The sequence below is a fragment of the Janibacter terrae genome, assembly GCF_039636765.1.
Lineage (GTDB): Bacteria > Actinomycetota > Actinomycetes > Actinomycetales > Dermatophilaceae > Janibacter > Janibacter terrae.
In genome coordinates, this window is sequence record NZ_CP144167.1 from 2,028,221 (window position 1) to 2,085,891 (window position 57,671).

At 72.1% G+C, this 57,671-nt stretch carries 44 protein-coding genes, 5 tRNA genes and 1 pseudogene (2 of these 50 running past the window's edge); 30 read left to right on the forward strand and 20 right to left on the reverse strand.

Annotated features, from left to right (window positions below; genetic code table 11):
- From V3C34_RS09880 to V3C34_RS09920, 9 genes are all read left to right on the forward strand, one after another.
- Nucleotides 1-2,528, forward strand: partial view of an aconitate hydratase gene (locus tag V3C34_RS09880; protein ID WP_068324646.1) — the 3' portion only. 280 nt of this gene lie to the left of the window's left edge; the window shows 2,528 of its 2,808 coding nt (coding positions 281-2,808); its start codon lies off the left edge, out of view; the stop codon is at nt 2,526-2,528.
- 79 nt (nt 2,529-2,607) lie between these two features.
- Nucleotides 2,608-3,051, forward strand: a complete 444-nt coding sequence (locus tag V3C34_RS09885) for a hypothetical protein (RefSeq protein ID WP_346006934.1) — start codon at nt 2,608-2,610, stop codon at nt 3,049-3,051.
- Nucleotides 3,052-3,155: 104 nt separating this feature from the next.
- Nucleotides 3,156-5,018: a 1-deoxy-D-xylulose-5-phosphate synthase gene (gene dxs / locus V3C34_RS09890; protein ID WP_346006936.1), complete on the forward strand. Its 1,863-nt coding sequence runs from the start codon at nt 3,156-3,158 to the stop codon at nt 5,016-5,018.
- A gap of 163 nt (nt 5,019-5,181) precedes the next feature.
- Complete coding sequence (locus V3C34_RS09895; protein WP_346006938.1) at nt 5,182-6,390, forward strand: substrate-binding domain-containing protein; 1,209 nt, start codon at nt 5,182-5,184, stop codon at nt 6,388-6,390.
- A complete protein-coding gene (locus V3C34_RS09900) occupies nt 6,387-7,121 on the forward strand; it encodes an ABC transporter ATP-binding protein (protein WP_346006940.1) in 735 nt (244 codons plus the stop codon). Before V3C34_RS09895 ends, V3C34_RS09900 begins: the two co-directional genes overlap by 4 nt.
- On the forward strand, nt 7,118-7,855 hold the full coding sequence (locus tag V3C34_RS09905; protein ID WP_346006941.1) for an ABC transporter ATP-binding protein: 738 nt from the start codon (nt 7,118-7,120) through the stop codon (nt 7,853-7,855). The genes V3C34_RS09900 and V3C34_RS09905 overlap by 4 nt, the downstream gene beginning before the upstream one ends.
- Nucleotides 7,852-8,736 carry a branched-chain amino acid ABC transporter permease gene (locus V3C34_RS09910; RefSeq protein ID WP_068421844.1) on the forward strand — a complete coding sequence of 295 codons (885 nt, stop codon included), beginning with the start codon at nt 7,852-7,854 and terminating at the stop codon, nt 8,734-8,736. Before V3C34_RS09905 ends, V3C34_RS09910 begins: the two co-directional genes overlap by 4 nt.
- A complete protein-coding gene (locus V3C34_RS09915) occupies nt 8,733-9,767 on the forward strand; it encodes a branched-chain amino acid ABC transporter permease (protein ID WP_068421841.1) in 1,035 nt (344 codons plus the stop codon). The genes V3C34_RS09910 and V3C34_RS09915 overlap by 4 nt, the downstream gene beginning before the upstream one ends.
- The gene (locus V3C34_RS09920) at nt 9,764-10,693 is read left to right on the forward strand and encodes an alpha/beta fold hydrolase (RefSeq protein WP_068421839.1); all 930 of its coding nucleotides are present in this window, start codon (nt 9,764-9,766) and stop codon (nt 10,691-10,693) included. Before V3C34_RS09915 ends, V3C34_RS09920 begins: the two co-directional genes overlap by 4 nt.
- Nucleotides 10,694-10,806: 113 nt before the next feature.
- Here the strand turns inward: V3C34_RS09920 and V3C34_RS09925 are convergent, their stop codons facing one another.
- Together V3C34_RS09925 and V3C34_RS09930 are read right to left on the reverse strand one after the other, a co-directional pair.
- Nucleotides 10,807-12,663: a helix-turn-helix domain-containing protein gene (locus V3C34_RS09925; RefSeq protein ID WP_346006943.1), complete on the reverse strand. Its 1,857-nt coding sequence runs from the start codon at nt 12,661-12,663 to the stop codon at nt 10,807-10,809.
- Nucleotides 12,664-12,686: 23 nt separating this feature from the next.
- Nucleotides 12,687-13,466 (reverse strand): 3-hydroxybutyrate dehydrogenase, encoded by a 780-nt coding sequence (locus V3C34_RS09930; protein WP_346006945.1) that lies wholly within the window; start codon nt 13,464-13,466, stop codon nt 12,687-12,689.
- Nucleotides 13,467-13,643: 177 nt separating this feature from the next.
- On the opposite strand from V3C34_RS09930, the gene V3C34_RS09935 reads away from it, so the two are divergent.
- Nucleotides 13,644-15,158, forward strand: a complete 1,515-nt coding sequence (locus tag V3C34_RS09935) for a GntP family permease (protein WP_346006946.1) — start codon at nt 13,644-13,646, stop codon at nt 15,156-15,158.
- Between the two features lie 152 nt (nt 15,159-15,310).
- Here the strand turns inward: V3C34_RS09935 and V3C34_RS09940 are convergent, their stop codons facing one another.
- From V3C34_RS09940 to V3C34_RS09960, 5 genes are all read right to left on the reverse strand, one after another.
- Complete coding sequence (locus V3C34_RS09940) at nt 15,311-16,852, reverse strand: UDP-N-acetylglucosamine 1-carboxyvinyltransferase (protein ID WP_068324609.1); 1,542 nt, start codon at nt 16,850-16,852, stop codon at nt 15,311-15,313.
- A 206-nt stretch (nt 16,853-17,058) separates the two neighbouring features.
- Nucleotides 17,059-19,131: a 3-hydroxyacyl-CoA dehydrogenase NAD-binding domain-containing protein gene (locus V3C34_RS09945; RefSeq protein WP_346006947.1), complete on the reverse strand. Its 2,073-nt coding sequence runs from the start codon at nt 19,129-19,131 to the stop codon at nt 17,059-17,061.
- Nucleotides 19,128-20,345: a thiolase family protein gene (locus V3C34_RS09950; RefSeq protein WP_346006949.1), complete on the reverse strand. Its 1,218-nt coding sequence runs from the start codon at nt 20,343-20,345 to the stop codon at nt 19,128-19,130. Before V3C34_RS09950 ends, V3C34_RS09945 begins: the two co-directional genes overlap by 4 nt.
- A 251-nt stretch (nt 20,346-20,596) precedes the next feature.
- Entirely contained in the window at nt 20,597-21,829 is a 1,233-nt protein-coding gene (locus V3C34_RS09955) for an HRDC domain-containing protein (RefSeq protein WP_338538206.1), read from the reverse strand.
- Nucleotides 21,826-22,407, reverse strand: a complete 582-nt coding sequence (locus tag V3C34_RS09960; protein WP_068325413.1) for a DUF3000 domain-containing protein — start codon at nt 22,405-22,407, stop codon at nt 21,826-21,828. Before V3C34_RS09960 ends, V3C34_RS09955 begins: the two co-directional genes overlap by 4 nt.
- Nucleotides 22,408-22,517: 110 nt before the next feature.
- Between V3C34_RS09960 and hemE the strand changes: the two genes are divergently transcribed.
- Nucleotides 22,518-23,561, forward strand: a complete 1,044-nt coding sequence (gene hemE, locus V3C34_RS09965; protein ID WP_346006951.1) for a uroporphyrinogen decarboxylase — start codon at nt 22,518-22,520, stop codon at nt 23,559-23,561.
- On the opposite strand, the gene V3C34_RS09970 is transcribed toward hemE, so the two are convergent.
- On the reverse strand, nt 23,548-24,447 hold the full coding sequence (locus V3C34_RS09970) for a DUF4349 domain-containing protein (protein ID WP_170307473.1): 900 nt from the start codon (nt 24,445-24,447) through the stop codon (nt 23,548-23,550). The two genes, hemE and V3C34_RS09970, sit on opposite strands and share 14 nt — an antisense overlap.
- A gap of 108 nt (nt 24,448-24,555) precedes the next feature.
- Between V3C34_RS09970 and hemG the strand changes: the two genes are divergently transcribed.
- From hemG to V3C34_RS09985, 3 genes are all read left to right on the forward strand, one after another.
- Nucleotides 24,556-25,971 (forward strand): protoporphyrinogen oxidase, encoded by a 1,416-nt coding sequence (hemG, locus tag V3C34_RS09975; RefSeq protein WP_346006952.1) that lies wholly within the window; start codon nt 24,556-24,558, stop codon nt 25,969-25,971.
- Nucleotides 25,968-26,687, forward strand: coding sequence for a hydrogen peroxide-dependent heme synthase (gene hemQ, locus V3C34_RS09980; RefSeq protein ID WP_068324591.1), 720 nt, complete (start codon nt 25,968-25,970; stop codon nt 26,685-26,687). Before hemG ends, hemQ begins: the two co-directional genes overlap by 4 nt.
- A 205-nt stretch (nt 26,688-26,892) precedes the next feature.
- Nucleotides 26,893-27,804 (forward strand): hypothetical protein, encoded by a 912-nt coding sequence (locus tag V3C34_RS09985; RefSeq protein ID WP_068324588.1) that lies wholly within the window; start codon nt 26,893-26,895, stop codon nt 27,802-27,804.
- A 102-nt stretch (nt 27,805-27,906) separates the two neighbouring features.
- On the opposite strand, the gene msrB is transcribed toward V3C34_RS09985, so the two are convergent.
- Nucleotides 27,907-28,332, reverse strand: coding sequence for a peptide-methionine (R)-S-oxide reductase MsrB (msrB, locus tag V3C34_RS09990; protein ID WP_346008558.1), 426 nt, complete (start codon nt 28,330-28,332; stop codon nt 27,907-27,909).
- Between the two features lie 85 nt (nt 28,333-28,417).
- Nucleotides 28,418-30,850, reverse strand: coding sequence for a lamin tail domain-containing protein (locus V3C34_RS09995; RefSeq protein ID WP_346006954.1), 2,433 nt, complete (start codon nt 30,848-30,850; stop codon nt 28,418-28,420).
- Between the two features lie 168 nt (nt 30,851-31,018).
- On the opposite strand from V3C34_RS09995, the gene V3C34_RS10000 reads away from it, so the two are divergent.
- Entirely contained in the window at nt 31,019-32,944 is a 1,926-nt protein-coding gene (locus tag V3C34_RS10000) for a penicillin-binding transpeptidase domain-containing protein (protein WP_346006956.1), read from the forward strand.
- A gap of 56 nt (nt 32,945-33,000) precedes the next feature.
- A complete protein-coding gene (locus V3C34_RS10005) occupies nt 33,001-34,080 on the forward strand; it encodes a DNA polymerase domain-containing protein (protein ID WP_068421804.1) in 1,080 nt (359 codons plus the stop codon).
- A 1-nt stretch (nt 34,081) separates the two neighbouring features.
- Here V3C34_RS10005 and V3C34_RS10010 read toward each other — a convergent pair whose 3' ends face one another.
- Complete coding sequence (locus V3C34_RS10010; protein WP_068423065.1) at nt 34,082-35,104, reverse strand: ATP-dependent DNA ligase; 1,023 nt, start codon at nt 35,102-35,104, stop codon at nt 34,082-34,084.
- Between the two features lie 82 nt (nt 35,105-35,186).
- Here V3C34_RS10010 and V3C34_RS10015 point away from each other — a divergent pair, with 82 nt between their 5' ends.
- On the forward strand, nt 35,187-36,353 hold the full coding sequence (locus tag V3C34_RS10015) for an alpha/beta hydrolase family protein (RefSeq protein WP_245634691.1): 1,167 nt from the start codon (nt 35,187-35,189) through the stop codon (nt 36,351-36,353).
- Here V3C34_RS10015 and V3C34_RS10020 read toward each other — a convergent pair.
- On the reverse strand, nt 36,350-37,027 hold the full coding sequence (locus V3C34_RS10020; protein WP_068324576.1) for a dihydrofolate reductase family protein: 678 nt from the start codon (nt 37,025-37,027) through the stop codon (nt 36,350-36,352). The two genes, V3C34_RS10015 and V3C34_RS10020, sit on opposite strands and share 4 nt — an antisense overlap.
- A gap of 46 nt (nt 37,028-37,073) precedes the next feature.
- On the opposite strand from V3C34_RS10020, the gene V3C34_RS10025 reads away from it, so the two are divergent.
- Nucleotides 37,074-37,958, forward strand: coding sequence for a polyphosphate kinase 2 family protein (locus V3C34_RS10025; protein ID WP_068324573.1), 885 nt, complete (start codon nt 37,074-37,076; stop codon nt 37,956-37,958).
- Here V3C34_RS10025 and V3C34_RS10030 read toward each other — a convergent pair.
- Nucleotides 37,945-39,621 (reverse strand): acyl-CoA dehydrogenase family protein, encoded by a 1,677-nt coding sequence (locus tag V3C34_RS10030; RefSeq protein WP_346006959.1) that lies wholly within the window; start codon nt 39,619-39,621, stop codon nt 37,945-37,947. The two genes, V3C34_RS10025 and V3C34_RS10030, sit on opposite strands and share 14 nt — an antisense overlap.
- 123 nt (nt 39,622-39,744) lie before the next feature.
- Between V3C34_RS10030 and V3C34_RS10035 the strand changes: the two genes are divergently transcribed.
- The 6 genes from V3C34_RS10035 to V3C34_RS10060 all read left to right on the forward strand — a co-directional run bounded on the left by V3C34_RS10035 (nt 39,745) and on the right by V3C34_RS10060 (nt 41,397).
- Nucleotides 39,745-39,820, forward strand: a tRNA-Gly gene (locus tag V3C34_RS10035).
- Between the two features lies 1 nt (nt 39,821).
- Nucleotides 39,822-39,896, forward strand: a tRNA-Val gene (locus tag V3C34_RS10040).
- Between the two features lie 134 nt (nt 39,897-40,030).
- A complete protein-coding gene (locus V3C34_RS10045) occupies nt 40,031-40,837 on the forward strand; it encodes a UbiA family prenyltransferase (RefSeq protein ID WP_346006960.1) in 807 nt (268 codons plus the stop codon).
- A 295-nt stretch (nt 40,838-41,132) separates the two neighbouring features.
- A tRNA-Gly gene (locus tag V3C34_RS10050) sits at nt 41,133-41,205 on the forward strand.
- Between the two features lie 21 nt (nt 41,206-41,226).
- Nucleotides 41,227-41,297 (forward strand) — tRNA-Cys (locus V3C34_RS10055).
- Between the two features lie 28 nt (nt 41,298-41,325).
- Nucleotides 41,326-41,397 (forward strand) — tRNA-Val (locus tag V3C34_RS10060).
- Between the two features lie 13 nt (nt 41,398-41,410).
- Here V3C34_RS10060 and V3C34_RS10065 read toward each other — a convergent pair.
- The 4 genes and pseudogenes from V3C34_RS10065 to V3C34_RS10080 all read right to left on the reverse strand — a co-directional run bounded on the left by V3C34_RS10065 (nt 41,411) and on the right by V3C34_RS10080 (nt 47,450).
- A complete protein-coding gene (locus tag V3C34_RS10065; RefSeq protein WP_346006961.1) occupies nt 41,411-42,964 on the reverse strand; it encodes an ABC transporter permease in 1,554 nt (517 codons plus the stop codon).
- A 26-nt stretch (nt 42,965-42,990) separates the two neighbouring features.
- A pseudogene (locus tag V3C34_RS10070) lies at nt 42,991-43,683 on the reverse strand (ABC transporter ATP-binding protein); the annotation flags it as partial.
- 101 nt (nt 43,684-43,784) lie between these two features.
- Nucleotides 43,785-45,161 (reverse strand): NAD-dependent succinate-semialdehyde dehydrogenase, encoded by a 1,377-nt coding sequence (locus V3C34_RS10075; RefSeq protein ID WP_068324564.1) that lies wholly within the window; start codon nt 45,159-45,161, stop codon nt 43,785-43,787.
- A gap of 39 nt (nt 45,162-45,200) precedes the next feature.
- Complete coding sequence (locus tag V3C34_RS10080) at nt 45,201-47,450, reverse strand: MMPL family transporter (protein ID WP_068324561.1); 2,250 nt, start codon at nt 47,448-47,450, stop codon at nt 45,201-45,203.
- Between the two features lie 70 nt (nt 47,451-47,520).
- Between V3C34_RS10080 and V3C34_RS10085 the strand changes: the two genes are divergently transcribed.
- The 4 genes from V3C34_RS10085 (at nt 47,521) to V3C34_RS10100 (ending at nt 54,665) form a co-directional block, all read left to right on the forward strand.
- The gene (locus tag V3C34_RS10085; RefSeq protein ID WP_068324558.1) at nt 47,521-48,819 is read left to right on the forward strand and encodes an ATP-grasp domain-containing protein; all 1,299 of its coding nucleotides are present in this window, start codon (nt 47,521-47,523) and stop codon (nt 48,817-48,819) included.
- A gap of 2 nt (nt 48,820-48,821) precedes the next feature.
- A complete protein-coding gene (locus V3C34_RS10090) occupies nt 48,822-50,867 on the forward strand; it encodes a CocE/NonD family hydrolase (protein ID WP_346006964.1) in 2,046 nt (681 codons plus the stop codon).
- Between the two features lie 16 nt (nt 50,868-50,883).
- Nucleotides 50,884-52,350, forward strand: coding sequence for an FAD-dependent oxidoreductase (locus V3C34_RS10095; protein WP_345912847.1), 1,467 nt, complete (start codon nt 50,884-50,886; stop codon nt 52,348-52,350).
- A 92-nt stretch (nt 52,351-52,442) separates the two neighbouring features.
- Nucleotides 52,443-54,665, forward strand: coding sequence for a catalase (locus tag V3C34_RS10100; RefSeq protein ID WP_346006966.1), 2,223 nt, complete (start codon nt 52,443-52,445; stop codon nt 54,663-54,665).
- 7 nt (nt 54,666-54,672) lie between these two features.
- Here V3C34_RS10100 and V3C34_RS10105 read toward each other — a convergent pair whose 3' ends face one another.
- The gene (locus V3C34_RS10105; protein WP_346006968.1) at nt 54,673-55,770 is read right to left on the reverse strand and encodes an FUSC family protein; all 1,098 of its coding nucleotides are present in this window, start codon (nt 55,768-55,770) and stop codon (nt 54,673-54,675) included.
- 189 nt (nt 55,771-55,959) lie between these two features.
- Between V3C34_RS10105 and V3C34_RS10110 the strand changes: the two genes are divergently transcribed.
- Nucleotides 55,960-56,178 (forward strand): hypothetical protein, encoded by a 219-nt coding sequence (locus tag V3C34_RS10110; protein WP_346006970.1) that lies wholly within the window; start codon nt 55,960-55,962, stop codon nt 56,176-56,178.
- A gap of 7 nt (nt 56,179-56,185) precedes the next feature.
- Here the strand turns inward: V3C34_RS10110 and V3C34_RS10115 are convergent, their stop codons facing one another.
- Nucleotides 56,186-56,854 carry a GAF and ANTAR domain-containing protein gene (locus V3C34_RS10115; protein ID WP_338538191.1) on the reverse strand — a complete coding sequence of 223 codons (669 nt, stop codon included), beginning with the start codon at nt 56,852-56,854 and terminating at the stop codon, nt 56,186-56,188.
- Nucleotides 56,855-56,925: 71 nt separating this feature from the next.
- Complete coding sequence (locus V3C34_RS10120; protein ID WP_345912849.1) at nt 56,926-57,252, reverse strand: PRC-barrel domain-containing protein; 327 nt, start codon at nt 57,250-57,252, stop codon at nt 56,926-56,928.
- A 197-nt stretch (nt 57,253-57,449) separates the two neighbouring features.
- Here V3C34_RS10120 and V3C34_RS10125 point away from each other — a divergent pair, with 197 nt between their 5' ends.
- Nucleotides 57,450-57,671, forward strand: the start of a protein-coding gene (locus V3C34_RS10125) for a SigB/SigF/SigG family RNA polymerase sigma factor (RefSeq protein ID WP_346006972.1). It continues 570 nt past the right edge of the window; the window shows 222 of its 792 coding nt (coding positions 1-222); the start codon lies at nt 57,450-57,452; the stop codon falls past the right edge of the window.

Consider the following 57,671-nt stretch of genomic DNA (forward strand, 5'->3'; position numbering starts at 1 on the left):
TCGACCTTGCCACCATGCGCGAGGCCGTCGCCGAGCTCGGTGGCGACCCGACGAAGATCAACCCGCTCGCGCCCGCCGAGCTGGTCATCGACCACTCCGTGCAGATCGACGAGTTCGGGACCGCCGGGGCCTTCGCGCACAACGTCGACCTCGAGTACGAGCGCAACAACGAGCGCTACCAGTTCCTGCGCTGGGGCCAGACCGCCTTCGACGACTTCAAGGTCGTCCCGCCGGGCACCGGCATCGTGCACCAGGTCAACATCGAGCACCTGGCCCGCGTCACGATGACCCGTGACGGCGTCGCCTACCCCGACACCTGCGTCGGCACCGACTCGCACACGACGATGGAGAACGGCCTGGGCGTCCTCGGCTGGGGCGTCGGCGGCATCGAGGCCGAGGCCGCGATGCTCGGCCAGCCGGTCTCCATGCTCATCCCGCGCGTGGTCGGCTTCAAGCTCTCCGGGGCCATCCCGGCCGGCGCGACCGCGACCGACGTCGTCCTCACGATCACCGAGATGCTGCGTGACCACGGTGTCGTCGGCAAGTTCGTCGAGTTCTACGGCGAGGGCGTCGCGGAGGTGCCGCTCGCCAACCGCGCCACCATCGGCAACATGAGCCCCGAGTTCGGCTCGACCGCCGCGATGTTCCCCATCGACGACGTCACCCTCGAGTACCTGCGCCTCACCGGCCGCTCCGAGCAGCAGGTCGCGCTCGTCGAGGCCTACGCCAAGACGCAGGGCATGTGGCTCGACCCGTCCGTCGAGCCGCGCTTCTCCGAGTACCTCGAGCTCGACCTGTCGACGGTCGTGCCCTCGATCGCCGGCCCGAAGCGTCCGCAGGACCGCATCGAGGTCAGCCGCGCCAAGGAGCAGTTCCGTGGCGACCTGAAGAACTACGTCGTCGACGGCAACGGCATCGAGAAGTCCTCGGTCGACCAGGAGCTCGTCGGCACCTTCCCCGCCTCCGACTCCCCGAGCCACGACGCGCTCGAGTCCTCCGAGAGCGCCGGACGGCCGTCGCACTCGCAGCCCCGGTCCAACGGTGACCGCGCCACCAACCCGGCGAAGGCCGTCATCGACGGCACCGAGGTCGAGATCGACCACGGCCACGTCGTCATCGCCTCGATCACGAGCTGCACCAACACGTCCAACCCGTCGGTGATGATGGCGGCCGCGATGCTCGCCAAGAACGCCGTCGAGCGCGGCCTGCAGGTCAAGCCGTGGGTCAAGACGTCGATGGCGCCCGGCTCCAAGGTCGTCACCTCGTACTACGAGAAGGCCGGCATGTGGCCCTACCTCGAGAAACTGGGCTACCACCTCGTCGGCTACGGCTGCACGACCTGCATCGGCAACTCGGGCCCGATCATCGAGGAGGTCTCCGAGGCGGTCAACGCCAACGACCTCGCGGTGACCTCGGTCCTCTCGGGCAACCGCAACTTCGAGGGGCGCATCAACCCCGACGTGAAGATGAACTACCTCGCGTCGCCGCCGCTCGTCATCGCCTACGCCCTCGCCGGCACGATGGACTTCGACTTCGAGACCGAGGCCCTGGGCCAGGACCCCGACGGCAAGGACGTCTTCCTGCGTGACCTCTGGCCGGCCCCGGCCGACGTCCAGGGCGTCATCGACGAGGCCGTCAACCAGGAGATGTTCGTCGAGAAGTACGCCGACGTCTTCGCCGGTGACGAGCGCTGGACCTCGCTGGAGACCCCGGAGGGCAACACCTTCGAGTGGGCGCAGGAGTCGACGTACGTGCGCAAGCCCCCGTACTTCGACGGGATGACCAAGGAGGTCGACGCGGTCGAGGACATCTCGGGTGCGCGCGTGCTCGCCAAGCTCGGCGACTCGGTCACGACCGACCACATCAGCCCGGCCGGCGCGATCAAGGCCGACAGCCCGGCGGGCGTCTACCTCGCCGAGCACGGTGTCGAGCGCAAGGACTTCAACTCGTACGGCTCGCGCCGTGGCAACCACGAGGTGATGATCCGCGGCACCTTCGCCAACATCCGGCTGAAGAACCTGCTGCTCGACGGCGTCGAGGGTGGCTTCACCCGCGACTTCCTGAACGGTGGCGAGCAGACGACGATCTTCGAGGCCTCCGAGAAGTACATCGAGGCCGGCGTCCCGCTCGTCGTCCTGGCGGGCAAGGAGTACGGCTCCGGCTCCTCGCGTGACTGGGCCGCCAAGGGCACCCGTCTGCTCGGCGTCCGCGCCGTCATCGCCGAGTCCTACGAGCGCATCCACCGCTCCAACCTCATCGGCATGGGCGTCATCCCGCTCCAGTTCCCGGAGGGCCAGAACGCCGACTCGCTCGGCCTGGACGGCACCGAGACCTTCGACTTCACGGGCATCACCGAGCTGAACAACGGCTCGACCCCGAAGACCGTCAAGGTCACGGCGACCAAGGGCGATGCGGACGGGAGTGCTGTGACCTTCGATGCCGTCGTGCGCATCGACACCCCCGGCGAAGCGGACTACTACCGCAACGGCGGCATCCTGCAGTACGTGCTGCGCTCGCTCGTCGGCTGACGAGGCGCGCACGGCGAAGGGGGACGTCCATCGGGCGTCCCCCTTCGTCATGTCGCCACGACGGCGTACACTCGAACACATGTTCGATCAGCAGGAGCGTCCGCCCGTGCGGACCGCGCTGCCCGGGTCACCCGGCGCGCAGACCGCCGCGGCCGGGACGAAGGGGGGACCGCCCGGCTGGCCGGACCGGGTCCCGCCGCCCGGCGTCCGCGGGTGGCAGCCGGCGATCACCTCGTGGCTGCTCGACCTCTGCCCGTCCGAGTACCGCGGTCACGCCGTCCTGCGTCGGCACCCGGTCGCCCTGGCCTGGCTCGCCGAGCTGCACGTCCAGGCGCAGGTCGAGGCGATGCGGCAGGCGTACCGGACGGTCCGCGTCGACCTCGCCGAGGTGCTGCCCGACGGCACCGTCGATGCCCTGCTCGTCTGCCTCGAGCACGAGGGGCTGCGGCTGCGCGCCGCGCAGCGCTCGATCGTCCTCGTCCGGGAGGCGCTCGACGGCAACGTCTTCGTCGAGCGGTTGTGACCCCCTTCGACGCCGTCGTCGTCGTGGGCGGTCGGGGTCACAGCCACTTTCCAGCCCGTGAGACGTAGACTCGTCCGGTCCCCACACCGGAAGGAACGGCCAGCGTGGCAGTCCTCGAGACGATCACCTCACCCGCAGACCTCAAGCGGCTCCCCGCGGAGCTGCTCGACACCCTCGCGGAGGAGATCCGGGCCTTCCTCGTCGCCGAGGTCTCGCGCAGCGGTGGCCACCTCGGGCCCAACCTCGGGGTCGTCGAGCTGACGATGGCGATCCACCGGGTCTTCGACTCCCCGCACGACACGGTCGTCTTCGACACCGGTCACCAGACCTACGTGCACAAGCTGCTCACCGGACGCCAGGACTTCGCCGCGCTGCGCACGCGCGACGGGATCTCCGGGTACCCGAGTCGCGCCGAGTCCGAGCACGACGTCGTGGAGAACAGCCACGCCTCGACCGCGCTGTCGTGGGCCGAGGGCATCGCCACGGGTTACCGCCTGCGCGGCGAGGAGCGCCACGCGGTGGCCGTCATCGGCGACGGCGCACTCACCGGCGGCATGGCCTGGGAGGCGCTGAACAACATCGCCGCGGACAAGGACCTGCCGCTCGTCATCATCGTCAACGACAACGAGCGCTCCTACGCCCCGACGATCGGCGGGCTCGCCGACCACCTGGCGATGCTACGCACCAACCGCCAGTACGAGCAGGTGCTCGACTGGGGCAAGGACCGGCTCAACCGCACCCCCGTCGTCGGCCGCGCGGTCTACCAGGCCTTCCACTCGATGAAGAAGGGCGCCAAGGACTTCTGGGCTCCGCAGGGGATGTTCGAGGACCTCGGCATCAAGTACCTCGGGCCGGTCGACGGCCACGACGAGCCGGCCGTCGAGCAGGCGCTGCGCCGGGCGCGGGCCTTCGGCGGGCCGGTGCTCGTGCACGTCATCACGCAGAAGGGGCGCGGCTACGAGCACGCGGTGGGCGACGTCGCCGACCAGTTCCACGCCGTCGGCAAGATCAACCCCGAGACGGGCCTCCCGCTGGAGATCGCCGGCAGGTCGTGGACCGACGAGTTCAGCGACGAGATGGTCGCGCTCGGCGCGGAGCGGCCCGATGTCGTCGCGATCACGGCGGCGATGATGATGCCGGTCGGGCTGCAGCCCTTCGCCGACGCCTACCCGGAGCGGATCTTCGACGTCGGGATCGCCGAGCAGCACGCGGCGACGATGTCCGCAGGCCTGGCCTACGCCGGCATGCACCCGGTCGTCGCGATCTACGCGACCTTCCTCAACCGCGCCTTCGACCAGCTCCTCATGGACTGCGCGATGCACCGGGCCGGGGTCACCTTCGTCCTCGACCGCTCGGGCGTCACCGGCCCGGACGGTGCGAGCCACCACGGCATGTGGGACATGTCCCTCGTCGCCCTCGTGCCCGGCCTGCGCCTCGCGGCGCCGCGCGACGGGTCCCAGGTCCGCCGCGCCCTGCGCGAGGCGGTCGGCGTCGACGACGGGCCGACGGTGATCCGCTTCCCCAAGGGGAGCGTCGCCGCCCCGCTCGAGGCGATCGCCACGGTCGACGGCCTCGACGTCCTCGCCGGCGACCTCTCCGTCGACCCCGAGGTGCTCATCGTGTCGGTGGGCTCCATGGCCGGGACGGCGACCACCGTCGCCGAGAAGCTCGCCGCCGAGGACCACCCGACCCTCGTCGTCGACCCGCGCTGGGTGCTGCCGGTGCCCGACGCCGTCGTCGAGCTGGCTCGCCGCGCCGGTCGCGTCGCGGTCATCGAGGACAACAACGTCGCGGGCGGGGTGGGGGCCGAGGTGGCGCGGGCGCTCGACGAGGCGGGGGTGGCCGTGCCGGTCCACCGCTTCGGGCTGCCCAAGGAGTTCATCCACCACGCCTCCCGGGCCCAGGTGCTCGAGTCCGTCGGGCTCACCCCCGACCCGATCGTCGAGCGGTTGCGCAGCCACCTCTGAGGTGAGGGGGCATGGCCCCGCAGGACACCCCCTTCGCCCGAATGTGGTCTGACCTCACACACCTCGCTCGGGCTCCGACGGCTTGACTTCCCTCACCGGTCGGACGTCAACGGTTCTCGTTGCAGCAAAGGCGCGAGCGTCCGCCGGAGGTGGAGGTCTTCCCATGTCGACGAAGCGTTGGAGTCTTGCCCTCGCGGGCGCAGCCCTGAGCCTGTCCGTTGCCGCGTGCGGCACCCCCGGTCAGGCGGGAGGTGGCGGGGGAGAGGGTGACGGGGGCGCGGACGGACCCCACAAGGTGGGCCTCGTCTACAGCAAGTCCGGGCCGCTCGCCCCCTACGGCGCGCAGTACAAGGCCGCCTTCGAGGTGGGCCTGGACTTCGCCACCGACGGGACCGGCGAGGTCGGCGGGCAGAAGATCGAGATCACCGAGAAGGACGACGCGGGTGACCCGGCCAAGGCCGTCTCCGCCGTCACCGACCTCATCGGCCAGGACAACGAGATCATCGCCGGCTCGACCGCCTCGGGCGTCGCCCTGCAGGTCGCGCCGCTCGCCCAGGACAACAAGACCCTCTTCATCTCCGGGCCCGCCGCGGCCGACGCGGTCACCGGCGCCAACGACTACACCTTCCGCTCGGGCCGGCAGACCTACCAGGACGTCGCGACGGCCGGCACGATGCTCGGCGACGTCAAGGGCAAGCGGGTCACCGTCCTCGCCCAGGACAGCGCCTTCGGCACCGCCAACATCGACGCCGTCAAGAGCGTGCTCGGGACGAAGGGGGCGAAGGTCACCGCGATCGAGGCGCCGGCCGGCGCGAAGGACTTCACGCCCTACGCGACGAAGATCAAGAGCCAGAAGCCGGACCTGCTCTTCGTCGCCTGGGCCGGTGACAACGCGACCTCGATGTGGGGCACGCTCTCGCAGCAGGGTGTCTTCGACACGACGAAGGTCGTGACGGGCCTCGACATCAAGGCGACCCACGCGCTCTTCGGCGAGGCCGGGACCAAGATCGACTTCCTCTCGCACTTCTTCGCCGGCGCGGCGGACAACGAGGCGTACACCGCGCTCGAGGAGGGCCTGAAGGAGGACGGCGAGGAGGTCGACCTCTTCAGCACCGACGGCTTCGTCGCCGCGCAGATGGTCGTCCGGGCGCTCGAGGAGGGCGACGGTGACGTCGACAAGATGGTCTCCTCGCTCGAGGGCTGGAAGTTCGAGGGACCCAAGGGGCAGATGGAGATCCGTCCCGAGGACCACGCGATGCTGCAGCCGATGTTCACCGTCTCGCTGAAGAAGGAGGGCAAGCAGTTCGTGCCCGAGCTCGGCGAGACCATCGACGCAGCCGACGTGGCCCCGCCCGTCGCGACGAAGAAGTGATCGCCGCCACCGACGTCGGGTGGCGGGTCGGAGGGGCACGGATCCTCGAGGGCATCACCCTCGGCGTCGGGGCCGGTGAGCTGCTCGGCATCATCGGCCCCAACGGCGCCGGGAAGTCCTCGCTCGTCAACATCCTCTCCGGCGTCACCCGACCCACCGAAGGACGGGTCACGCTCGGGGAGCAGGACGTCACCCGGCTCAGCTCCACCCGCCGCGCGCGGCGCGGGCTGGCCCGGTCCTTCCAGACCTCGGCGCTCTTCGACGGGCTGAGCGCTCACGAGAACGTGCGCCTGTCGATCCAGGCGTCGGGCGCCGCGCCGTTCTCCCCCTTCCGGCCTGCGGGCTCGGTGGGAGGGGAGCGGATCGCGGAGCTGCTGACCCTGGTGCGGATGCCGGGGAAGGAGACGGTCCTGGCCCGCGACCTCTCGCACGGAGACCGGCGCAAGCTCGAGCTGGCGATGGCCCTCGCCTCCGAGCCGAGCGTCCTGCTGCTCGACGAGCCGATGGCCGGGGTCTCGGCCGAGGACGTCGACGGGCTCACCGAGATCATCGGTGAGGTCAGGGACAGCGGGGTCGCCGTCGCCATGGTCGAGCACCACATGCACGTCGTGCTCGGCCTGGCCGACCGGGTCGCCGTCCTGCACCACGGACAGCTCCTCGCCGTCGGCAGCCCCACGGAGGTCACCTCCGACGACCGCGTGCAAGAGGCCTACCTGGGAGAAGCGCTGTGACCGACACCGACACGACGGGACCGAGAGCGGTCCTCGCCGTCGACGACCTGCACGTCCGCTACGGCGGCTCGCACATCCTCCAGGGCGTCTCCTTCCAGGTGCCGTCCACCGGCGTCACCGCCCTGCTCGGGCGCAACGGCGTGGGCAAGACGACGACGCTCAAGGCGATCCTCGGGCTCGCCCCGCGCACGGGTCGGATCGCCCTGCAGGGGACCGAGATCCAGGGACGGGCCACCACCCGGATCGTGCGCGACGGCATCGGCTACGTGCCCGAGGACCGCGAGGTCTTCGGCGGGCTGACGGTCGAGGAGAACCTGCGTCTCGTCGAGCCCGCGCTCGGCACCGACGCGCCCATCGTCCAACGGCTCTTCCCCGACCTGGTGGCCCGTCGCGCGCAGCGTGCCGGCACGCTGTCGGGGGGACAGCAGCAGATGGTCTCGCTCGCGCGGGTCCTGCTGCGGGACAACCGGTTGCTGCTCATCGACGAGCCGACCAAGGGCCTGGCGCCCAAGCTCGTCACCGAGGTCGCCGACGTCCTGGCGGAGGTCGGGCGGGAGACGCCGATCCTCCTCGTCGAGCAGAACCTGCCGCTCGTGCGGCGCATCGCCGACACGGTCGTCGTCCTCGACGCCGGGGTGGTCGTCCACACGGGGGCGGCGGCCGAGCTCGTCGCCGACCAGGAGCTGACGCGCGAGTTGCTCGGCGTCTCGATGCGACGGGAGGGGGCGGCATGAGCGAGTTCACCCTGATCCTCGCGACCGGCCTCGGGCTGGGCGCGCTGTACTTCCTGGCGGCCAGCGGGCTGAGCCTGATCTACGGACTCATGGGCGTGCTCAACTTCGCCCACAGCGCCTTCATGATGGCCGGCTCGTACGCCGGCTGGGAGACGATGCAGCGGCTGCCCGAGAGCATGTCGACCTCGCTGCGCCTCGGCGTCGCGGTCCTCGTCGCGCTCGTCGTCGGCGCCCTCATCGGCGTCGTCGTCGAGGTCTGCCTCATCCGGCCGCTCTACAAGCACCACATCCAGCAGGTGCTCGTCACCGTCGGTCTCTCCCTCGCGGCGGTCGCCGCTGCGCAGGCGGTCTGGGGCGCGGACCCCAAGGCGATCGACAAGCCCGGCTGGATGGCCGCCACGACCGACCTCGGCGGGGCACGCCTGCCCAACGACCGGCTGCTCTTCGTCGTCATCGCCATCGCCGTCTTCGTCGGACTGCTCGCGCTGCTGAAGTACACGCGGCTCGGCCTGATCATCCGGGCCGGTGTCGAGAACCGCACGATGGTCGAGGCGCTCGGCATCAACGTGCGCACGACCTTCACCATCGTCTTCGCGATGGGTGGGGCGGCCGCCGCACTGGCGGGAATCCTGTACTCGCAGTACGCGGGATCGGTCTCGCCCGCCCAGGGCGGGTCGCTGCTCATCTACGCCTTCATCGTCGTCGTCATCGGCGGCATGGGCTCGCTCGTCGGGACCGCGGTCGCCGCGGTCGCCGTGGGCCTGGTGCAGCAGCTCGCGAACTACTACGCCGTGAGCGGCGTCGGCGACCTCTCGGTCGTGCTGCTCCTCGCCCTCGTCCTGCTCCTCCGTCCCGCATCGCTGAAGGGTGGTCACGCATGAGCTCCCGGTCCCTGGTCAAGGCCCTGCCGGGTCTGGTCCTCCTCCTGGTTCTCCTCGTCCTGCCCTACGTCAGCGCGACCATCCCCGGAGTCCTGCCGGGGCGGGTCAACGGACCGGGCTCGCTGCAGCTGCTCTCCGTCTGCTTCGTCATCGCGGGCATCGCCCTGAGCTACGACGTGATCTTCGGGCGCACGGGGCTGCTGAGCTTCGGTCACGCGCTCTTCGTCGCGGCGGGCAGCTACCTGCTGACCATCTCGCTGTCGTCGTGGTCGCTCCCGCTGCCGCTCGCGATCCTCGTCGCGCTCGGTGTCACGACGCTGCTGGCGCTCGTCGTCGGGGGCATCGCGCTGCGGGTCGGTGGCATCGCCTTCGCGATGGTCACGCTGGCCTTCGCCCAGGCGGCGTCGATCATCGTGCTGCGCAACCCGGGCGATGTCACGGGTGGCGAGGAGGGGCTGGCACTCAACCGCGAGGCGATCCCCGCGATGCTCGTCGGGGTGCAGAACGCGCCCTACCGCTACTGGCTCGCCCTCGGGTTCGTCGTCCTCGCCTGGGTCCTCGTGGCGCTGCTCGTGCGCTCACGGGCCGGGCACGCGATGGCCGCGGTCCGGGAGAACGAGGCCCGCGCGGCCGTCCTCGGTTACGAGGTCTACCGCGTCAAGCTGCTCGCGATCGTCGTCGGGGCCTTCATCGGCGGCCTCGGGGGAGTGGTCCACGCGATCGTCCTCGGCGGCTCGAGCCCGCACGTCACGACGACCGAGTTCACCCTCTCGCTGCTGCTCATGGTCGTGCTCGGCGGCGCGGGCAAGATGTGGGGTGCGGTCGTGGGAGGGTTCCTCTACCACTACGCCGACGCCCGACTCGTCGAGCTCAGCGGGTCCACGATCCTCGGGGGCCTGCCCGACCTCGTCCAGCGACTGCTGGGGGAGCCGCTCTTCATCCTCGGCATCCTCTTCGTCGCGATCGTGTACTTCGCGCCCCAGGGCATCACGGGCCTGGGAGCGCGGCTGCTCCGGCGGGAGCGGGCATGAGCACCGCGGCGAGCTTCGTCATCGAGCTGCCGGTCGGCAGCCTCGCGATCCACGACCTCACCGTCGGGACCGCCCGGCCCGGGGCGCCGGTCGTCCTGCTCGTCCACGGCATCACGGCCAACGGGCTGTCGTGGCGACGGGTGGCCGACGAGCTGCACCACCGTCACGGGGCGGGGGCCGTGCGGGTCCTCGCCCCGGACCTGAGGGGGCGGGCGGCGAGCCGCGAGGCGCCGGGGCCGTACGGGCTGGCGACCCACGCCGCCGACCTGCGCACGGTCATCGGTGTCTTCGGTGCCCATCCGGTGCTCGTGGGGCACTCCATGGGCGGCTTCGTCGCGGCGCTCGCCGCCGCCGCGGACCCCGACCTGTACCGCTCGCTCGTCCTCGTCGACGGCGGTCTGGCCTTCCCGCCGCCACCGGACCTGGACATCGACGCGGCGCTGACGGCCGTCATCGGTCCAGCGATGGCGAGGCTGTCGATGCGCTTCGCCGACGAGGCGGCGCACCTGGAGTTCTGGCGCCAGCACCCGGCCCTCGGCGCGCTGCTGGCCGGCGGCCCGGTCGCCGACGCCGTCCGGCGCTACCTCGACCACGACCTCGTCCCCGCTCCCGACGCACCGGGGCAGTGGATGAGCTCGTGCCTCCTCGAGGCCGTCCGCGCCGACGGTGCCGACGTCCTCACCGACGAGGCCGCGCACTCGGCCGCCGCCCGCGCGGTCGCGGCGGGCCTGCCCGTCGAGCTCGTCTGGGCGCACCGCGGCCTGCTCGACGAGCCACAGGGGCTCTACGACGAAGGGAGGATCGACGCCCTTCGGCTGCCACCGCAGATCGCGGTGCACGGTGTCGACGCCAACCACTACGACGTCATCCTCCGTGGTGACGGTCTGGCGGCCGTCGTCGACGCGATCGACCGGGGCCTGGCCTGAGCGCACCCCCCCCCGCTCTGCACGATAAACCTCGCCTTCGCAAGAGTTTCAAACTCTTGCGAAGGCGAGGTTTATCGGGTCACCCGAGAATCTTGGGGCGCGCGGGACGACGCTCAGGCAGCGAGCAGACGGCGCAGGCGTAGGGCGAGCTGGATCTCCAGGGCCCGGTCGGGGTGCTGCCAGTCGTCACCGAGCAGCGCCGCGATGCGCGAGAGGCGCTGGGCCACGGTGTTGACGTGGACGTGCAGTTCGGTGGCCGCGTGCCGCGGGCTGGAGCCGGCCGCGAAGTAGGCCGCCAGGGTCCCGACGAGGTCGCTGCCGCGCTCGCGGTCGTAGTTGAGCGCCGGTCCGAGGACCGAGTCCACGTAGTCCTGCACGTCCGGGTCCGACCCGACGATGAGCCCTGCGAAGCCGAGCTCGCGGGCCGCCGCACCCGTGCCGGCGCGCCCCAGCGCGATGAGCGCCGCGACGGTGCGGGCGCCGTCGTCGTGGGCAGCGGGCAGGTCGTCGACGTCCCGGACCGGACCGCAGCCACCGACCGTGATCCGCGGACCGCGCGTCACCCGCTCGGCGAGCGAGCCGGCCAGGCGGTCCGGGTCGTCACCCGGCACGAGGGCGACGATCGAGTCCTCGTGGGTCCCGACGAGGCTGCCCTCGCCGAGCAGGGTGCTCACGGTGAGGGCGAGCGCGCGCTGCTGGGTCGGGTCACCGCCCCGGACGACGAGCAGGCAGTAGGGCTGTCGGTGGTCCAGACCCGCGGAGCGGAGGCACCCGGTGCGGTCGTCGTGGCTGCCCCGTGCCGTGAGGAGGTCGGCGACGACGCGGTTGCGCGCGCTCTGCCGGGCGTCGTCGGCCTGGCGCTCGAAGAGGAGGACGAGCGCGGTGACGACGGCCGCACGCTCGACGGTGCGCTGGTCGCTGTCCTCCAGCGTGCCCTGGCCGCCCACGACGAGCGTGCCGAGCTGCTCGCGCGACGCCGTGACGCCGATGGCGTGGACCCCGGCGTGCTCCGCGAGCCGGGCCGGTTCGCTCCGCGCGCGGTCGACCGCCGCGTTGGCGAGCAGCTCGTCCTCGTCGTCGGCGGTGGGCGCCGGGCCGAAGACGCTGCGGCGCTCCCCGCTGTCGGAGTAGAGGACCGCCCAGCCGCCGAGCAGCTCGACGAGCGCGCGGGTGACGTCCTCGACGCCACCCCCTTCGAGCACCACGGAGGCGAAGCGGTCGTGCGCCGCGGCGGCCCGCTGGACGCCGTGGGACTGGTGACGCATCGTCTCGTGGGCCGCGGAGAGGGCAGCGAGCGCCTCCCGGGCGTCGGCGAGCGCACGGGTCTGCACGATGGCGACCGCTGCGAGCGCGGCGAGGTTGCCGAGGAGCCCGACCTCGTCGTGGGAGAAGGGTCGTGGCGTCCGGTTGGCGGCGAAGAGCACCCCGACGAAGTTGGACTCGACGATGAGCGGCGTGCCGCAGATGGCGATGATGCCCTCGTCGCCCACGCCGTGGTCGATGGTCGACGTGTGGCTGAACCGCAGGTCCGAGGGGTAGTCCGCGGTCCAGTACGGCTTGCGGGTGGAGGCGACGAGCCCGCCGAGCCCGTCGCCGAGGGAGAGCCGCAACGACTGGAAGTCCGCCGACACGGAGCCGTCGGTCACGCGCATGAAGGTGTCGCCGGCCTCCGGGTCGTACAGCGTGAGGTAGGCCAGGTCCGTGCCGAGCAGGGTCCTGGCCCGGCGGACGATCGCCTCGAGGACCAGAGCCGGGTCGATCTCCGAGGCCAGCTCCCGGGCGATGTCGAGCAGAGCGCTCTGCGCGGCCTCCCGCCGCCGGTGGGTCTCGCGCGCACTGCCGATGCGCAGCGCGAGGTCCCGGGCCTGCTCGGGGGCCGGACTGTCGGCGAGCAGGGACAGCGGGGCGTCGGCGGCCAGGAGCTCGAGCAGGCGGATCACCTGCTCCAGGGGCGCGTCCTCGCTCGACATGGGGTGCATCCTAGGCACCGGGCTCAGTGCGCGGTCCAGCCGCCGTCGACCGGGAGCGAGGACCCGGTGATGCTCGTCGCGGCGGGGGTGCACAGGAAGAGGGCCATCGCCGCGACCTCGTCGACCTCGACGAGCCGCTTGATCGCCACGGGCGCGAGCATGATCTGCTCGAGGACCTCGTCCTCGGGGATGCCGTGGGTGCTGGCCTGGTCCGCGATCTGCTTCTCCACGAGCGGGGTGCGCACGTAGGCCGGGTTGAGGCAGTTGCTCGTCACCCCGTGCGGCGCGCCCTCCAGCGCGACCACCTTGCTCAGCCCCTCGAGGCCGTGCTTGGCGGAGACGTAGGCGGACTTGAAGGCGCTGGCGCGCAGGCCGTGCACGCTCGAGACGTTGATGATGCGTCCCCAGCCCTGCGCGTACATGTGCGGCAGGTTGTCGCGGATCAGCCGGAAGGGTGACTGGAGCATCAACCGGTGGATGAGGTCGAAGCGCTCCACCGGGAACTCGTGCACGGGGCTGACGTACTGGATGCCGGCGTTGTTGACGAGGACGTCGACCTCGCCCGGCAGGTCCGCCAAGGCGTCGAGGTCGGCCAGGTCGGCGGCGCGCGTGTCCACGACCAGGCCCGGGAGGCCCTCGACGAGGTGCGTCAGACCCCCTTCGTCCAGGTCGACGGCGGTGACCCGCGCGCCGGCGGCGGCGAACCCGGCGACGCAGGCGGCGCCGATGCCGCTCGCGGCGCCGGTGACCAGGACGTGACGGCCGGACAGGTCGGGGACCAGGGAGGTGTGGGGGGAGCTCATGACGAGCAAGGTACGAGCCGTCAGGTCGGTGGCATGTGGGGCCGGACCACGTGATCTGGGTGAAAGGGTGTGCCGACACACCGAAGGTCCGCCCCGGACGTGGTGCCACGATCGGGGGCGCCACACTGGCGTCGGCAGGGCCGACGTCGTCCCTGAATGACGAAAGTAGGAAGACCGATGTCCCTAGGACTCGTCGGCATCGTCCTGTCGCTCGGCCTGCTCATGTACCTGGCCTACCGCGGCATCAACGTGCTGATCCTCGCCCCGATCCTCGCCCTGCTGGCGACGCTGCTGGCCGGCGGGCCGCTGCTCGCGACGTACACGCAGGTCTTCATGCCGGCCCTGGGCAAGTACGCCATCACGTACTTCCCGCTCTTCCTCCTCGGAGCGATCTTCGGCAAGGTCATGGATGTCAGCGGCTCCGCCAAGGCGATCGCCGACTTCATCGTCGACCGGATCGGCGCCTCGCGCGCGATCCTCGCCATCACCCTGGCCTGCGGCATCCTCACCTACGGCGGCGTCTCGCTCTTCGTCGTCGCCTTCGCGGTCTTCCCGATCGCCGCAGCGCTCTTCAAGGAGTCCGGCATCCCCAAGCGGCTCATCCCCGCGACGATCGCCCTGGGGTCCTTCACCTTCACGATGACCGCCCTGCCGGGCACGCCCGCGATCCAGAACGCGATCCCGTCGCCGTACTTCTCGACGAACGCCTTCGCGGCCCCCGGCCTGGGTCTCGTCGCCGGCCTGATCATGTTCGGCGGCGGTGTCGCGTGGCTGAACCACCGCTCCCGCAAGCTCGTCGCGGCGGGCGAGGTCTACGAGCCCCCGGTGATGCCGGGCGGCGGCGGCTTCCTCGGCCTCGGTGGCAGGAAGAGCGACGACGACGCCCCGCTCGACGGCGGCGACGGCAGCGCCGGCGCCACCGTCGCGGTCAAGGAGAAGGCCCCGGCACTCGAGGTCAGCGAGACCGACGAGGACCTCATGGACCGTCCCGAGGTCCCGTGGGCCATCGCCTTCCTCCCGATCTTCGTCGTCATCGCGCTCAACTACGCGCTCGTCAACTGGATCTTCCCCGCGATGGACTTCGAGTACCTCAAGCAGGAGGCCTACGGGTCGGTCGGCATCGACGACGTCGCCGGCATCTGGGGCATCATCGTCGCGCTCGTCGCCTCCATCGTCATCGCGCTGGGCGCCAACTGGACCCGGATCGCCGACGTCAAGGGTGCGGTCAACGAGGGCACGATGGGTTCGCTGCTCCCGATCTTCAACACCGCGTCCGAGGTCGGCTACGGAGCCGTCATCAGCTCGCTGGCCGCCTTCGCCACGATCAAGGACGCCGTCCTGGGCATCTCGGGCAACCCGCTCGTCTCGCTGGCCCTCTCGGTCAACGTCCTCGCCGGGATCACCGGGTCCGCGTCCGGCGGCATGAGCATCGCCCTCGAGGCCCTCGGCGACCAGTTCAAGACGATGGCCATCGAGCAGGGGATCAGCCTCGAGCTCGTCCACCGCGTCACCGCGATCTCCTCGGGTGGCTTCGACGCCCTGCCGCACAACGGCGCCGTCATCACGCTGCTCGCGATCTGCGGCCTGAGCCACCGGCAGTCCTACAAGGACATCGCGGTCGTCGCGATCGCCGTCCCTGTCCTCGCGCTGGTCGTCGTGATCCTGCTCGGCACGATCTTCGGCAGCTTCTGACCGACCAGAGGACGAAGGGCGCCGCCCTGAGGAGCTTGCTCAGCAAGCGTCTCGAAGGGCGCCGCCCTGAGGAGCTTGCGCAGCAAGCGTGTCGAAGGGGGAGGCCCCACCGGTGATCCGGTGGGGCCTCCCCTTCGTCGTGCGCGGGAACGTCAGCCGATGTCGCGGAAGGGCTGCACGCTGGCCCCGAGCGCGTTGAGGCGCTCGGCCAGGTCCTCGTAGCCGCGGTTGATGACGTAGACGTTGCGCAGGTAGGACGTGCCCGGCGCGGCGAGCATCGCGAGCAGCACGACGACGCCGGGACGCAGCGCCGGCGGGCAGGTGACCTCGTTCGCGCGCCACCGGTTGGGGCCCTCGACGAGCACGCGGTGCGGGTCCATGAGGGTGACCTTGCCGCCGATCTTGTTGAGCTCGGTGAGGTAGATCGCCCGGTTGTCGTACACCCAGTCGTGGATCGTCGTCGTGCCCTCGGCGCAGGCGGCGATGAGGGCGAAGAAGGGCAGGTTGTCGATGTTCAGACCGGGGAAGGGCATCGGGTGGATCTTGTCGATCGGCGCCTTGAGCGGCCCGGGGTGGGTGGTGATGTCGACGAGGCGGGTGCGGCCGTTGTCGGCGAGGTACTCCTGCGAGAGGGAGTACTTCATGCCCATGCCGGCGAGGGTCGCCAGCTCGATCTCGAGGAACTCGATGGGGGAGCGGCGGATCGTGATCTCGGACTTGGTGACGACCGCGGCGGCGATCAGGCTCATGGCCTCGATCGGGTCCTCGCTCGGTGCGTACTCGACGTCGACGTCGATCTCGGTGAGCCCGATGACCTCGAGGGTCGTGGTGCCGATGCCCTTGACCTGGACACCGAGCTTCTCGAGGAAGAAGCACAGGTCCTGGACCATGTAGTTGGGCGAGGCGTTGCGGATCGTCGTGCGCCCCGGGTGACGGGCGGCAGCCATGAGCGCGTTCTCCGTGACGGTGTCGCCGCGCTCGGTGAGGATGATCGTCGTGTCGGTGGCGTCCTGGTCGGTGACCTTCGCCTCGTACCAGCCCTGGGTGGCCGTCACGTCGAGGCCGAAGTGGGTCAGCGAGGTCATGTGCGGCTCGACGGTGCGGGTGCCGAGGTCGCAGCCGCCGGCGTAGGGCAGCCGGAAGCTGTCGAACTCGTGCAGCAGCGGGCCGAGGAACATGATCACCGTGCGGGTGCGCCGTGCGGCCTCCTCGTCCATGGCGTCGAGGTTGATCCGCGCCGGAGGGGTGATCTCGAGGTCGGAGCTGTCGGGGAGCCAGCGGGTCTTGACCCCGATGGAGTCGAGGACCTCGAGGATCCGGTTGACCTCCTCGATGCGGGCCAGGTTGCGCAGGGTCGTCGTGCCCTTGTTGAGCAGCGACGCGCAGAGCAGGGCGACGGCGGCGTTCTTGCTCGTCTTGACGTCGATCGCTCCGGAGAGGCGACGTCCCCCCTCGATCTTCAGGTGGACCGCGCCACTGGTCGGGGTGCGGGTCAGGGCGACGAGCTCGGTGTCGAGCGTCTCGCTGATCCGGGCGAGGTTGTCGAGCGTCAGGTTCTGACCGCCCGCCTCGATGCGGGCGACCGCGCTCTGGCTGGTCTCCAGCTTCACCGCGAGGTCCGCTTGGGAGAGGCCGGCGCGGTGACGCGCCTCCTTGATGGTGGTGCCGATACGGGCCAGGTAGTCATCAGACATGCGCTCAACCGTAACCCATATATGAGATAGAAGCAGATCTTGGGATCCCGTGCGTGTCGTGACGAAGGGGGAGGTCCCGCCGAGCGGCGGGACCTCCCCCTTCGAGACGCTTGCTGAGCAAGCTCCTCAGGGCGGCGCCCTTCGAGACGCTTGATGAGCAAGCTCCTCAGGGCGGCGCCCTTCGAGACGCTTGCTGAGCCCGCGCCTCAGGCCGGGACGCTGGCAGCGCCGCGGGGCAGGAAACGCTGGCCGGTGACCTGCTCCGAGATGCCCTCACGGTCGAGGAGCGGGGTGAGGCCGCCGTTCCAGAACTGGAACCCGGCGCCGGTGATCATCGCCAGGTCGATGTCCATCGGGGCCTGGGCGACACCGTCGTCGAGCATCGTGCGGACCTCTTCGGCGAGGACGCCGAGGACGCGCTCGCGCACCTGCTGGGAGGTCAGCTCGACCGGGGAGGCGGGGACCGTGAGCAGCTCGGCCACGCCGTCGTCGTCGTAGCCACGCTTGCCCGCCTCGACGATCGCCCTGAGGTTCGGCGAGACGTAGAACCGCTCGCCGAGCTCGCGGTGGAGGGTCTGGCTGTTGTGCAGCGCGATCGCCGGCCCGACGAGGCCGACGAGGACCTGCGGGGGCATCGGGGCCAGGCCGGCGACGCCCTCGTTCGCGACCTCGACGGGGGTGCCCTCGTCGACGATCCGGCTGAACTCGCCCATGAACCGGCCGAGCAGGCGGTTGGCGATGAAGGACGGCGAGTCCTTGACGAGGATGCACGTCTTCTTCAGGCCCTTGCCGGTGGCGAAGGCCGTCGCGAGCGCCGCGTCGTCCGTCCGCTCGCCCGGGATGATCTCGAGCAGCGGCATGACCGCGACCGGGTTGAAGAAGTGGAACCCGACGACCCGCTCCGGGTGCCGCAGCCGCGACGCCATCTCGGTGATGGACAGCGACGAGGTGTTGGACGCGAGCACGCACTCGGGCGTGACGATCTGCTCGACCTCGGCCCAGACCTGCTGCTTGACGCCCATCTCCTCGAAGACGGCCTCGATGACGAAGTCCGCGTCGGCGAACCCGTCCTTGCTCGTGGAGCCGGTGATGAGCGCCTTGAGCTGGTTGGCCTTGTCCTGCGTGATCCTGCCCTTGCCCAGGGACGCGTCGATCTCGGCGTGGACGTACGCGACGCCCTTGTCCACACGCGCCTGGTCGAGGTCGGTCATGACGACCGGCACCTTGAGCGAGCGGATGAAGAGCAGCGCCAGCTGGCTGGCCATCAGGCCGGCGCCCACGATGCCGACCTTGCCGACGGGACGGGCGAGGGCCTTGTCCGGGGCGCCGGCAGGACGCTTGGCGCGCTTCTGCACGAGGTCGAAGGAGTACAGGCCGGCGCGCAGCTCGTCGCCCATGAGGAGGTCGGCCAGGGCCTCGTTCTCGGCGGCGAAGGCGGCGTCGCGTCCGGCCGTGCGGGCGGCGGTGACGAGCTCGATGGCACGGTAGGGCGAAGGGGACTTCCCCGCGGTCTTCGCGTCGGCGAGCTGGGTGGCGGCCGCGGCAGCGGCCTCCCACACGGCGGCGTCGTCGCTGACCGGCTCGCGCTCGACCGTCGTCTCCCCGGAGAGGACCCCGGCCGTCCAGATGATCGACTGCTCGAGGAAGTCGGCGCCGTCGAGGAGGACGTCGGCCAGGCCGAGAGAGGCGGCCGCCGGGCCGCTCAGCATCCGGTTGGTGCTCAGCGGGTTCTCGATGATGACCCGCAGCGCCTTCTCCGGTCCGACGAGGCGGGGGAGGAGGTAGCAGCCGCCCCAGCCCGGCACGAGCCCGAGGAAGACCTCCGGCAGGGCGATCGCGGGCACGGCCCTGCTCATGGTGCGGTAGTCGCAGGCGAGCGACAGCTCGACGCCGCCACCCATCGCGGCCCCGTTGACGAAGGCGAAGGTCGGCACCGGCAGGTCCATGACGGCCGCATAGGCGGCGTGGCCGGCGCGGGCGATCTCGAGGGCCTGCTCGCGGGTGGCGACACCCGGGACGCCGGAGAGGTCGGCACCGACGGCGAAGACGAAGGGCTTGCCGGTGACGGCGACCGCGACGATCTCGCCCGCCTCCGCACGCTGCTGCAGGGTCTCGACGACGGCTGACAGGCCGGCCAGGCCCTCGGGACCGAAGGTGTTGGGCCTGGTGTGGTCGTGGCCGTTGTCCAGGGTGATCAGGGCCAGAGTGCCGCCGTCGGCGGGGAGCTGGACGTCCTGGACGAGGGCCCGGGTGACGACCTCGGGGGTGGTGGGGCTCATGCTCGGTCCTCCTTGCCGTAGTCGGCGTGGTGCGGGTTCTCCCAGATGACGGCGCCGCCCATGCCGATGCCGATGCACATGGCGGTCATGCCGTAGCGGACGCTCGGGTCCTCCGCGAACTGCCGGGCGAGCTGGGTCATCAGGCGCACGCCGGAGGAGGCGAGCGGGTGACCGGTCGCGATCGCGCCGCCGTAGCGGTTGACCTTGTCGGAGTCGTCGTCGATGCCGAAGTGCTCGAGGAAGGCGAGCACCTGCACGGCGAAGGCCTCGTTGAGCTCGAAGAGCCCGATGTCGTCGATGCCCAGGCCGGCCTTGGCCAGGGCCTTCTCCGCGGCGGGGACGGGGCCGTACCCCATGACCTCCGGCTCGACGCCGACGAAGGCGAACTCGACGAGGCGCATGCCGATCGGCAGACCCAGCTCGTGGGCCGCGTCCTCCGCGGCGAGGAGGCACGCGGTCGCGCCGTCGTTGAGCCCGGCGGCGTTGCCCGCGGTCACGTTGCCGTGGGGGCGGAAGGGGGTCTTGAGACCGGCGAGCGACTCGAGCGTCGTCTGGGGGCGCGGGGGCTCGTCCGTCGTGGCCAGGCCCCAGCCCTTGTCTGCGTGGCGGGTCGCGGTCGGCACGAGGTCGGGCTGGATCCTGCCGTCCTCGTAGGCCCGGGCGAGCTTGCGCTGGCTGTTGACGGCGAACTTGTCCGAGCGCTCCTTGGTGAGGCTCGGGTAGCGGTCGTGCAGGTTCTCGGCCGTCTTGCCCATGACGAGGGCGGACGGGTCGACGAGCTTCTCGGCGACGACACGCGGGTTGGGGTCGACGCCCTCGCCCATGGGGTGACGGCCCATGTGCTCGACGCCCCCGGCCACGGCGATGTCGATGGACCCGAAGGAGATCGCGCCAGCGACATTGGTCACCGCGGTCATCGCGCCCGCGCACATGCGGTCGATCGAGTAACCGGGGGTCGTGGTGGGCAGGCCCGACAGCAGCGCGGCCATGCGACCGAGGGTGAGGCCCTGGTCCCCGATCTGGGTGGTCGCGGCGATCGCGACCTCCTCCACGCGCTCGGGCGGCAGCTGCGGGTGGCGCCGCATGAGCTCTCGGATGCAGTTGATGACGAGGTCGTCGGCGCGGGTCTGGGCGTACATGCCCTTGTCCCCGGCCTTGCCGAACGGTGTGCGGACGCCGTCGACGAAGACGACCTCACGAGAAGTGCGGGGCACGGTTGGCCTCTCTGTCGTGGTGCAGGTGGCCTCAGGCTACTAAGCGCTTGCTTATCTGCCATCAGCTCGTGCAGTGACGCGTCCCACAGGCGGGCAGACAGCCACGTCCTGGAGGGAGCAACCGGGCAGACACGTTCCCTGAGGGAGCGGCCGGGCAGACACGTTCCCTGAGGGAGCGGCCGGGCAGACACGTTCCCTGAGGAGGTTGCGCAGCAACCGTCTCGAAGGGACGGCCGCACCAGGCGCGCAGGTCAGGCGTCGGGGTGGGCGGCGAAGGCGTCGGCGATCATCGGCGCGACGATCTCGCGCTGCCAGGGGCGCACGCCGAGGTCGGCGAGCGCGGAGGCGAAGGCCTCGGGACTGCGCTCGGCAGGTGGCGACCAGATGACCCGGCGGAGCGGGTCGGGCGAGCAGACGTTCTCGATCGGGATCGTGTGCTCCTCGGCGAAGGCGCCGAGGCTCTCGCGCGTCGTCGTCAGCCGCTCGGCCGCGATCGGGTCACGGTTGGCCCACGAGCGTTGCGGTGGGGGGCCGTCCGACTTCAGCGAGGGTGCGGGCAGCTCGTCGTCGCCGAGGTTGCGGGCGCGCTGGACCGCGTCGAGCCAGGCGCGCTGGCTGCGCTGGATCGCGCGGTGGCCCCGTGGCAGGTCGCCCGCGGACTGCGGGTTGGCCAGCGCGATGTCGACGAGGGAGGTGTCGGGGATGACGCGGCCGGGAGAGGTGTCGCGGTCCCGGGCGATGCGGTCACGCTCGTACCAGAGCTCGCGCACGGTCGCGAGGACCCGGGGCTGACGGATCTTGTGCAGACCCGAGGTGCGGCGCCACGGGTCCTCCTTGACGGCCGGCCGCCAGGTGAGCAGCGCCTCGAACTCCTGGCGAGCCCACTCACTCTTGCCCTGCGCGGCCAGGTCGATCCCCATGAGGTTGCGCAGCTCGGTGAGGACCTCGACGTCGAGGGCGGCGTAGCGCAGCCACGGCTCGGGCAGCGGACGCGTCGACCAGTCGACGGCCGAGTGCTCCTTGGCCAGGCTGATCCCGAGGTAGTGCTCGATGACGGCGGACAGGCCCACCCGGGGCAGCCCGAGGAGCCGGGCGCCGAGCTCGGTGTCGAAGATCTGGCGGGGCGACAGGCCGAGGTCCTGCAGGCAGGGCAGGTCCTGGGTGGCCGCGTGCAGGATCCACTCGCCGGTGCCGATGGCCCGGTCGAGGGGGTCGAGGTCGGGCAGCGTCACCGGGTCGATGAGCCAGGTGCCGGCGCCGTCACGGCGCACCTGGACGAGGTAGGCGCTCTGGCCGTAGCGGTAGCCGGAGGCGCGCTCGGCGTCGAGGGCCACCGGGCCGGTGCCCGAGGCGATCGCCGCTGCGCAGTCGTCGAGCTCGGACTCGGAGGTGATGACCGGCGGCACCCCGTCGGCGGGGGCGGTGAGGACGGGGAGCGGGGCCTCCTCGGCGGCGCTCCCGTCCGGTGCGGGCGGCTGGCTCAACGACGCCGCCCCGGGAGGGCCACCACTCCAGGCGGCAGGGGCGGCAGGCCCCCGACGGTGGCGAGCATGTCGATCCAGGCGAGCAGGTGGGTGCCGACGGAGGCGTCGGCGGGACTCCACGACGCACGGATCTCCATCTCGACGCCCACCTCCCGGTCCTCCAGGTCGCCGAAGGACTCCGACACGACGTGCGTGACGGTGCCCGCGAGGTTGGCGTCGCCGACCCCGTGCGCCTCGAGCGCGTCGGTGAGCCAGGACCAGCCGACGGCACCGAGCATCGGGTCACCGGCGACCTCGGCCTCGAGCTCGGCCCGGGCGAAGGTCACGACCCGCCACGGACCGCCCCAGGGCTCGGGCTCCGCCGGGTCGTGCAGCAGGACGAAGCGTCCGGTCGCGAGGTCCTCGCCGTCCTCGGAGTCGACGATGTCGGCGGTCATCGCGACGGCGTCGGGGGCGAGCCGGGTCGGCGCGGGCACCTCGGTGAGGCGGACCTCGGGGCGCAGGCGGGTCTCGTGCAGGCTCCGCAGTGCGCGGGCGAAGTCCGGCGACGGTGCGTCGGAGATCTCTCGGGTGGCCACCTCGTGAGACTAGGTCGCGCGGGGCCGTTCGCGCGGGAGGGCACGCCGAGGGGCGGCGACGAAGGGGGAGACCCCCTTTCGTCCTGCGGTCACCGTGGGAGGATGCGAGCGTGACCACCACTGCCTCGCCCTCCGACAGCCCCCTCGTCCGCGCGGCGCGTGGCGAGTCCGTGCCCCACACGCCGGTGTGGTTCATGCGCCAGGCCGGGCGGTCGCTGCCCGAGTACCGGGAGATCCGTCGCGGGACGGACATGCTTCAGGCCTGCCGCACCCCCGACCTCGTCACCGAGATCACCCTGCAGCCGGTCCGCCGGCACCGCGTCGACGCGGCGATCTACTTCTCCGACATCGTCGTGCCGCTCGAGGCCACGGGCATCGCCATCGACATCGAGCCGGGGGTCGGGCCGGTACTCGACCAGCCCTTCGAGTCCCGCGCCGACCTCGACCGCATCCCCGAGCTGACGCCGGAGATGATCCCGGACATCACCGAGTCCGTCCGGCGGATCGTCCTCGAGCTCGGTCCGACGCCGCTCATCGGTTTCGCCGGGGCGCCCTTCACCCTCGCCTCGTACCTGATCGAGGGCGGGCCGAGCAAGAACCACGAGCTGACCAAGTCGCTCATGCACGGGGACCCGCAGCTGTGGAACGACCTGTGCGAGCGCCTGACCCAGATCTCGACCGCCTTCCTCCAGGTGCAGGTCGAGGCCGGCGCCAGCGCGATCCAGCTCTTCGACAGCTGGGCCGGGTTCCTGTCCAAGGCCGACTACCGCAGGTACGTCCTACCGCACAGCCGCGCCACGCTCGCCGCCCTCGCCGACTCGGGTGTGCCGCGCATCCACTTCGGCGTGGGGACCGGTGAGCTGCTCCCCGACATGGCCGGCGCAGGGACCGAGGTCATCGGTGTCGACTACCGCGTCAACCTCGCCGAGGCCATCGAGCGGGTCGGCAGCACCCACCCGGTCCAGGGCAACCTCGACCCGGCGCTGCTCTTCGCCCCCTGGGAGGTCGTCGAGCGCGAGGTGCGGCGCATCCTGCAGGAGGGCCGCGCCGCACCCGGTCACATCTTCAACCTCGGCCACGGGGTCCTGCCCGACACCGACCCGGTGGTCCTCACCCGCGTCGTCGAGCTCGTGCACGACGTCAGCGCGCGGTAGTCCCCGTCAGTCCCGGCCGGCGGGTGCGGCGACGCAGCCACCACACGAGCGGGCCGCCGAGCACCAGGCCGGTCACGGCGAAGGGGGTCACCGCGCCCAGCACGGTCGCGCCCACCTCGAGCGCCGAGGTGAAGGCCCGCCAGCCGTCCTGCAGGCCGGCGCCGAAGCCGGTCTCGTCCTCGGCTGGTCCGTCCGCAGGAGGCGGCTCGGTCGACAGGCTCACCGTCACGGGGGCCGTCGTCGTCCGCCGCTCCAGGGCCGTGCGCTGGCTGACCATCGACTCGAGGTCCGCCTCGCGCGTGGACAGCTCGTCCTCGAGCGTGACGATCTGGCTCAGGTCCTCGGTGGAGGCGATGAGCTTGCGCAGGCGCTCGACCGACCGCGTGAGGGTCCGCACCCGCGAGGACGTGTCCGTGTACTGCGAGCTGAGGTCCTCGGCCGTGCTCGTGCGCTGCGTGACGTGGCCGACGTCGGCGAGCGTCGTCATCGTCGCGTCCAGCTCGGCGACGGGCACGGTGACGGTGATCTCGGCCCAGGCGCGGCCCCCTTCGTCGGTCGCGGCCCGCGAGTCCTCGGACGAGACGTAGCCCTCGACCTCGCTCGCCGCCGAACGCACCTTGGCGCTGGCCTGCTCGACGTCCTCGACGGTGATCGACATGCGGGCCGTCCGCGCGACGTGGGCGTTGCTCGGGGCCTTGTAGCTGCCGGCGCTCCTGACGTCCTTCGCGGCCTCGCCCGACCCGGCTGCGGAGTCCGACGCCGCGCTCGCCCCACTCTCCGGCCCGACGGCGTCGCCGCCCTCGGAGCCGCCGGCGCTGCAGCCGGCGAGGGCGATCCCGCCCGCCGCCACGAGTGCCGCCCAGGTCCTCGTCTGCGTGGTCCTCATCGTGCTGCCCCCTGCTGCTCGCGCGGTCGGGCGGTCCCGACCGTCTCGTGCCTCGGACGCGACGAGGGCACCGATCGGTTCCATCTGCGCGGGTGGGAGACTCGGGGCATGGGTTCGCGTGTCGTCGTCGTCGGTGGGGGCCTCGCCGGGCTGGCCACGGCCCACCACCTCCTGAGGGCGCGACCCGAGCTCGAGCTCACCCTCCTCGACGGGGGCGACCGCCCCGGCGGCAAGGTCCGTCGGGCGGAGGTCGGGGGAGTGCTCGTCGACGTCGGTGCCGAGTCGGTCGTGGCCTCGAGCGCCGCGGGGCGCGCCCTCTTCGCCGACCTCGGTCTCGCCGACCGGGTCGTGCACCCCGAGCCCGTCCCCGCCGCCATCTGGTCGCGTGGCGCGCGGCACCCCGTGCCCGGCCGCAGCTTCCTCGGCGTCCCCGGCCTGGAGACGGATCTCGCCGGCCTGCTCGACGAAGGGGAGGTCGCCCGCGCCGCGCGACCGGCTCCCTTCGTCCTCGACGCCGACGACGTGAGCGTCGCCGCGTCCGTGGGCGCCGTGTACGGCCGGGCGGTCGTCGACCGGGTCGTCGAGCCGCTCCTCGGGGGCGTCTACGCCGGCCGGGTCGACCGGCTCTCCCTGCGCGCGACCATGCCGGTGCTGTGGGCCGCGATGAGTGAGGGGCTGGCGATGCCCGAGGCCGTCGCGTCGCTGCTCCCACCCGCCGACGCACCCCCGCGCCCGCGCGTGATGGGACTCGTCGGGGGCATCGGCACGCTCGCGGACGCCCTGGCACGCAGCGTCACCGACGCCGGTGGGCGGATCGACAGCGGTGCCCTCGTGCGCCGCGTCCGCCGCACGAGCACCGGCTGGCAGGTCGTCGCCGGCGCGCCCAAGGCCCCCGTGGTCCATGACGCCGACGCCGTCGTCCTCGCCGTGCCGGCCGCCCCGACGGCCCGCCTGCTCACCGACCACGCCCCGGCAGCCGCCGCTGCGCTCGCAGGGATCGAGTACGCGTCGATGGCGGTCATGACCTTCGCGCTGCCGCGCGCCGGCGCCCCCGACCTGCCGGGGAGCGGGTTCCTCGTGCCGGCCGTCGACGGGCGCACCATCAAGGCCAGCACCTTCGCCGCGACCAAGTGGGCATGGGTCGGCGAGGCGAGCGAGGACGTCCTCCTCCTGCGCGCCTCGGCCGGCCGGGCCGGCGACGTCGCCGCGCTGCAGCGCGACGACGACGAGCTGACCGCGATCGCCCTGACCGAGATCGGCGCGGCCGTCGGCGCACCCCTGCCCGAGCCCGTCGACGTCCACGTGCAGCGCTGGGGCGGCGGGCTGCCGCAGTACGACCTCGGGCACACTGACCGGGTCGCCGCAGTGCGCGCCGCCGTCGCCGCCCTGCCCGGGCTCGAGGTCGCCGGTGCCGCCTACGACGGCGTCGGCATCGGCGCCGTCCTCGCCGGCGCGGCCGCGACCGCCACCACGGTCCTCGACGCACTGCCCCCTTCGTCCACCACCCGACAGGAGTCCGCATGACCACCCGGCCCGCACCCGAGAAGCCCACCCGCGAGCAGCTCGAGGCGATCAACAGCAGCATCCACTACGCGATGTTCTCCGCCTTCGCGCTCACCACCCCGCTCGGCGACACCGACCGGGATGCGCTCGTGCAGGAGGTCGAGGCCCTCTTCGCCGAGGTGACCGACGGCGGCGTGCGCATCCGCGGCGTCTACGACGTGGGTGGCCTGCGCGCCGACGCCGACCTGCTGGTCTGGTGGCACGCCGACGAGATCGAGCTGCTCCAGGACGCGTACAAGCGGCTGCTGCGCACCGAGCTCGGCGCCCACCTCGAGCCGGTGTGGTCCAACGCCGCGGTGCACCGCCAGGCCGAGTTCAACCGCAGCCACGTCCCGGCCTTCATGGCCGGCGAGGAGCCGCGCGACTACGTGTGCGTCTACCCCTTCGTGCGCTCCTACGACTGGTACGTCCTCGACGACAAGGACCGCCGCTTCATGCTCGCCGAGCACGGCGCGATGGCCAAGGACTTCCCGGACGTGCGTGCCAACACCATCCCCGCCTTCGCCCTCGGCGACTACGAGTGGATCCTCGCCTTCGAGGCCGACGAGCTGCACCGCATCGTCGACCTGATGCGCGAGCTGCGCGCCTCCAAGGCCCGCCTGCACGTGCGCGAGGAGATCCCCTTCTTCACCGGCCCGCGGGTGAGCGTCTCGGCGCTGGTGGGTGGCTTGCGCTGAGGGGGGCGCCCCACCTGCCCCAGGATTCTCGGGTCACCCGATAAACCTCGCCTTCGCAAGAGTTTGAAACTCTTGCGAAGGCGAGGTTTCTCTTGCTGAGGCACAGCTGCGTCGCTCGATCCACATCCGGGCACTGCGAGCGGCGACTGTCCCCAGCCCGAAGACCGGCCGGTCAGGTCCTGGTCGGCGACATCAGGGTGAGCCCATGATCGACGTCACCGAGACCCCCTTCGCGCAGCTGCTGACACTGCCCGACGGCATCTTCACGCGGCAGGAGGCGCTGGGCGTCGGCCTGCGCGACGAGGTGCTGATCGCGGGCGTGCGCCGCGGAGTCATCCGTCGCCTCTGTCGTGGCGCGTACACCTCACCCGGGGCACGGACGAAGGGGGAGGAACGTCGCCTGCTCGCCCGGGCGGCCCTGCGAATGTACCCAGACGCGGTCCTCGTCGGTGTCACCGCGGCGGCCGCCCACGGGATCCCGCTCTTCGAGGTGCCCGTCGTGCCTGCCGACCTGGCACGCCCGATCCAGCGGGAGGCGAGTACCCGACACATCCGGCTACGCCCCCTGCGTGACACACCCCTGGACACGCCCTGGGGACCGGCTACCGACACGGCGACGGCGCTCATCCAGATCTGTCTGGACCACGGGGTCCTGCCGGGGGTGGCCTCGATCGACGCAGCCCTGAACGCGCAGAGGGTCGACGTGCAGCAGCTGCAGACGGCGTTCGAGCGGGTGTCCGGGTGGCCGCACGCCGGACGGGCCCGGTGCGCGTTGGCGTGGTCCGACGGTGACGCGGAGTCGCTGGGGGAGAGCGTGACGCGGGCGATCCTCCTCGGGGCCGGCTTCCGGGTGGTCTCCCAGCTGCCCATCGCCGATCGCGACGGGGTGGTGTTCGCCCGCGTCGACCTGGGCATCGAGGACACTCCCGTGCTCCTCGAGTTCGACGGCAAGGTCAAGTACAGCGACGGCGGGCCGGACGCCCTCTTCAGGGAGAAGAAGCGTGAGGACCGCATCCGCGCCCGTGGCTACATCGTCATCCGCGTGGTCTGGGCCGATCTGTTCCACCCGGAACGGATCATCCGTGCCGTCATGGAAGCGCTCGCCCGGGTCGCGTGAGCGCTGGGCAAGAGAAACCTCGCCTTCGCAAGAGTTAGAAACCCTTGCGAAGGCGAGGTTTATCGGGTGACCCGAGAATCCTGAGGCGGGTGAGGCGTTCGCTCAGCCCTGAGCGGGCCGCAGCGTCATCGAGATCGAGTTGATGCAGTAGCGCTGGTCGGTGGGGGTGTCGTACCCCTCTCCCTCGAAGACGTGACCCATGTGGCTGCCGCAGTTGGCGCAGCGGACCTCGATGCGGGGGCGGCCGGGCAGGGAGTCGTCCTGGATGTACTCCACCCGGTCCCCGGCGAGGGGGGAGTAGAAGGAGGGCCAGCCGCAGTGGCTCTCGAACTTGGTGTCGGAGGCGAAGAGCTCGCTGCCGCAGGCACGGCAGGCGTAGACGCCCTCCGTCTGGGTGTCGGTGTACTCACCGGTGAAGGGCCGCTCGGTCCCCGCTGCGCGCAGCACGGAGAACTCGTCGGGGCTGAGCTCGGCCCGCCACTGCTCGTCGGTCTTGGTGACCGCGTAGTCGCGGTCGGTGGGCTCCATCATGCGAAGACTCCTTCTGGCTGGGTGCGTCCATCATGCAACGACGTGGCCCCCGCAGAACTTCCGGGGGCCACGTCGCGCCCGGTCACCTCTTGAGGTCCAGGTGCACGACCTGCGGGTCGTGGTCGCTGTCCTGGTCGGCGAAGGGGGAGTTGGTGTGCACGATGTCGTACGTGAACGCGGGGCGCGTGCCCCGGCCCGTGCCGCTGCCGCTGCCGCTGCCGCTGCCGCTGCCGTCGAGCGTCGCGAGCGCCGGCGAGAGCAGGATGTGGTCGAGCACCTGGCTGTTGCCCTCGTAGACATAGGTCCACTGCTCGTGCTCGGGCAGCGTCCGCGGCAGGTCGGTCATCGCCGTCGGGCCCGAGCCCTCGAGGATGTCCGTGGTCTCGCTGAACTCGAAGTCGTTGACGTCACCGGCGACGACGAGCTTCGCGTCCGGGTCGGCGGCGAGCAGGTCGTCGGTCAGCGCGCGGACCTCACGGGCCTGCGCGTGGCGGTCGTCCTCGCTCGAGCGCACCGGCTGCTGCCAGCGACCGAAGAGCGGGTCGTCGCCCCCCTTCGAGCTGAAGTGCACGGCGGCGACGAAGACGCGCTCGCCGCGGTACCGGTACTCGGCGATGAGCGGCTTGCGGCTGCCGTCGAAGGCGGGCGAGGACGGCGCGATGCGGCCGGGGGACTCGGTGAGGTAGGCGCCCTTCTTGTCCGTGCCGACGCTCGTGGCGTGGTCGACCGCACCCCTGCTGCGCTCGACGAAGTCGATGTCGCGGTCGGTGCGGTGCAGCAGGACGTTGCGGATGTTGCCGCCGGGCTGGCCGCCGTCGGCCTTGTCCTGGGGGTCGACCCAGTGCGCCTCGTAGGTCGGGCCCCCCTGCGCCTCGATGGCCGCGATGAGCTTGTCCGTGGTCGCCGTCGAGTCGACGGTGCCGTCGTCGGCCGGGCCGCTCGCGTCCTGGATTTCCTCCATCGCGATGACGTCGGGGCTGCGCAGGTTGTCGACGACCTGCCCGGCGAGCCGGTCGAACTTGTCCTGCGGGTTCTGCGGCGCGAGGTTCTCGACGTTGAACGCGGCGACGGACAGCTGGCGGTCGTGCTGCTGCGGCGCGACCTCGCGCTCCAGGCCGCCGTCGGCGACCGTCGGGACCTGCGTCGCCAGCAGCTTGAAGTTGGCGAAGGAGTAGTCGAGCGGTCCGGCGACGAGACCGGGGAGGGTGTCGCGCACGTCGGCGTCCGGGAGCGATCCCGAGGGCAGCAGGGCGTCGTCGACGAGGACGCGCATCGCGTTGGGGTGGTCGTAGCCGGAGTACAGGACGCCGCCCGCCTCGGTGCGGGTCGCGTCGACGCCGGAGCCGGGGACGACCGGGATCTCGTAGCCCGTCGGGCCGACGACCTGGGCGTCGCGGACGCCGACCTGCATGCCCTCCATCGACTCGTAGAAGTCGATGGCGTCGCGGTCGGGGCGGAAGTCCGCGTCGTCGTACTCGACGCTCTTGGGGTCCTCGGCGTCGACCGTCTGCTGCGGTGCGGTGCGGTCCTCGCCGAGCACGACGGGGGCAGGGACCTCACCTCGGCCGGTGACGGTGACCGCGGGGGAGACGATCTCGGTGGTCGTCAGGTTGTCCCAGCCACCCGAGCCCCCGGGACGGAACTCGTCGACGAAGCCGTCGACGCTCACCGTGTCCCCGACGGCCACCGACGGGGCGGAGCGGGTGTAGGTGAGGATGCCCTCAGAGGTCGCGGCGTCGTCGTCCGGCGTGGTGCTCTGCATCCAGAACCCGTTGCGCGAGACCGCCGTGACGACGCCCTCGACCTCGTTGACCGCGGTGCCGTCGAGCTCGCTGAGGTGGTGGCTGCCCTGGATCTGCGCGATGGTCTCCGGCTCGTCGACCGGCGGCTCGCCGCCGTCGTCGGGCTCGCAGACCACCGCAGCCGTGCTGGAGCTCTGCGGGGTCGGTGCCCCGACGACGAAGTCGGCCGCGTTGTTGTCCGTGTCCGTGCAGATGTCCCGGCGCGCGACCGAGGTCGCGTTGTTCGTCGCGTCCGCAGAGGCGCCCTCGGCCGGGCTGGCCCCGCCCCAGCCGAGGCGGTCCACGACCTGCCCGTCGGGCCCCACGACCTCGACGCGCGCACCGGAGGAGGACATCGCGACGGTGCCCGTGGCGTCCGCCGTCGGCAGCGGCAGCGCGGTGCCGCTCGTGTTGGCCCCGTCGGCCTGCTTGACGAGGTAGCGCCCGCCGGCGACGACCGTGCCCGACAGGGGCGTGGTCTGCGCGGTGGTGCCGCTCGCCGAGTAGTAGCGCAGCGTCCAGCCGGTGAGGTCGACGTCGCTCTGCGCGCGGTTGGCGAGCTCGACGAAGTCGCTTCTGTGGGTGGCGCCGGAGTTGCCGCCGCCCCCGTAGGCCTCGGAGACCACGAGGTCGGGCGAGGCGGCGGACGCGCTCGGCGCGACGACGGCCAGCCCGGTGAGGGCGAAGGGGGCGAGGGTCAGGGCCGCGAGGGCGCGGCGTCGACGAGAGGGCATCTGGGCGGGCTCCTGGGAGGGATGGGGTGTGGCCCCCGCGACCCTAGGCCGCGCAGGTGCTGTGCGCAGCGCGACGAGGTGAACGTCGGACGTCCATCTCACCGCGCGGCGGTGACCGCCGTGGCCCCCGCGCTGCGAGGAGGGATCCCGACGGGGAGACTCGTGCCCGTGACCGACCAGCCCCGACGTCGTCCCCGACGTGCCCGCTCCCTGCTCGCCGCCGTCGTGGCACTCGCCCTGCTCGTCGCCGTGGGCGGCTACTGGTGGACCCACCGCGACGACGGCACGGACGCCGCGCGCGAGCTGGGTGACCGGGTTGCTGCCGACCTCGCCGCCGGTCGCGTGCCCGCGGCCCTGCAGGTCGATGACCGGACGACCGCCCAGGAGGAGCTCGACGACGTCCTCGCCGGGATGGGGCGGCTGCGCCCCGAGGTGGACGTCACCGACGTCGCGGTCCCCGAAGAGGGCGACGCCGCGACCGTGCGCCTCGACGTCTCGTGGACCGTCCACGAGGGCAAGGAGCCGTGGCGGTACACCTCCGACCTGCCCCTCACCCGCTCCGGGGAGACGTGGACGGGCGAGTGGGCCCCGAGCGTGCTCGCTCCCGACCTGGCCGAAGGGGAGGTCCTGCGCGCCTCGCGCGTGGTCGCCGAGCGCGGCGAGGTGCTCGGCGACGGCGGCGACAGGATCGTCACCCCGCGGGCGGTCGTGCGGGTCGGCATCGACCGGGGCCGGGTGCCGGCCGGGTCGGCCGGCGAGTCCGCCGAGGCGCTCGCCGAGGCAGCCGACGTGACGGTGGCTCCCTTCGTCCGGGCCGTGGAGTCGGCCGGCGACGAGGCCTTCGTCGAGGCGATCGTCCTGCGCGCCGACGCCCGGGAGCTCGACGCGGTGCGCCGTGCCGTGCCCGACATCGAGGGTGCCCGGCTCATCGACGGGACGATGGACCTCGCCCCGTCCTCCGGGTTCGCGGCCCAGGTCCTCGGCCGCGTCGGCCCGGCGACCGCCGAGGTCATCGAGGCGGACCCGCAGGTGCGCGAGGGTGACGTCGTCGGTCTGAGCGGCCTGCAGGCCTCGCGCGACAAGCAGCTGCGCGGCAGGTCCGGCTTCACCGTCGAGGCCGTCGCCGAGGACGGGACCGCGCGCGAGCTGCACCGCGTCGACGCGGTCGACGGCACGGACCTGCGCACCACCCTGAGCATCACCCACCAGGCGGCGGCCGAGGACTCGCTGGCCGACCTGCGCAAGGCCGGGGCGATCGTCGCCGTCCGACCGTCCGACGGGCACGTCCTCGCGCTCGCCAGCGCGGAGGGCGGCGGAGGCCAGACGACGGCGACCCTCGGGCAGTACGCGCCCGGCTCGACCTTCAAGCCGGTCACGGCCCTGGCCCAGCTGCGTGCCGGCGCGACCCCGCGCACACAGCTCGACTGCCCGCGCACGATCGAGGTCGACGGGCGCGAGTTCAAGAACCACGACGACTTCCCCTCCGGCCGCAACGGCGCGATGAGCCTCCAGGACGCACTCGCCACCTCGTGCAACACCGCTCTCATCGGTGCCCGCGACCGGCTCCCGGCCGACGGGATCGGCTCTGCCGCATCGGCGCTCGGCATGACCCAGCAGCCCGCCCTCGGCGTCCCCGCGGCCATGGGTGAGGTGCCCTCGGCCCCCACGGGCACCGAGCTCGCCGCGACGAGCATCGGCCAGGGCGAGGTCGTCGCCACCCCCCTGTCGATGGCCACCGTCATGTCGAGCATCGTCGCCGGTCACCGGGTCGCCCCCGTCCTGCTCCCGGGCCGCGCCAAGGCGCCGGCGAAGGGTGGCTCCGTCACCTCCGCGGAGGCCGATCAGCTGCGTCGGATGCTGCGCGCCGTCGTCACGGACGGGTCGGCCACCTTCCTCGCGGACAACACGGGCGGTCCGGTCATCGCCAAGACCGGCACCGCCGAGTACGGCTCGGACCCGCCCCCGCGCACGCACGCCTGGATGATCGTCGCGCAGGACGACCTGGCGGTCGCGGTCTTCGTCGAGGACGGCGCCGGCGGGGCGTCGGTCGCGGGGCCCATCGCCGATCGCTACCTGGAGCTCGTGCGTCGGTAGGGCGAAGGGGGTCCCGCGCGCCTCCCTTCGTCCGCCCGTGGTCCTACGCTGACCGCATGGCCAAGACCCCCGCCGAGATGGTGCCCGCCGGCGACCGGGAGGTGCGCGTCTCGAGTCCCGACCGGGTCATCTACGAGGCGACCGGTCGCACCCCGGAGCTGACCAAGCTCGACGTGTGCCGCTACGTCGCCGACGTCGGCGAGGCGATGATGCGCACGATCGGTGACCGGCCCACGGCCATGGAGCGCTGGCCGGACGGGTGGCGCGAGGGCATGCGGCTGGCGGTCGGGCCGCGGGACAAGGACGCCGACGGCTTCTACCAGAAGCGGCTCCCGCGGGGCGCGCCCGACTGGGTCGAGACGGTCGAGATCGCCTTCCCCAGCGGGCGGACCGCCGACGAGCTGTGCCCCACGGAGCCCGCCGCACTGGTGTGGGCCGCGCAGATGGGGACGCTGACCTTCCACCCGTGGCCGGTGCGCCGGCCCGACGTCGACCATCCCGACGAGCTGCGGATCGACCTCGACCCGCAGCCGGGGACGAGCTTCGTCGACGCGCAGCGCGTGGCCGACGTCGCTCGCGAGCTGCTCGAGGAGCTCGGGATGCGCGGCTACCCGAAGACGAGCGGCAACCGTGGCGTGCACGTCTACGTCCGGGTCGAGCCACGGTGGTCCTTCGAGGAGCTGCGGCACGCGGCGATCGGCTTCGGCCGTGAGCTCGAGCGGCGCGACGACGGCGTGACGACGGCCTGGTGGAAGGAGGAGCGGGGGAGCCGGATCTTCGTCGACTTCAACCAGAACAACCGGGACCGCACGATCGCCGGCGCGTGGAGCCTGCGCGCCCGCCCCGGCGCCCCCGTGAGCACCCCGATGACCTGGGCGCAGCTCGCGGCCGTCACCGACCCGGCCGAGTACAACCTCACGACCGTGCGCGACCACCTCGCCGAGGGCGACCCGTGGGCGGACATGGACGAGCAGGCGTACTCGCTCGATCCGCTCCTGCAGCTCTGGGAGGACCTGCCCGGCGGCGAGCTGAACTTCCCGCCCGACTACCCGAAGATGCCCGGCGAGCCACCGCGCGTGCAGCCGAGCAAGAAGGTCGCGGAGCACTGGGACAGCGAGGGGAACCGGATCGAGTGACTCAGTCCAGGACCTCGCCCAGGTCGTAGGCCAGCGCCCGGTCGATCTGCTCGAGCGTGCACGACTCGGGCTCGCGGTCGGGCCGCCACCGCAGGAACTGCACGGTGTGCCGGAAACGCGACCCCTCGAGCTGGTCGAAGGCGACCTCGACGACCCGTTCGGGCCGCAGCGGCACGAAGCTCACGTCCTTGGCCGAGGAGAAGCGCGAGCGGTCGGTCTCCGCGTGCTCGACCTCCCCGCTCGCGTCCCGCTTGACGAGCGGCTCGAGCTCCTCGACGAGATCGAGGCGGCGCTGCGCGGTGAAGGCCGCGATGCCGCCGACGTTGAACAGCTGACCCTCGTGGAAGAGCCCGAGCAGCAGCGACCCCACGCCCTGGCCGGACTTGTGCACGCGGTAGCCGGTGACGACGGCCTCGGCGGTGCGCTTGTGCTTGATCTTGAGCATCGTCCGCTTGCCGGGCGAGTACGGCGAGTCGAGCGCCTTGGCGACGACCCCGTCGAGCCCCGCGCCCTCGAAGCGGGTGAACCAGTCCGTCGCCTCGTCCGCGTCCCGCGTCACCCGCGTGAGGTGCAGCGGCGCTCCCTTCGCCATCCCGTCGAAGAGCGACTCGAGCCGCTCCCGGCGCCGGGCGAAGGGGAGGCCCGTCACGTCCTCGCCCCCCACGGCGAGCAGGTCGAAGGCGATGAGCTCGGCGGGCGTCTCGGCGGCGAGCCTGGTGATGCGCGACTCGGCGGGGTGGATGCGCTGCCCGAGCGCCTCCCAGTCCAGGCGCTGCGCGCCGGGCTCGCCGCTGCGCACGACGATCTCGCCGTCGACGACCGCGCTCCCGGGCAGGTGCTCCCGGATGGCCACGACGAGCTCGGGGAAGTACCGGGTCAGGGGCTTCTTGCCCCGGCTGACGAGCTCGACCTCGTCGCCGTCCTTGCGGACGAGGCAGCGGAACCCATCCCACTTCGGCTCGTACGAGTAGCCGCCGTCGACGGCGTCGGCCGCGGGGACCTCCTTGACGGCCTTGGCGAGCATCGGGTCGAGGGCCACGTCGGGCAGCTGTGGTGTCACTCGTCACATTCTGCCTGTGGCGCAGGACTTTTGAGACGATGAGCGCGTGAAGAAGCGCACGGTGGCCGAGCGGGCCCTGACCTACGGCGCCGTCGCTGCCGGATCGGCGCTCGCCGGGGCCGGTTCCGTGTGGGTGGGCAGCGCGTCCTACTTCGCCCGCCGGGTCCTCACCCCCGAGCTGGTGCGCCCTGACGACACGGTGATCCACGTCGTCCACACCGACAGCGTCACGCTCTCCGGCGGGCCCGACCTGCTGGTCCCCGGACGCTACGGACTGTGGTTCGACGGCGGGCGCGGTCACGCGCGCATCGGCGGCGTGCTCGAGGTCGACCACCGGCTCCAGCGGGTGCGTCGCCAGCTCCTCGCCGTCGACGAGGGGATCCTCCAGCCGGGCCCGGCCCGGTTCAACAGCTACTACTACGCGCGGGACCCGGAGCTCGACCTCGGGCTGGCCACCGAGCACGTCCACGTGCCCTCCGACCTCGGTCCCATGCCCGCCTGGGTCGTGCCGAGCGAGCACGGGGACGGGTCGCGGTGGGCCGTGCTCGTCCACGGTCGGGGCGCCCGCCGCCACGAGACGCTGCGCGGCGTCCCCGCCCTCCACGCCGCGGGACTCACCTGCCTCGTGCCGAGCTACCGCAACGACGGTGACGCGCCCCAGGGGCCCGACGGCCGCTACAACCTCGGTCTGTCCGAGTGGCGCGACATCGAGGACGCGGTCACGCTCGCGCGGGCCCGTGGCGCCAAGGAGATCGTCCTCGTCGGCTGGTCGATGGGTGGAGCGATCATCCTGCAGTTCCTCGACCGGTCCGACCTGGCCAGCGTCGTCTCTCGCGCGGTGCTCGACGGGCCCGTCGTCGACTGGGGCGACGTGCTGACCCACCACGCGGACCTGCACCGGGTCCCCTCACCCGTCTCCCGGCTGGGCAATGCCCTCATGGGCCAGCCCTGGGCCCGCAGGCTCGTCGGCGTGTCCGAGAGCGTCGACGTCGCGCGCACCAACTGGGTCAAGCGCGCCGACGAGCTCTCCCACCGGATGCTGCTCATCCACTCGCGCGACGACGAGTTCGTCCCCGTCGGGCCGAGCGAGGCGCTGGCCGCCGCGCGGCCGGACCTCATCACCTTCGAGCCGTGGTCCCTGGCCCGGCACTGCAAGGAGTGGAACGTCGACCCGCGGCGCTGGGACGCCGTGGTGACCGACTTCGTCCGCTAGCGGTCCACGCGCCACAGGCCGAGGAGCGTCCCGCCCTCCTCGAGGAGGTGCCGACTCGACAGCTGCACGTCGAGGTCCGCGCCGTCGAGGATCCGCGGGTGCTCCCCGCGACCACCCCCGACCAGGCGCGGGGTCCACGAGAGCGCGAGCTCGTCGACGAGCCCGGCGGCGACCAGCTCGGCAGCGAGCGTCGGGCCCCCTTCGCACAGGACGTGGGGGCCGAAGGACGACCGGGCGCGCTCGACCACCGTGGCCGGGTCGACGGTGTCCTCGCCGCACAGCCACACGGTCCCGCTCTCGGTGGCGCCGCAGGACGAGCTCGTCGCGAGCACCACGCCCTGCGAGCCGCGGACCGTCTCGGGCAGCTGCGCGGACCGCGAGACGACGACCATTGGCACGCGCGCCGGCCCGTACTCCTCGGCCCGCACCGTCCCGGCACCGATGAGCAGGACGTCGGCGGCCCGGCGCATCGCGGCGAAGCCCCGGTGGTCGGGGGCGGAGTTGATCGTCCCCGACAGGCCGTCACCCCCCGTCGCCGCGCCGTCGAGCGTGGTGACGAAGTTGAGCCGGAGCAGGTCCCCGGTGTGCCCGTAGAGGGCGTCGAGGGTGGCGTCGTCGACCTCGTCACCGGGGGAGCACGGCACCGCCGCGTCGTCCGCGCTGAGGATCCGCATACCCGGCAGTCTGCCGCACGACGCGCCGGGCTGACATGATGCGCAGATGGCCAAGAAGACGTCAGCCACGAAGTCCGGTTCGTCGACCGAGTCGCCGGACACCCCCTTCGGTGACGCCCTGCGCGCGGGCGAGGGCACCGACCTCGGCGCGATCGACCCCCGCAGCACCCCCGGTTTCGACGGGGACAAGGCGGCCGGCCAGGAGGCCCTGGCGGACCTCTCGGACGAGGTCTCGCACCTGCAGGAGCGGTTCTACGCGGAGGCGAAGGGAGGTGGCCAGCGCAGCGTCCTGCTCGTCGTGCAGGGGATGGACACCGCGGGCAAGGGCGGCATCATGCGCCACGTCGTCGGCGCGGTCGACCCGCAGGGCGTGCAGATCCACGTCTTCAAGCAGCCGACGGCGGAGGAGAAGAAGCACCCCTTCCTCTGGCGGATCCGCAATGCCCTGCCCGAGCCGGGCGTGATCGGCGTCTTCGACCGCAGCCACTACGAGGACGTCCTCATCGTCCGCGTCCACGACCTCGTGCCCCGCGCGCAGTGGTCGCGCCGGTACGGCCAGATCAACACCTTCGAGAAGGCCGTCGCCGACAAGGGCACGACGATCATCAAGGTCATGCTGCACATCAGCAAGGACGAGCAGAAGGCGCGCCTCACCGAACGGCTGGAGCGCCCCGACAAGCACTGGAAGTTCAACCCCGGCGACATCGACGAGCGCGGTCACTGGGCGGAGTACCAGGAGGCCTACCAGGCCGTCATCGACCGGACGTCCACGGACGTCGCCCCCTGGTACGTCGTGCCCGCGGACCGCAAGTGGTATGCCCGGCTCGCGGTGATGAACCTGCTCAAGGAGCACCTCACGGACCTCGACCCGCAGTGGCCCGAGGCCGACTTCGACGTCCTCGCCGAGCAGGCCCGGCTCAGGAAGAGCTGACGTCCGAGCGGTCGATCGCGCTCGGCCCGGCCAGCGCGACGAGGCCGGCGTCGAGGGTGCCGAAGGTGTCCCCCTTCGCCCCGCCGAGGCGCGAGGCGACGAAGGCCTCGGCCAACTCCGCGGGGGAGTGCAGCACCATCAGGCTGCCCTGCAGCGTGAGGGCGAGTCGCTCGACCAGCCGTCGGCTGCCCGCCGCGAGCTCGACCGGGTCGACCGACGCCAGCCCGGCGCAGTCGCGCTCGAGGTCGTCGAGCGCGGTGTCGAGCACCGCGATCCGTCCGCGGGCGGCCGACGACTCCTTGAGCAGTGCCATGAGCGCGGCCGGCTCCTTGCCGAGGGCGCGCAGGACGTCGAGTGCGTTGACATTGCCCGAGCCCTCCCAGATCGAGTTGAGCGGGGCCTGGCGGAACAGCCGCGCCATGCCGTGCTCCTCGACGTAGCCGTTGCCGCCCAGGCACTCGAGCGCCTCCGCGACGAAGGGTGCGGTCCGCTTGCACACCCAGTACTTGCCGACGGCGACGCCCAGCCGCGTCAGCTCGCTCTCGCCCTCGTCGAGCGCGTGCGCCAGCCGCAGGCCGAGCAGGGTCGCGGCCTCGGACTCCAGTGCCAGGTCGGTGAGGACATTGCGCATGAGCGGCTGGTCGACGAGTCGCGCACCGAAGGCCGACCGGTACCGCGTGTGGTGCACGGCCCGGGTGAGCGCCGCGCGCATCGTCGCGGCGGAGCCGAGCACGCAGTCCAGGCGCGTCGTCGAGACCATGTCGATGATCGCGCGGACCCCCCTTCCCTCCTCCCCGACGAGCGCGCCCCAGGTGCCGTCGAGCTCGATCTCGGAGGAGGCATTGGACCGGTCGCCGAGCTTGTCCTTGAGGCGTTGCAGGGCGAAGGGGTTGCGCGTCCCGTCCTCGAGGACCCGGGGGACGAGGAAGCAGCTCGGCGCCGCGCCCTCGGCGGTCTTGGCCAGGACGAGGAAGACGTCGCTCATGGGTGCCGAGCAGAACCACTTGTGACCGGTGAGCCGATAGGTCTCGCCGGTGAGCGGGCCGCCGGGACTGCGCACCGCGAGGGTCGAGTTGGCACGGACGTCCGAGCCGCCCTGCTTCTCGGTCATGCCCATGCCGGCGATGGCGCCGGCCTTGGTCTGCACCTCGCGCAGCCCGAAGTCGTACTCGCGGGAGGCGAGCCTGCCCTCCCAGCGTGCGGCCAGCTCGGGGGAGTGGCGAAGGGCGGGGACTGCCGCGTTGGTCATGGTGATGGGGCAGACGTGGCCGGCCTCGACCTGGCTCCAGGTGACGAAGCCCGCGGCCCGGCGCACGTGCGCGCCCGTCCCGACCGGCTGGGTCCACGGGACGGCCGTGAGCCCGGCGCCGGCCGCCACGGTCATCAGCTCGTGCCACGCGGGGTCGAACTCGACCTCGTCGACACGGTGGCCCCACCTGTCGTGCGTGACCAGCCGAGGGGTGTTGCGCTCGGCGAGGTCGGCCCAGCGCCCGGCCTCGTCGGAGCCGGCGCGCACCCCCAGGGCGGTGAGCTCGGCCACGGCCGGCTCGCGCTGCCCGGCCGGGACCCAGCGGTCGACCCCCTCGACGAGGACCTGGTCGGTCGCGAAGACGTCGTGCCCGCCGTAGGGCGGGACCTGGTTGGTGACCTCGTGCGTCGGCATGCGGGCACCCTACGACCCCGATGGGGCGGCCTGCCGGGCGGCTGTTCACCCCCGGTTTGGATTCTGGTGAGACTGTGGGCTAATCTCGCTCAGCGCGGTCACCGCAGTGCGGGGACAGCGAGTGCGGATGTAGCTCAGTTGGTAGAGCGCAACCTTGCCAAGGTTGAGGTCGCCGGTTCGAACCCGGTCATCCGCTCCACGGGCGATTGGCGCAGCGGTAGCGCGCTTCCTTGACACGGAAGAGGTCACTGGTTCAAACCCAGTATCGCCCACCAGCAGGAAAGGCCCCTGACCCGCGGAGACGCCGGGTCAGGGGCCTTCCTCGTGCGTGACGCGCCTGCATCGGCACGTCGCGGAGGTGCTGGCCTCGGCGCCGCCCGGGCCAACCGTGCCGGGATAGGGTCGCGGTATGCCTGACCCGCGGGTCCCGGCACTCCTCCGGGCGGCTCACCCCCTGCCGACGACGGCGGTGACGGTGCTGGCTGCGGTACTTGCCCTCGCGACCCTCTCGGGTCCGGGGAGGGCGGTCCTCGTGACGGCCGCCGTGCTCAGCGGGCAGCTGTCGATCGGTTGGGGCAATGACCTGATCGACGCCCCCCGGGATCGCGCGGTCGGTCGTGTCGACAAGCCGCTGGCGACCGGCGAGCTCCCGACGTCGACCACCCGGGCCGCCTGCGTCGCGGCGCTCGTGGGCACGGTGGTCCTCTCCCTGGCCTGCGGGATCGTTGCGGGGATGGTGCACCTCGTGTGCGTCGCGGCGGGATGGTCGTACAACCTGGGCGTCAAGGCGACAGTGGTGTCCTTCCTCCCGTACGCCATCGCCTTCGGGGGTCTGCCGCTCTTCGTCGCGCTCGTCGAGCCGGGCGCGACACTCCCGCAGTGGTCGACCGTCGTCGCGGGCGCGCTCCTCGGGGTCGGTGCCCACCTGGTCAACGTCCTGCCAGACCTGGTCGACGACGAGGCGACCGGCGTCCGCGGGCTCGCGCACCGCATCGGGCCCCGAGCGGCCACTCTGCTGGCGGTGGGCAGTCTGACCGCGGCGACCGCAGTCATCGCGGTGGGCGCGGGTGCTGTCCCCGCCGGTGTCCTGGTGCTGGTCGTGGCCGCAGTCTTCATCTTGGCTGGTGTCGCCCTGTTCGGCAGCGGCCGGGCGCCGTTCCGCGCGGCGATAGGGATCGCGGTGCTCGACGTGCTGCTGCTCGTGGTCGCCAGATGACGCCGGTGAGCGAGCCGGGCGGCGGGTGGCCCCGGTCGCACCAGCTGGAAGGAGCGGCTGCTGAGGCACCACCTGCGCGCAGCCGCCACCCCGGATCGCGTGCGAGATCTGCTGACCAAGGGCCGGCTGCTGGCCGTCGGTGTGCCGCCGGTGCGCTGGCGGTCAGGTCACCGGCGACCGGCGCCCGGTCGCGCTGGCGACCCTCATGGCGGTCGCTCGTGCTCGGTTGGGAGACTGGACGGTCGATGGGCTAATGTCTCTTCGTGCCCTCGGCGTGAGCAACGCCCGGGGCCGCGCGGATGTAGCTCAGTTGGTAGAGCGCAACCTTGCCAAGGTTGAGGTCGCCGGTTCGAACCCGGTCATCCGCTCGGAAGGTATGACACCTTCGTGGTGGAGTGGCCGAGAGGCGAGGCAACGGCCTGCAAAGCCGTCTACACGGGTTCAAATCCCGTCTCCACCTCGACCATGCAGGACACCTGCATGCACCCGGGCGATTGGCGCAGTGGTAGCGCGCTTCCTTGACACGGAAGAGGTCACTGGTTCAAACCCAGTATCGCCCACCGACCACAGTGACTACTCGACGTCCCCTGCGCGGAAGACGAACCACGCGAGGGACACGAGGAGCGCGGCGAGCGCCGTCAGGACGAGCAGCGGGGGCCACCGCCACGGCTCGATCGGGTACATCGGTACCGCGGAGTACGGCGACAGGTCCTGCAGCCAGACCGGCAGCTCCAGCAGCTCCCCGACGAGCGTCAGCGTGAGCGACAGGACGAAGAAGGCCCACCCCAGCCAGGGCCGACCGACCGCGAGGCCGAGCAGGGCCACCCCGCCGACCACGCCCACTGCGGGGATCCAGCCGAGAGCAGCCGTCATGGCAGACGGCGCGTCGCCACCGCCGGCAGCCCCGTAGCCGATCGAGAGACCGAGCGCGCAGACGATCAGCAGGAACGCGCTGCCGGCCAGGGCGACCCCCGCGATGGCACCGAACCAGCGTGCTCGCGAGACGGCCGTGGCCAGCACGAGCCCGGTGCGTCCTTCGACCCGGTCGTGGTGTGCCGCGGCGACGACGGAGATCGCGAAGGGGGTGACGAGGACGGCGGTGACCGAGAGCAGGGCGCCGATGAAGGACCCGCCGAGCCGGTCGATGAGCTGCTCGCCGCCGGAACCGGCGAGCAGGTCGTCGAAACCCGGGGCCATGGCGCCGAAGGCCAGTCCCATGGCTGCCACACCCACGGTCCACAGGAGCAGGGACGTGCGCTGCAGCCGCAGGGTCAGTCCCCACGGCCCGGCGAGCCGGCTCTGCGCGGGCCCGGGGCGCATGGTGACCAGGCCGGCGCCGAGGTCACGGTGCGAGCGCATCAGCTGCGCCACGGCGACCAGTGCGGCAGAGGTGACGAGGTAGAGGGCGACCACCCACCAGCGGGGCTCGGACCAGGCGCGTAGCTGCGTGTTCCAGCCGAGGGGCGAGAGCCAGGACAGCCAGCCGAGACCCTCGACCGCGTCACCGACCGCCCGCACCGTGTAGGCACCGGCGAGCGCGCCCGCGGCGAGTGCCGAGCAGGTGCGCGCGCTCGCCGAGACCTGGCAGGCCACAGCCGCGACACCCGTCGCCACGACCCCGGTACCGGCCCACACGACGCCGAACCACACCGAGCCGGCCCACGGCAGACCGCCAGCCGTGCCCGCGAGGGCCAGGAGGCACCCCAGCCCGATCGCCAGGGCGGCGCACTCCATCACGGCCGCTGCCAAGGGGGCATCGCGCCCGACGACGGTGCCGCCGACGAGCTCGGCGCGACCGGACTCCTCCTCGACACGCGTGTGGCGTCTCACCACCGCGACGTAGAGGCCGGCGCTGAAGAGGGCGTAGAGGACCGTGAGCTTCGACATCGCCAGCTCGCCCGCGCTGTCGGGGTCGAGGATCGGTCCGTAGAGCGCGAGCAGCCCGGGCTGGCCGTTGATCTCGGTGGCCAGACGGACGCGCTCCGCGCTCGAGCCGAACAGCGCCGTCGTCGCACTCGCCGAGGCGTAGGTCATGACCACCAGGACGGCCACCCACCCCGGGACGAGGACCCGGTCGCGTCGCACCGCCTGACGCAGCAGCAGCGGAGCACCCGTCAGGGTGCTCATCGGTAGACCTCCAGGAACAGCTCTTCGAGGCTCGCATCGGACGTGGCGTGCTGGGTCAGTCGCAGCGAGGGGAGCGTGCCGGTCTCGACCGTGCGGCCCTCACGGATGATCGTGACCCGGTCGGCCAGGCGCTCCACCTCGCTGAGCACGTGGCTGGAGAGCAGTGCCGTGCCGCCACGGGTACGGTGCTCGGCCAGGCACTCGCGGAACACCTGCTCCATGAGCGGGTCGAGGCCGCTCGTCGGCTCGTCGAGCACGAGCAGGTCGGTGTCGACGGCCAGCGCCGCCACGAGGACGACCTTCTGCCGGTTGCCGCGCGAGTAGGCCCGCCCCCGCTTGCGCAGGTCCAGGCGGAAGCGCTCCACCAGCTCGTCCTTGCGACTGGCCACCGGGTCCACGCCGCGCATGCGCAGCAGCAGGTCGAGCGTCTCGCCACCCGAGAGGTTCGGCCACAGCGTGACGTCACCCGGGACGTAGGCCAGCCGGCGGTGCAGCTGCGGGGCCTCGGCCCAGGGATCCCTGCCGAACAGCCGCGCGCTCCCTGCGGTGGGGCGCATGAGACCGAGCACGATCCGCAGGGCGGTCGACTTGCCAGCGCCGTTGGGGCCCAGGAACCCGTGGACCTCCCCGGGACGGACGGAGAGGTCCAGGCCGTCCAGCGCCCGGACGTGGCCGAAGGTCTTGACCAGGGCGCTGACGTCGATCACGGGGTCACCCATCGCACGCCCTCCCTCGTCACCCGTTGCCGGCGATGACGTGCAGTCTTCGCCCGCTGGCGCGGCGGCTGTAGGGCCCTTGGTCCCTCGTCACCGCCCGGGGCCTACCTCGCGGCCACGCGCACCAGCTTGCGGTTGACGAACTCGTTCATGCCGTCCGAGGCGAGCTCTCGGCCGTAGCCGGAGCGCTTGACCCCGCCGAAGGGCAGCCCCGGCATGGTCGTGCCGTGCTCGTTGACGTAGGCCATGCCGACGTCGAGCCGGGCGGCGACCTCCGCGGCCCTGTCCGGGTCGTCGCTCCACACCGACCCGGACAGGCCGAAGGCGGAGGCGTTGGCCTGCTCGAGGGCGGCGTCGACGTCGGTCATCCGGTAGACCATCGCGACCGGGCCGAAGAGCTCCTCGTCCCACGCGCGCATGTCGGGAGTGATGCCGGTGAGGACCGTCGGGGCGTAGAAGGCACCCTCGCGGTCGAGGGGCCGGCCGCCGGTGTGGAGCGTCGCCCCCTTGGAGACGGCGTCCTGGACCTGCTCGTCGAGGTCGTCCCGGGCCTGGCTGGAGGACATCGGGCCCATCCGCGTGGCCGGGTCCAGCGGGTCGCCCACGGGTGTCTGCTCGACGTGGCGGGTCAGCGCCTCGACGAACTCGTCGTGGATCTCGTCCGCGACGAACATCCGCTTCGGCGAGTTGCACGCCTGACCGGCGTTGGACAGCCGGGCCCGCGCGGCCGTCTTCGCCATGGCGTCGACGTCGGCGGCGTCGAGCACGATCATCGCGTCGGAGCCGCCGAGCTCCAGGACCGACTTGGTGAGGTGCTTGCCCGCGGCCTCGGCCACGGAGGCACCGGCGGCCTCGCTCCCGGTGAGCGAGACCCCCTGCACACGCGGGTCGGCGATGACGTCCGGGATGAGCCGGCTCGAGGCGAAGAGGTTGACGTAGCCGCCCTCGGGCAGCCCGGCCTGGCGGAGGACCTCCTCCATGAGGGTCGCCGACGCGGCGCAGATCCCGGCGTGCTTGAGCAGGATCGTGTTGCCGAGCACGAGGTTGGGCGCCGCGAACCGCGCCACCTGGTAGTAGGGGTAGTTCCACGGCATCACGCCGAGGAGCACGCCGACCGGCTCCTTGCGGACGATGCTGCGCAGGGCGCCCTGGGCGTCGAGCTCCTCGTCGCGCAGCAGCTCGGGTCCGTGGTCGGCGTACCAGCGGTAGATGGACCCGGCGAGGGCGACCTCTCCCTTCGCCTCCTTGAGCGGCTTGCCCATCTCGGTGGCGATCGTGCGGGCCAGCTCGTCGGCGCGCTCGTCGTACAGGTCGGCGGTGCGGCGCAGGACCTCGGCGCGCTCCTCGGGCGACCGCTCGCGCCACCCCTCGTAGGCGGCGTGCGCGAGGTCGACGGCGGCGATCGCCCCGTCCCGGTCCACCTCGTCGAAGGTGCGCTCGACCTCACCGGTGGCAGGGTTCTCCGTGCGGTAGCTCGACATGGGTGCCTCTCGTGCTGGGTGTGTCCGGACCGGGTGGGCCTACCCGGTCCGTCCTCGCTCATGCGCGAGGGACTGCTCGGTGATGCCGAAGCGCGCGTGCAGGCCCTTCATCCAGCGGGGCGCCCACCAGTTCCACTCGCCGAGGACGGACATGGTCGCGGGCACGAGGAGCATGCGCACGAGCGTGGCGTCGATGAGGATCGCGAGGACGAGCGCGACCCCGGTCTCCTTCACGGCGAGGACCCGCGCGAGCACGAAGCCCGAGAAGACGATCACCATCAGCAGCGCCGCGCTCGTGATGATCCTGCCCGAGCGCTGCAGGCCCAGGCGCACGGCGTCGTCGGTGGGGTGCCCGCGCTCGTGCAGCTCGACGATGCGCGAGAGCAGGAAGACCTCGTAGTCCATCGACAGGCCGAAGCCGAAGGCCAGCACGAGGACCGGGATCGAGACCTCCACCGCGCCGACGGAGTCGAAGCCGAGCAGCCCCTCGAGGTGGCCGTCCTGGAAGACCCAGACGAGGACGCCGAGCGAGGCGCCGAGCGAGACGATGTTCATCAGCAGCGCCTTGACCGGCACGACGACCGACCCGGTCATGAGGAAGAGCAGGACGAAGGTCGCGAGCACGACCGTGCCCACGGCGAGCGGGGCGTTGTCGACGATGGAGGCGGTGAAGTCCCCGAGATCGGCGGCCTGCCCCCCGACGAGGGCGTCGAAGGGGGGACGCTCGTCCCGCAGCTGCGCCACGACGTCGCGGGTGCCGGGACCGAGCGGGCCGTCGTCGGTGCGCAGGTCGACGCTGCGGACCGTCTGCCCGTCCACCTCGCCGAGCGTGACCACCTCCGCGGACTCGACGTGCGGGAGGTCGGGGGCGGCCCCCTTCGCCCACGCCCCGACCTCGTCGGCGCCGGCGGTCGTCACGACGCGCACGTCCGGGGCGGCGAGCTCGGGGTAGTCCCGCCCGAGGTCCTCGAAGAACTGCCGCTGGTCGCTGTCGGTCGGCAGCAGCTCGACGCCGGAGGAGGTGACCTCCATGCGCGTGGCGGGCAGGGCCATCCCGACGAGGGCGGCGAGGACGAGGGCGACGACGAGCCACGGTGCCCGCTGCACCATCGCCGCGAGTGAGGCGAAGACGCCGGTGTCGGAGGTGCGCTCGGTGCCGCGCGCGAGCAGCCGGCGCGCCGACAGCGCGCACAGGGCGGGGATGAGCGTCACGGCGACGAGCAGGCAGACGAGGACGACCGACACCCCCGCGGCGCCCGCGGCCCGCATGAAGACGGAGGGGAAGAAGAGCAGGCCGGACAGGGCGATCGCGACGGTCACGGCGGAGAAGACGACGGTGCGACCGGCCCGGTCGACCGTGCGGGCCGTGACCTCGACGACGAGCTCCCGGGAGCCGTCCCCGAGCGGCTGCCCGTCGAGCAGCTCGCGGGCCTCCTCCCGGAACCGGGAGACCACGAGCAACCCGTAGTCGATGCACAGGCCCAGGCCGAGGACGCTCACGATGTTGACGACCGTGGCGTCGAGGTCGATGACGTGCGAGAAGCCCCACAGCGAGCCGAGCGCGCCGCCGATCGAGGCGAAGGCCCCGGCGAGGGGGATGCCCGCGGCGAGGAAGCCACCGAAGACGAGGACCATGACGACGAAGGAGACGGGCAGGGCCAGACCCTCGCCGAGCTTCATGTCGCTCGCCACCTGACCGACGATCTCGTCGATGAGCTGCTTGAGGCTGCCGCGCTGGCTGCTCGTCCCCTGCGACCCGGTGACGATCTCGTCGAGCTGGACGTCGACGTCGCGGCGCACCCGCTCCAGCTCCTCGTCCGAGAGGGAGCTGTCGTACTCGACCACGGTGAGGAAGCCGTAGCGGGAGCCGTCCTCCTCGACGACGAGCGGGGCGCCCTGCGGGCCCTCCACCCCGCCGTCGAGGACGAGCGGGTTGACGACGGACGCGACCCCGTCCATCGCGTGGATGCGTCGGACCGGCTCGGCGACCGCCCGCCGGACGAAGGGGTCGGTGGCGGGGGAGCCGGAGACCATCAGCGTGTCGGTGGCCAGCTCACCGCCGCCGGCGTCGACGACCAGGTCCCGCGCCTGCTGCGCCTCGCCCGGCGTCGTCACGTCGCCGCTGTGGAGCTGGTCGAAGAGCCCCTGGCCGGTGACCCCGCCGAGCGCGAGGGCGAAGGAGACGACGACGAGCCCCACCCAGGTGAGCACGACGGTCCGCGGCCGCCGGCCCGTGAGCGCACCCAGGCGGTGCAGGAGGGTGCGGCGCGGGGCGCGGTGTCGGCTCACCGGGACAGCCTGCCACTGCCGATCGACGCGCTGCGCGTGTCAGGCGCAGGTGAGTGGGTAGGGGCCGTGGATGACACACAACGTCTTCGTCCTGGGTCTGACCCCCATGCAGCGTGAGGAGCTCGGCACCGTCCACGAGACCGGTGGGCTGGAGTTCCACGACCTCCTCGACCACGAGTCCCTGGTCGCGACCGAGGAGATCGACTTCGACGCCCTCCTCGAGCGCGCCCGTGCCGAGCTTGACGCCTTCGACGGGAGCGTCGACGCCATCGTGAGCCACTGGGACTTCCCGACCTCCGTCCTCGGGCCGATGCTCGCCGCCGAGCGGGGCCTGCCCGCGCCCTCCCTGACGAGCCTGCTCAAGTGCGAGCACAAGTACTGGAGCCGGCTGGAACAGCGCCGGGCCGTGCCCGAGGTCGTCCCCGGCTTCGTCGCCTTCGACCCCTTCGCCGACGACGTCGCCCAGCAGATCGATCTCGACTTCCCGTACTGGGTGAAGCCGATCAAGGGGCACTCGTCCAACCTGGGCTTCGAGATCCGCGACGACGCGGACCTGCAGGCGGCTCTCGAGGAGATCCGCGCGGAGATCACCGACGTCGGCGACGCCTTCGACCAGGTGCTGGCGCGGGTCGAGCTGCCCGAGGAGCTGCAGGGACTCGGCGGGTCCGCCTGCCTCGCGGAGGAGATCATCCGGGGCACCCAGTTCGCGCCCGAGGGCAGCGTCTCCCGGGGCGAGTACTCGGTGCACGGCGTCTTCGACATGCTCAAGAGCGAGAGCGGCCTGAGCATCGAGCGCATCGACTACCCGGCTGCCACGGTGCCCGACCACGTCCAGCAGCAGGCGCGGGACATCACCGGTCGGCTGCTCGAGCACATCGGCTTCGACGACGGCTGCTTCAACTCCGAGTTCATGTGGGACGAGGAGGAGGAGCGCCTGCGCCTCATCGAGGTCAACACGCGCATCTCCCAGTCGCACAGCGAGATGTTCACCCTCGTCGACGGCCGGTCCAACCACCAGGTCGCCGTGGACGTCGCGCTCGGCCACGCGCCCAGCATGCCGAAGGGGGAGGGTGACCTCGCCGTCGCCGCGCAGTACGTCGTGGTCCACGAGGGCGACGCGATCGTGCGGGGCATCCCCGACGCGTCGGTGCTCGAGCAGCTCGCCGAGCGCTACCCCGGCACCAAGGTCGACTTCCCGGTCTCGGTCGGGGACCGGCTCTCCGAGCTGCCGCACCAGGACTCCTACCGGTACCTGCTGGCCATCGTCTACGTGGGCGCCCCCGACAGGGAGAGCCTGCGCCGACGGATCGAGGACATCGAGGAGACCCTGCAGTTCGACCTCGAGGACTGCGGCGAAGGGAGGAGCTGACGATGACGATGACGCTCACGGACACGGAGGTCCGTCACGAGGTGCAGGTGGAGGAGAACGTCTTCATCCCCCTTCGCGACGGTCACCGGGTGGCCGCGCGGATCTGGCGCCCGGCCGGCGAGGTCGGGCCGCTGCCTGCGGTCCTCGAGTACATCCCCTACCGCAAGCGTGACCTCACGCGCGGTCGGGACGCGGTGAACCACCCGTACATCGCCGCCCACGGCTACGTGTGCGCGCGGGTCGACCTGCGCGGCAGCGGGGACTCCGACGGTGTGCTCGTCGACGAGTACCGCGAGCAGGAGCTCTCGGACGCCGAGGACGTCATCGCGTGGCTCGCCGCGCAGGACTGGTGCGACGGCGCCGTCGGGATGATGGGCATCTCCTGGGGCGGCTTCAACAGCCTGCAGGTCGCCGCGCGCCGCCCCCCGGCGCTCAAGGCCATCGTCAGCGCCTCCGCGACCGAGGACCTCTACGTCGACAACATGCACTACATGGGCGGCTGCCTCCTCGGGGACAACCTCTCCGAGGCGACGGTGATGCTGGCCTTCAACAGCCTGCCGCCCGACCCGGCGATCGTCGGCGACCGCTGGCGGGAGATGTGGCTGGAGCGGCTGCAGGGGAGCGGCCTGTGGCTCGACACCTGGCTGAGCCACCAGCGCCGTGACGAGTACTGGCGGCCGGCGTCGGTCAGCGAGGACTACTCGGCCATCCAGTGCCCCGTCATGGCGGTCGGCGGCTGGGCGGACGGCTACACCAACGCGATCTTCCGCCTGCTCGAGCACGTCGAGGTGCCCTGCCACGGCCTCATCGGCCCGTGGGGCCACAAGTACCCGCACCTCGGGGTGCCCGGGCCGGCCATCGGGTTCCTCCAGGAGCTCGTGCGCTGGTGGGACCACTGGCTCAAGGGCGAGGACACCGGCATCGACGAGGACCCCGCGCTGCGGGCGTGGATGCAGGACAGCGTCCCCCCGCGCGCCGCCTACGAGGAGCGCCCCGGACGCTGGGTCGCCGAGGAGCAGTGGCCCTCGCCGCGCATCACCGAGCGGGAGTTCCGCCTGACCAGAGCCAGCCTCGCGGAGGGCGCCCAGGGCGAAGGGGGGAGCGCCCCGCTCTCGCTCCGGTCGCCGCTCAGCGTCGGCATGTTCGCCGGCAAGTGGGCCTCCTACGCGGCCGTGCCCGACCTGCCGTACGACCAGCGCGAGGAGGACGGCGGCGCGCTCGTGTGGGAGAGCGAGCCGCTGACCGGGACGACCGAGGTCTTCGGCCTGCCGAGCCTCGACGTCGCGCTGAGCGCGGACCAACCGGTCGCCCAGGTCGCCGTGCGCCTGTCCGACGTGGCCCCGACCGGGGAGGCCACGCGCATCACGTACGGGGTCCTCAACCTCACCCACCGCAGCTCGAGCAGCGACCCCGAGCCGCTCGTCCCGGGTCAGCGGTACGACGTGCGGGTGCCGCTCAACGGGGTGGCCCACTCCCTCCCCGCGGGCCACCGGCTGCGGCTGTCGGTCTCCACGTCCTACTGGCCGCTCGTGTGGCCGGCCCCGCGCCCGACGACCCTGACGATCCTGCCGGCCGACAGCGTGCTGCGGGTCCCGGTGCGTCCGCCGCGCCCCGAGGACGGGGACCTTGCCCCCTTCCACGAGCCGGTCACCGCCCCCGAGATCGAGACGACGACGCTCGCCCCGAGCGAGCACGACTGGCGGGTCACGCGGGACCTGGCCACCGACGTCTCGACGCTGGAGATCGTCAACGACCAGGGCGCCTTCCGCATCGAGGAGACCGGCACCGTCGTGCGTCGCTCGACGACGGAGTGGTACTCCTTCCGCTGGGACGACCCGACGTCGGTGCGCGGCGAGACCCGCACCGTGCGCCGTCTGGAGCGCGACGACTGGCGTACCGAGGTCGTCACGACCACCGTCCTCACGTGCACGGAGGACGAGTTCATCATCCGCGCGGATCTCGACGCCTACGAGCTCGACGACGTCCGCGGGCACCGGCGCGTGCACTCCGAGAGCTGGGACCGGGCCATCCCCCGGGACCTCGTCTGACCGAGAAGGAGTCACCATGACCTCTGTGTGGCGCGCCTCCCGCGCAAGCACTCCCTCCGACGAGCCGGTGGAGCGGTGCGACGACGTCGTCGTCGGTGCCGGCATCACCGGGCTGGTGACCGCGCTGCTGCTCGCCCGGGCCGGCCGCGAGGTCGTCGTCCTCGAGGCGCGCGACCTCGGCGCCGTGACGACCGGGCACAGCACCGCCAAGGTCTCGCTGCTCCAGGGCACCCGCTACTCGCAGCTCCTGCGACGGCAGTCCGAGGAGGTGGTCGCGGGGTACGTCGAGGGCAACCGCGAGGGCCGGGACTGGCTGCTGCGGTACTGCGACGAGCACGACGTGCCGTACCAGCTGCGCTCGGCGGTGACCTACGCGGCGGACGACGGGCGCGGTCTGGAGCAGGCGCGGGCCGAGCTCGACGCCGCGTCGCGGATGGGGCTGCCGGTGCGCTGGAGCGAGGAGCTGCCGGTGCCCTTCGAGCACGCCGGGGGAGTGGTGCTCGACGAGCAGGCGCAGCTGGACCCGATGGACCTGCTCGACGCCCTCGTCGAGGACCTGCGTGCTCACGGCGGGCGGCTGGTCACCGGTGCCCGGGTCACGGGGATGGGCCAGTCCCTGCGCCCCGTTGTCCGGCACACACGAGGTCGCACCCGCTGCGACCACGTCGTCCTCGCCACGGGTACCCCGGTGCTCGACCGCGGCGGTTACTTCGCGAAGGTGAGCGCCGAGCGCTCCTACGCCCTCGCGTACGAGCACCCCGCCCCCCCGGAGATGATGCTGATCTCGACGGGTGGGTCGACCCGGTCCGTGCGCGACGCCCCCGGGTCGCGGCTCCTCGTCGGGGGGGAGGGCCACTCCGTCGGCCGCGCCCGCTCGGAGGAGGCGCACCTGGACCGGCTGCGCGCGTGGACCGCCCTGCACTTCCCGGAGGCGGTGGAGACCCACGCGTGGTCGGCCCAGGACTACCGCTCGCACGACGGATTCCCCTTCGTCGGTCCGATGCCGCGCGGCCTCGGTCACGTGCACGTCGCGACCGGCTTCGACAAGTGGGGCATGACCAACGGCGTCGCCGCGGCGCTGGACCTCAGCGCGTCCCTCCTCGGCGGCCAGATGTCCTGGTCGAGCCCCATCCACCGCCGGATCAGTCGGCCGGCCTCCGTCGCCCGCCTCGTCGGCATCAACGCCCGGGTCGGTCTCGACCTCGTCACGCGGGCCGCAGGGGTGGCGCTGCACCCCCTTCGTCCCGGCACGCCGGCAGAGGGCGAAGGGGAGGTCGGCCGCCGGGGCGTGGTCCCCGTGGCGCGCTCCACCGTCGAGGGTCGGACCTGCGCGGTCTCCGCGCTTTGCACCCACCTCGGCGGTGTCGTGGAGTGGAACGACGCCGAGCAGTCCTGGGACTGCCCGCTGCACGGCTCGCGGTTCACCGCGGCGGGGGAGGTGCTCGAGGGGCCCGCGACGCGTCCGCTGCCCGCCCGCGACTGACGCGGGCGGGAGACCCGCACCGGGGTGACGCGCATGTCACGACGTGGCAGGGGTAGTCGGGGAGCCCCCGATCCCACCCGCAGGAGAGATCCATGAGTGCCAAGCAGCCCCACGACGACATCCCCGTCCCCGGCTCGCCGGGGGCCGGTACGCCGGCGGTCGAGGAGCCGACCGAGCCTCGCGAGCCGCTGCCCCCTTCGCCCGACCAGCGGCCGGTCGCGCCGATCTCGCCGACGGGTCGCCCCAGCGGCGCCGAGGGGGACCGCACCCAGGCCGGTGCGTACCTCACGACCGCCCAGGGCGCCCGCGTGCGGGACACCGACCACTCGCTCAAGGCCGGCGAGCGAGGTCCCACCCTGCTCCAGGACCACCACCTGCGCGAGAAGATCACCCACTTCGACCACGAGCGCATCCCGGAGCGCGTGGTTCACGCGCGCGGTGCCGCAGCGCACGGGACGTTCACCGGGTACGGGACCGCGACCGGCGTGTGCCGGGCCGGCTTCCTCGCCGAAGGGGTCCAGACGCCTGTGTTCACCCGTTTCTCGACGGTCGTCGGGTCACGCGGCTCGGCCGACGCGGTCCGTGACACCCGCGGCTTCGCCACGAAGTTCTACACCGACGAGGGCACCTTCGACCTCGTCGGCAACAACATGCCGGTCTTCTTCATCCAGGACGCGATCAAGTTCCCCGACATCGTCCACGCGGCCAAGCCGCACCCCGACCGGGAGATCCCCCAGGCCCAGAGTGCGCACGACACCTTCTGGGACTTCGTCTCGCTGCACACGGAGGCCCAGCACCACGTCATCTGGCAGATGTCCGACCGGGCCATCCCGCGGTCGTACCGGATGATGGAGGGCTTCGGCATCCACACCTTCCGCCTGGTCAACGAGGCGGGGGAGAGCAGCCTGGTGAAGTTCCACTGGAAGCCGCGGCTCGGGGTCCACTCCCTCGTGTGGGACGAGGCGCAGCTCGTCAACGGCGCCGACCCCGACTTCCACCGGCGCGACCTCGCGGACGCCATCGAGGCCGGTGCCTTCCCCGAGTGGGAGCTCGGCATCCAGGTCATGCCCGACACCGAGGAGCAGACCCACGAGGGCATCGACCTCCTCGACCCGACGAAGATCGTGCCGGAGGAGCTCGTCCCGGTGCAGCCGATCGGCCTGCTCCAGCTCAACGCCAACCCGACGAACTACTTCGCGGAGACCGAGCAGGTCGCCTTCCACCCCGGCCATCTCGTGCCCGGCATCGACGTCACCGACGACCCGCTGCTGCAGGGTCGGCTCTTCTCCTACCTCGACACCCAGATCAGCCGGCTCGGCGGGCCCAACTTCGGCCAGCTCCCGATCAACCGTCCGCACGCGCCCGTCAACGACATGCTGCGCGACGGCATGCACCAGAGCGCCGACCATGCTGGCGTCGCGCCCTACCGGCCCAACTCACTCGACGGCGGCTGCCCCTTCCACGCCGGGACGCGGGACGGCGCGCTCATCGAGGTGCCGCAGGCGGTCTCGGGGACGAAGTCCCGGGAGGCAGCTGCCTCCTTCGCCGACCACTTCAGCCAGCCCCGCCTCTTCTGGCTGAGCCTGACGCCGACGGAGCAGGACCACATCGTCTCCGCGTACACCTTCGAGCTGGGGCGCTGCTACGAGCAGGCGGTGCGTGAGCGACAGCTGGCGGCCCTCGCCCAGATCGACACGGACCTGGCCGCCCGCGTGGCGCAGGGGCTCGGCCTGCCCGCCCCGAAGACCCGGGAGCTGGCCGAGGTCGAGCCGAGCCCGGCCCTGTCCCAGCTCGGTGGCCAGTGGCCGGCCGATGGTCGCACCATCGGCCTCGTGGTGGACGAGGACACCGATCTCGCGGAGCTGGCCGGGGTGCGCGCCGCCATCCACGACGCGGGCCTCGTCCCCCTCGTCATCGCGCCGGTGGGCGGGGTCCTCGGCACCGGGAAGCAGGCCGTCCCCGTGCAGCGCACGCTCCTCACGGCACGGTCCGTGGAGTACGACGCCCTCGTGGTCATGGGCGCCCCGGCCTCGGCGGCGGACCCGCAGTCCGGGACGGACGCGCGGGCCTTCGACCCCTCGGGTGGGTCGGCGGGCCCGGCGAGCGACCCCAGGCTGCTGCTGCTCGTCGCCGAGGCCTTCCGCCACGGCAAGGCCATCGGCGCCGTGGGTCGAGGTGGCGACGTCCTGGCCGCCCTCGCCACAGACAGCGCCCCGGGAGTCGTCGTCGGGGAGGACCCGGCCGAGGTCTTCGCCCAGCTGCTGGCCCTGCTGGCCGAGCACCGGGTCTGGGAGCGACTCGCCCCCGCGGGGTGACCCGGGCTCAGCCCGCCCGAGTGGCCCCGGCCAGCGGGCCGTTGAGCACCTCGTCGACGATCTCGACGATGGTGCGGGTGCTGTTGATCAGTGCCCCGTAGACCGGCCACGCGACCTGCGGCAGGTCCTCGCGCGACATCTCGTCCGTGAGGGCCTGCAGGCGCGGCAGCAGGCTGGGCTGGTCCTTCGCCGGCGCGGTGATCCGCGCGCCGAGGTCGTGGAGCAACCGGAGCCAGACGTCGCGGAAGTGCGGGTCCCAGTTGTCCGGCTCGATGTGGGAGTTCTCGACGGTGCGAGCCATGGACCGGGTGTGCGTGAAACCCTCGTCGATGCGCCGCAGGAAGTTCTCGTATGCCGCCGGGTCGATCTCCCGGGACCGCTTGCGCGGGTTGCCTCGCCGTGCCTCACGGGTGTGGCGCAGCAGCCCTCGCGCCTCGCCGACCTGCTCCTCCGCCCGCAGCGTGCGTTCCAACCACGCGGCGGGATCCACGTCCTTGGCGGTCGTCAGGGCGTCGGCCATCTCGTACAAGAGCTCCCCGAGCTCCGTGCGGAGGGCGTCGACCTGGTCCCGAGCGAGACGGTCGTCGAGGGGGGCGAGCACGAGGAGGTTGACGAGGATGCCCAGGGCGACGCCCAACCCGGTGCAGACAACCCGGTCGAGCAGGACCGGAGCCTGCTCGGCCTGGCCGGCGGTGATGACGAAGAGGGCCGTCGTCGCGACCGTGCTGCCCTCGTCGCGGATGGGGCGCACGCGGCCGAGCAGCATGCCGACGAGGAGCGCCAGCCCGAGGGCGGTGGGGGTCTGCCCGACGACCTCGACCGCCGCGTACGAGAGCAGGATGCCCGCGAGCGAGGCGATCATGACCTGCCCGCCGCGGGTGAAGGACCTGAACACCGTCGCGTGGACGGTGAGGAGCGCCGTCCACGGAGCCATGAAGGACTCCTGCAGGCCCAGGACGTGGGCGGCGACCAACCAGGCGAGCACCGCGGCCAGGACCGCCTTGAGGACCTGGGACAGGTCGGAGCGGGTCCGCAGGGAGGTCAGCGTCGGCACGAGGACCGGTCGCGCGCGGACGCGACGGCGTGCGGCACGGTCCTGGTCCACGATCACCTCTGTTCTCTTCACCGATGGGCAGCCACTCCTGTACCCCGTTGCTCGACATGCATGCGGGGTGGACCGCTTTGCCCCGCCGGGTCGTGATCGACGCGATGATCTCCGAGACGCGCGACGACGGTCGCCGACAGCAAGGTCGCGGGCGTCGTCGTCACCGGCAACGAGGACGGTGCGCACCACGTGGTCGCCGAGGTGGCCGGCGCCTTGGGTGGCATCGGGTTCACCGTGCCGGGGCAGGCCTGGACCTACCGGAACATGGGGCCCGGTCCCGGGCCGACGTACCCGGAGACCGAGCACGGCCACGCGTGGTCGGAGCGCACGGGTCGGACGATGGCGAGCAACCTGGTCGCGGTCGCGCAGGCCCTGCGCGAGCACCCGGTGCCGGCGCCGCCGGCGTGACCGACGCTCAGTCGCGGATCTCCAGACCGTCGACGAGGCCTTGGGCGACGTCGTGCAGCTTGGTGTTGGTCTCGTTGGACCGGCGGCGGAGGACCTCGAAGGAGCGGTTGAGGCTCAGTCCGTAGCGCTCCATGAGGATCCCCTGCGCCGCTCCGATGATGAGGCGGTTGTTCAGGGCGCTGCGCAGACCCGAGACCTCGCGGGCCTGCAGGATCGCGACCGAGGCCAGGCGGGCGTACACGACCCCGAGGTCGACCGCCTCACCGTCGAAGCCCCTCGGCTCGCGGGAGTACATGTTGAGGCACGCGAGGTAGGGCTCCTCGATCGCGAGGCGCAGGCTCAGCGCGGAGCGTACGCCGTGCTCCACGGCGCCGTCGGACCACCGCGGCCAGCGGTCGTCGGTCGCGGTGTCCGGCACCGACGCGATCTCGTGCTCCTGCAGGACGGAGAGGCACGGCCCCTCGTCGAACTCGAACTGGAGGTCGTCGACCCGGGTGGCCGACGGGTCGGTCGTCGCCGCGATCTCGACCGTCCCGTTGCGGCGGACGAAGACACTGCCCATGTCGCAGCCGGGCACGTAGCGGACCGCTTGGTCGACGACCTGCTGCAGCGTCAGGCTCTCCTCGGGCTCCATCGACAGCTGCTCGACGATGTGAGCGAGCTCGACATCCTTCATCCGTGGCACTCCTTCTTCGGGACTCTCGAGGGGGAGTGTGCTGCACGGACGGGGCCTCGCGCCACCTGCGCCTAGTGGGTGGTCCAGTGGGCGCGCAGACGTCTTTCCTGGGACGCGGTCAGGGCCCCGCCCAGGCGCACGTGCGGCGCCGCGAGCAGCGTGTGCCGCGTGGTCGGGACGACGAGCTGCCCGCGGACCTCGATCGAGAGGTTGACCGGTATCGCACGGTGACGTCGACGCATCCCGCGCACCCGGAGCACGAGCCACTGCACGGCTCCGCTCCGGGCGTCGACGAGGACGTCGTCGACGTCGCCGAGGACCCGCCCGTCGATCGTGCGCACACGCCGACCGACATAGCGGCAGAGGACTCGCCTCGGTCCCTGTTCCGGTACGACCATGCCTGGGTTCCTTCCGTCGGTCGTCCCTTCGTCTTGAGGCTCGCCGGGGGCTACCCGCGCAGTGCCGGGGTATGCGGGGATCAACGCACGACTTCGGTCGCCTGCGTTGCGGCCGCTGCACCTCTGTGGTTCTCTGGGATGGACGACACCGGCTCGTGACCGTGGCTGGCGCCTTCTTGATCGAAAGAGGCCGCTTCATGTCCGAAACCACCTCCGACGAACGTTCGACCGCCCATCAGGACCGTGAGGCTCACGCCGCGGAGACCTTGGCCGCCGCCCGCCGCGAGGCCGATCCCGCCGAGGCCGCGCGGCTGCGGGAGCGGGTCGTGGTCGACAACCAGGGCCTGGCCATCGGGCTCGCCACCCGCTTCGCCGGCCGCGGCATCGAGATGGACGACCTGGTGCAGGTGGCCATGCTC

Bases quoted from the DNA above. Each gene is read 5' to 3' on its own strand.
- V3C34_RS10115 (WP_338538191.1), bottom strand. From the start codon at position 56,854: ATGAAGGATGTCGAGCTCGCTCACATCGTCGAGCAGCTGTCGATGGAG.
- V3C34_RS09945 (WP_346006947.1), bottom strand. From the start codon at position 19,131: ATGAGCCCCACCACCCCCGAGGTCGTCACCCGGGCCCTCGTCCAGGAC.
- V3C34_RS09970 (WP_170307473.1), bottom strand. From the start codon at position 24,447: ATGAGGACCACGCAGACGAGGACCTGGGCGGCACTCGTGGCGGCGGGC.
- V3C34_RS09985 (WP_068324588.1), top strand. From the start codon at position 26,893: ATGATCGACGTCACCGAGACCCCCTTCGCGCAGCTGCTGACACTGCCC.
- V3C34_RS10045 (WP_346006960.1), top strand. From the start codon at position 40,031: ATGCCTGACCCGCGGGTCCCGGCACTCCTCCGGGCGGCTCACCCCCTG.
- msrB (WP_346008558.1), bottom strand. From the start codon at position 28,332: ATGGAGCCCACCGACCGCGACTACGCGGTCACCAAGACCGACGAGCAG.
- hemG (WP_346006952.1), top strand. From the start codon at position 24,556: ATGGGTTCGCGTGTCGTCGTCGTCGGTGGGGGCCTCGCCGGGCTGGCC.
- V3C34_RS10065 (WP_346006961.1), bottom strand. From the start codon at position 42,964: ATGAGCACCCTGACGGGTGCTCCGCTGCTGCTGCGTCAGGCGGTGCGA.
- V3C34_RS10020 (WP_068324576.1), bottom strand. From the start codon at position 37,027: ATGCGGATCCTCAGCGCGGACGACGCGGCGGTGCCGTGCTCCCCCGGT.
- V3C34_RS10030 (WP_346006959.1), bottom strand. From the start codon at position 39,621: ATGCCGACGCACGAGGTCACCAACCAGGTCCCGCCCTACGGCGGGCAC.
- V3C34_RS10100 (WP_346006966.1), top strand. From the start codon at position 52,443: ATGAGTGCCAAGCAGCCCCACGACGACATCCCCGTCCCCGGCTCGCCG.
- V3C34_RS10085 (WP_068324558.1), top strand. From the start codon at position 47,521: ATGACACACAACGTCTTCGTCCTGGGTCTGACCCCCATGCAGCGTGAG.
- V3C34_RS09940 (WP_068324609.1), bottom strand. From the start codon at position 16,852: ATGTCTGATGACTACCTGGCCCGTATCGGCACCACCATCAAGGAGGCG.
- V3C34_RS10090 (WP_346006964.1), top strand. From the start codon at position 48,822: ATGACGATGACGCTCACGGACACGGAGGTCCGTCACGAGGTGCAGGTG.
- V3C34_RS10120 (WP_345912849.1), bottom strand. From the start codon at position 57,252: ATGGTCGTACCGGAACAGGGACCGAGGCGAGTCCTCTGCCGCTATGTC.
- V3C34_RS09995 (WP_346006954.1), bottom strand. From the start codon at position 30,850: ATGCCCTCTCGTCGACGCCGCGCCCTCGCGGCCCTGACCCTCGCCCCC.
- hemQ (WP_068324591.1), top strand. From the start codon at position 25,968: ATGACCACCCGGCCCGCACCCGAGAAGCCCACCCGCGAGCAGCTCGAG.
- V3C34_RS10095 (WP_345912847.1), top strand. From the start codon at position 50,884: ATGACCTCTGTGTGGCGCGCCTCCCGCGCAAGCACTCCCTCCGACGAG.
- V3C34_RS10010 (WP_068423065.1), bottom strand. From the start codon at position 35,104: ATGCTCGCCAAGGCCGTCAAGGAGGTCCCCGCGGCCGACGCCGTCGAC.
- V3C34_RS09895 (WP_346006938.1), top strand. From the start codon at position 5,182: ATGTCGACGAAGCGTTGGAGTCTTGCCCTCGCGGGCGCAGCCCTGAGC.
- V3C34_RS10025 (WP_068324573.1), top strand. From the start codon at position 37,074: ATGGCCAAGAAGACGTCAGCCACGAAGTCCGGTTCGTCGACCGAGTCG.
- V3C34_RS10075 (WP_068324564.1), bottom strand. From the start codon at position 45,161: ATGTCGAGCTACCGCACGGAGAACCCTGCCACCGGTGAGGTCGAGCGC.
- V3C34_RS09910 (WP_068421844.1), top strand. From the start codon at position 7,852: ATGAGCGAGTTCACCCTGATCCTCGCGACCGGCCTCGGGCTGGGCGCG.
- V3C34_RS09930 (WP_346006945.1), bottom strand. From the start codon at position 13,466: ATGAGCTCCCCCCACACCTCCCTGGTCCCCGACCTGTCCGGCCGTCAC.
- V3C34_RS09920 (WP_068421839.1), top strand. From the start codon at position 9,764: ATGAGCACCGCGGCGAGCTTCGTCATCGAGCTGCCGGTCGGCAGCCTC.
- V3C34_RS09885 (WP_346006934.1), top strand. From the start codon at position 2,608: ATGTTCGATCAGCAGGAGCGTCCGCCCGTGCGGACCGCGCTGCCCGGG.
- V3C34_RS09915 (WP_068421841.1), top strand. From the start codon at position 8,733: ATGAGCTCCCGGTCCCTGGTCAAGGCCCTGCCGGGTCTGGTCCTCCTC.
- V3C34_RS09935 (WP_346006946.1), top strand. From the start codon at position 13,644: ATGTCCCTAGGACTCGTCGGCATCGTCCTGTCGCTCGGCCTGCTCATG.
- V3C34_RS10005 (WP_068421804.1), top strand. From the start codon at position 33,001: ATGGCCAAGACCCCCGCCGAGATGGTGCCCGCCGGCGACCGGGAGGTG.
- V3C34_RS09925 (WP_346006943.1), bottom strand. From the start codon at position 12,663: ATGTCGAGCGAGGACGCGCCCCTGGAGCAGGTGATCCGCCTGCTCGAG.